Genomic DNA, 56,332 nt, shown 5'->3' with positions numbered 1-56,332 from the left:
CGACCACGCTCCAACTCGTCGCGTACGCCACCGTGCTGTTCGTCGTCCTCGGCGTCGGCGCGGGCGTCCTCGCCGCCGTGAAGCGCTCCACGTGGGTCGACTCGGCCGTCGTCGGCGGGACCACGCTCGCCGCCTCCGTGCCGTCGTTCGTCGCCGCCATCGCCCTCGTCTCGCTCTTCGGCGTGCAGCTCGGCTGGTTCCCGGTCACCGGCAGCGGCGAGGGATTCACCGGCACCCTGCACCACCTCACCCTGCCCGCCCTGTCGCTCGCGCTCGGCGCCCTCGCGATCATCAGCCGGGTGACCCGCCAGGCCATGGCCGACGCGGCCGCCGCCGACCACGTCGAGGCGGCCCGCGCCTCCGGCGTCCCGGAGCGGGAGATCATCCGGCGCCACGTCCTGCGCAACGCGCTGGGCCCCATCGTCACGATGTGCGGCCTCGTCATGGCGGGCATGCTCGCGGGCACGGTCGTGGTCGAGACCGCCTTCGGCATCAGCGGCATCGGCTCGCTGCTCGTCGGCGCCATCAACACCCACGACTTCCCCGTCGCCCAGGCCGTCCTCCTCCTCATGGTCACCGGCTACATCGTGGTCACCACGCTGGTGGACCTGGCGCACCCGCTCCTGGACCCCCGAGTGAAGGGAGCCACGTCGTGACGACGCCCGCCCTCGCCCCCGCCCCGCAGCTGCCCGTACGCCCCCGGCGCCCCGTCGCCGTCACGGTCGCCGGAGCCTTCCTCGCCCTGGTCGTCCTCGCCGCGGTCCTCGCGCCGCTGCTGGCCCCCTACGCCCCCGACGCCATCGACCTCTCCGCCTCCCTGGTCGGCACCGGCGGCGAGCACCTGCTCGGCACCGACTCCTCCGGCCAGGACCTGCTCTCGCGCGCCCTGTACGGGGCCAGGACGAGCCTGATCGCGCCGGTCCTGCTGCTCGCCGTGGCATCCGTGCTCGGCGTCTTCCTCGGCGTCCTCGCCGCCTGGCGCGGCGGCTGGGTGGACGCCGTGGTCTCCCGCCTGACCGACGTGATGTACGCCTTCCCCGGCCTGCTGTTCACCGTCCTGATCATCGCGGTCTTCGGCGCGGGCATGACGACGTCGGTGCTCGCCCTCGGCCTGGCCTTCACCCCCACCATCGCCAAGTACACGCGCTCCCTTGCCCTTTCGGAGGCCCGCAAGCCGTACGTCGACGCCTACCGGGTCCTCGGCATGGGCGGCGCCCGCATCTGCGCCGCCCACGTCGTCCCGAACCTGGCCCGCGCCGTCCTCGGCTACCTCGTGGTCCTCTTCGGCGAGGCGCTGATGTCCCTGGCGACCCTCTCCTACCTGGGCTTCGGGGCCCAACCCCCGTCCTCCGACTGGGGCCTGATGGTGCAGGAGGGGCAGGCCGCCGTCGTCCAGGGCGCCCTGCTGCCCGCCATGGTGCCGGGCACCACCATCGCGCTCGTCGTCGTGTCCTTCAACGTGGTCGGGGTCTGGGCCGCCGACCGGCTAGGGAGCCAGTGAGCCATGACGCTCCTCGACATCACGGACCTCACCGTCCACCTCCCCGGGACCGCGCGCCCGGTCCTCGACTCGGTGTCCCTGCGCGTCGCGCCCGGTGAAGTCGTCGGCCTGGTCGGCGAGTCGGGCTCCGGCAAGTCGACGACGGCCAAGGCGGCCATCGGACTCTTCCCACCCGGCGCGTCCGCATCCGGCTCGGTCCGCTTCGCGGACACGGACGTCCTCGCGCTCACCGGCGAACAACTCCGCGCCCACCGGGCAGGCCCCGTCGCCATGGTCCACCAGGACCCGCGGGCCGCCCTCAACCCCGTGCGCCGCATCGGTGACTTCCTCACCGAACGGGGCGCGAGCCGGGCCCGCGCGGCGGAACTCCTCGAAGCGGTGGGTCTGACGTCCCCCGCACAGCGCCTGCGCCAGCGTCCGCACGAACTCTCCGGCGGCATGCTGCAGCGCGTCGTCATCGCGGGCGCCCTCGCCGCCGAACCGCGCCTCCTCCTGGCCGACGAGGCGACCAGCGCCCTGGACGTGACCACGCAGGCGGAGATCCTCGCCCTCCTGCGTACCCTGCGCGCCACCCGCGACCTGGGCCTGCTCCTCATCACCCACGACCTGCACCTGGCGGCGGCGTACTGCGACCGCGTGTACGTGATGTACGCGGGCCGGGTGGTCGAGGAACGCGCGGCGGACGCCCTGTTCGCATCCCCCGCGCACCCCTACACGAAGGGCCTCCTCGCCTGCTCCCCGACCCTGGGCGAGTCCGGCCCCCTCCGCCCGATCCCGGGCCGCCCCCCGTCCCTGACGGACACGTTCACGGGCTGCCCGTTCGTGGCGCGGTGCGGGGAGGCGGAGGAGGCGTGCGAGTCATGGCTCCCGCAACCACGGGTGCTGGCCGACGGCGGCTCGGCGACCTGCCGTGCCGTCACTGCTGTGGACGAGGTGCACCAAGGATGACGAAGAACCTGCTGAGGACGGACCCGCTGCCGAAGGCCCCCCTGACCACGGACCTGTTGAGGGCGGACGGCCTCACCAAGACGTACCCGCTGCCGGGCGGCGGCCACCACCGCGCGGCGGCGGACGTCAGCTTCGCCGTCCCCCGGGGTGGCGCCCTGGGGATAGTCGGCGAGTCGGGCTCGGGCAAGACGACGGTGGCCCGCATGCTCGTGGGCCTGGTCCGCCCGGACCAGGGCACGATCCGCATCGCGGGCGAGCCGCGCACCCCGCGCGCCCCGCGGGGGAAGTCCGCGCGGCTGGCCCGCGCCCGCGAGATCCAGATGGTCTTCCAGGACCCCTACATCTCCCTGGACCCGCGACTCACGGCCGACCAGTGCGTACGGACGGCCCTGCGCCTGCACGGCCGGGAGGAGAGCCTGGCGGAGGCGCTCCTGGACCAAGTGGGCCTCGGGGCCCGGGAGGCGGGCGCCCGCCCCAGGGAGCTCAGCGGCGGCCAGCGCCAGCGCCTCGCCATCGCGAGGTCGCTCGCCGTGGACCCGCAGGTCCTCGTCCTGGACGAGGCGGTCGCCGCACTGGACGTCTCCATCCAGGCGCAGATCCTGCGGCTGCTCGACGAGATCAGGCGGGACACGGGCGTCGCCCTGGTCTTCGTCAGCCACGACCTGGCCGTGGTCCAGCACGTCACGGACGAGGTCCTGGTGATGCGGCACGGACGGGTCGTGGAGCAGGGCCCCACCGACGGGGTCCTGAGCGCCCCCGAGGACCCGTACACCAAGCTCCTGCTCGCGTCCGTCCCCGGCGAGGGCTGGGACCCGGCGGCAGCGGTCCGGGCGAGGGCCGCCCTCTAGGGGGGGCAGCCCCGAAAGACATGAGCCCCGAAAAGGCAGGAGCCCCGCTTCCTCCGCTTGCACGGAGGAGCAGGGCTCCTTGGGTACTGCTCTCAATCTCCGGATCTGGTCACCGGAGCAACCACACGCCCCACTTGCGTGAGGCGCCCGATTACATCGGGGTGACGTTCTCCGCCTGCGGGCCCTTCGGACCCTGCGTCACGTCGAAGGAAACGGCCTGGTTCTCCTCGAGGGAGCGGAAGCCGTTCGCGTTGATCGCGGAGTAGTGGACGAAGACGTCCGGGCCGCCGCCTTCCTGGGCGATGAAGCCAAAGCCCTTTTCAGCGTTGAACCACTTCACGGTTCCGGTAGCCATAAGCCCTCCTTGGGCCAAAGGGTTGCCCTGCTCCAGAACCAGCGATTGTTTAAACAACTGCATAAGTCTGAAAACGACGAGAGCCTGCGGGGTCACATGCTCCGCAGGCTCTGTACTGCAAGGGAAACCAAACTGCAACTTGCGGCGAGCTTAGCACGCAGGCAGGGGAATGCAATAGGGGGCAAGATCACGTCACCCGGAGGTTTGACGAGGCCCCCAGTGGGGTTGACGAGGCGTGTCCGGGCCCCGGCGCCCGCACCGTACCGCAAGGGGGCTAGCCTCCCCGATGTGGACAATTCTCCCCTGAACGCCTTCGCGGGGGCAGGCGCCGAACAGCCGCACGACTCCCGTCGCATTCCCCGGCCGCGCGTCGGTCACATCCAGTTCCTGAACTGCCTGCCCCTGTACTGGGGGCTCGCACGGACCGGGACCCTCCTCGACTTCGAGCTGACCAAGGACACCCCCGAGAAGCTCAGCGAGCAGTTGGTCAGGGGCGAACTGGACATCGCGCCCGTCACCCTCGTCGAGTTCCTGAAGAACGCCGACGACCTCGTCGCCTTCCCCGACCTCGCGGTCGGCTGCGACGGTCCGGTCATGTCGTGCGTGATCGTCTCGCAGGTGCCGCTCGACCAGCTCGACGGCGCCCGGGTGGCGCTCGGCTCGACCTCCCGTACCTCGGTGCGGCTCGCGCAGCTGCTGCTCGCCGAGCGGCACGGCGTGCGGCCCGACTACTACTCCTGCCCGCCCGACCTGGGGCTGATGATGCAGGAGGCGGACGCCGCCGTCCTCATCGGCGACGCGGCGCTCCGCGCCAACCTCATCGACGGGCCGCGGCTCGGCCTCGACGTCTACGACCTCGGGGAGATGTGGAAGGAGTGGACGGGCCTGCCGTTCGTCTTCGCCGTCTGGGCCGCCCGGCGCGACTACGCGGCGCGGGAACCGGCCGTCGTGCGCGAGGTGCACAAGGCGTTCCTCTCCTCCCGTGACCTCTCCCTGGAGGAGGTCGGCAAGGTCGCGGAGCAGGCCGCACGCTGGGAGTCCTTCGACGCGGGCGTCCTGGAGCGGTACTTCACGACGCTCGACTTCCGCTTCGGCGGCGAGCAGCTCGCGGGCGTGACCGAGTTCGCCCGCCGGGTCGGCCCGACGACGGGCTTCCCGGCGGACGTGCGGGTGGAGCTCCTGGAGCCCTGACCCCGCGCGGTCAGGCGTGGGGGATCGGCGCCTGCATGTGCTTGCTGATCCACTGGATGGACCCTTCGGCCATGGCGGGGACGTAGGTATGCGCGTTGTGGCCGCCGCCCTGGATGACGTTGAGCCGCGTCTTCACGGGCCCCTTCCCGTACGCCTCGATGAACTTCCGCAGGTTCGCCTGCCCCGACTCCCGCGTGCCGATCTGGAAGGCGAGGTCGACCTCCGGGCCCCCGCGGTCGGCGAGGTGCCGGGCCAGCCGCTCCGGGTCGTTGGCCCGGCGTTCCTTCTCGTGGCCCGCCCAGAGCGGGGAGTCGGGGACGGTGTCCGGGCCGCTCGCGATCACGGCCCGGAACCGGTCCGGATGCTTCAGGACGGACTTCAGGCCGACGAAGCCGCCGGACGAGGAACCCATGAAGGCCCAGCCGTCACGGGACTTGAAGGTCCGGAAATTCGCCTTGACGAAATCGGGGACGTCGTCCGTCATCCACGTGCCCATTTTGGGTTGCCCCGGAATATCGCTGCCGTCGTAATAGTTCTTTGCGTCCGGATTGAGTACGGGCATCACCACGATGAACGGGAGGCTCTTTCCTTCCCGCGACCATCGGGCGATGCTGCTCTCCAGCTTGAGGTCGGTCCCCATCCAATAATTATTGGGATAGCCGTTGCCGCCGGGCAGCGCTATCAGTACGGGGAAGCCGCTGTCGGCGTACTTCGGGTCGAAGTACTGCTTCGGGGCCCAGACCCATACCTTGCCGGTGAATCCGGACTTCTTCCCCTTCAGTGTCGTCACACCGATCTTCGTGCCGTCGTCCAGGGTGCTCTCGGTGGTGAAGGCCGACTTCGGGCCGGTGGGCAGAAGCGTCTTCTCCGCCGCCGCGCCCTTCGCCTGTCCGGTGGCGCCCGAAGGGTTCGGATGGTCGAAGCTCAACGGTTCACCCTTGTCGGAGGAGCAGGCCGACAGGAGCAGCGCCGAGGCCAGGGCGGCGGCGGTCGCGGCGAGTGCGGCGGGGGAGGGGCGGCGACGGTTCATGGGGACCTCGGGGCGGGGCTGAAAGGGCTGATAAGGCCCAAAGCGGTCATTACTCACATGTAGAGGGGGAAGTGGGCGAGGGCGTTCCCTCGACGGCTCGCGCACTGCTCGCGCACTACGCTGATCCGCAGTGCTGAGTCGCGTGAGGTGTCCGGCGCCGCGCCTGGGGGAGGCCAAGGTCATGCATCCGCTCGAAGCCGACGAACCCACCGTGATCGGTCCCTACCGGCTGCTCGGCCGGCTCGGCTCCGGCGGCATGGGCCGGGTCTATCTGGGCCGCAGCGCGGGCGGCCGCACCGTCGCGGTCAAGGTGGTCCACCCGCACTTCGCGCTCGACGAGGAGTTCCGGGCCCGCTTCCGCCGCGAGGTCGACGCGGCCCGGCGGGTCGGCGGCGACTGGACGGCGCCCGTCCTGGACGCGGACCCGGAGGCGTCCGTCCCGTGGGTCGCCACGGGGTACGCGGCCGGACCCTCGCTCACCGAGGCGGTGCGGGAGGGCGGGCCGCTGCCCGAGCACTCCGTTCGCGTCCTGGGCGCGGGCCTCGCCGAGGCGCTGGCGCACGTGCACGGGCTGGGGCTCGTCCACCGCGACGTGAAGCCGTCGAACGTCCTGCTCACGCTCGACGGGCCGCGCCTGATCGACTTCGGCATCGCGCGGGCCACCGACGGCACGGCCTCGCTCACCTCCACCGGCGTCTCCATCGGCTCGCCCGGCTACATGTCGCCCGAGCAGATCCTCGGCAAGGGCGTCACGGGCGCGGCGGACGTCTTCTCGCTCGGGGCGGTCCTGGTGTACGGGGCGACGGGGCAGTCACCCTTCCCCGGGGACTCGTCGGCGGCCCTGCTCTACAAGGTCGTCCACGAGGAGCCCGAACTCAGCGCGCTGAGCGGCGACTTGCACGACCTCGCCGCCGCCTGTCTGGCCAAGGAGGCGTCCGCGCGCCCCACCCCGGAGGAGCTCGCCCGGCGCCTCGCCCCCGAGGGCGCGTCGGCGCTGGTGGCCGCGGGCTGGCTGCCGGGGCCCGTGGTGGAGCGGGTGAGCCGGAGCGCGGTGCGGCTGCTGGATCTGGACACGGGGGCGGGGGCGGGCGCGACGGGTGCGGGCGCGGTGTCCGTGAACGCGCCTTCCGGGCCCGTGGCGTTCAACACCCCTGCCGTGGAGGGCTCCTTCGGGCCGCCCGACCCTTCGTACGCCTCCTCTCCCGCCTACGCTGACGCGCCCCCTGCGCCCTCGGCACCCCCGGGGCCGGAACCCCGCTCCGAAGCGCGGGCGGACACCCGGCCGCCCGGCAGGTTCTCCGTCTCCGTGGCCGCGACCTCCGTGCCCGAGGGCCCGAACGGGCGCGGCCGCAAGGTGAGTTGCTCCGTCGCGCTCGCCGTGGCCGGGGCGCTGGCCGCCGTCACCGTCGGCTCGGTGTTCGTCTTCGGGATGCTGCCGGACGACGAGCAGTCGGCGGGCGACCAGGGCGCGGAGCCACCGGCGTCCAGCGCGCCCAGCACCCCGGGCGACTCCGCCGACGAGGGCCGGGTCCCCCCGGCCTACCTCGGCGAGTGGCGCGGCAAGGCCGACGCGAGCAACGGCACGATTCCCCTCGGTACGTTCACCGTCACCCTGCGCCAGGCGAAGCCCGGCGACCGGCTCGGCACGGTCCTGCAGCGCGACCCGATCGGCAACACGTGCACGGACGTCCTGACCCTCAAGTCGGCCTCGAAGAAGGAGGTCGTGGCGGAGGGCAAGGGCGCCGAGGGCAACGGCGGCCAGTGCGCGCAGACGCCCCACATGGTCCGGCTGCGCCTGGACGCGGCGGGCAGGACGCTCGCCTACACGTCGGACGACCCCGACGCGGGCGACCCTAGGGCGCGGCTGACGCGGGTGGAGTGAGGCTGCGCTTCCGCTTCTTGGCGTAGAGGTCGTACGAGCCGATGACGGCCAGTGCGCCCAGGACGGTTGCTGCGAGGCCCACCGCCCAGACGTACGGGTAGTGACTGCTGATCCAGCAGTATTCGCCCGCCGCGGAGCACGTGCCGTTCCGATGGCTGCGCTTCGGCCGGATCGTCGCCATCGCGATGGCGATGAGCATGAGCGCCGCGGACGCCCCCGGCAGCGCGACGACCGCCCACAGTGACGAACGCAGCTTCTCCTTGCGCCAGTTGGTGCGCAAGAGCGGTGTGATCGCGAGTGCGCCCGCCACGGGGAGGAGGAGCCCTGCCGTGGCTGCGAAGCCGTAGCCCTCGCCGGGCCAGTCCGGCGCGAGGTCGTGCCACATCTCCCCGGCCCAGCGGACGGGTCCGAGGATGAGTGCCGTGCACGCAACGGCCACACCGGCGAACACGGCGAATCCGAAGCCGAAGGAACGCAGCCGCGCCCGGAGGCCCCGCTTCCCCGACCGGCCCGAGGTCGTCCGTACCCCCGGCGCGTGGTCGTACCGCAGCGCGGGCCCCGCCGCGCGCCGCCGGGTCTTCTTCGCCGAACTCCCCACGGACGTCCGCCCTTTCACCGAGTCGCCGACTACAACGGAGTCGTCAGCGTGGAGATCTCGCCGTTGCCGAGGTGCAGCATGCCCTTGCCCGGCGCCACCGGGCCGCCGACCATGCTCCGCGAGATCCTGAGCCCGATGAGGTCGCCGCTGGAGCTGTCCTGCGGCGACAGCAGAATGCCGCGGCGCCCCTTCTTCGCGTCGACCTGCCAGCCCGAGAAGCCGCTGCAGACGTCCTCCTCGTCACCGGCGAGGACCAGGGCGAGACCCAGGTCGGCGCCGCGCTGGATGATCCGCTTGAACTGGCTCGCCGCGTCCGCGTCCTCAAGGATCTCGGCGTCGTCGATCAGGACGACGACCGGGTTCTCCGGGGACGCCTCCGCCTCGTCGATGAGCTCCTCGAACTCGTCCTCGTCGATGTCGTCCTCGGTGTACACCTTCAGCACGCCCTCGGTGCCTTCGAGCGCACGCAGCGGCGACTGGCGCGGGGCGGCGACGACGAGACGTACACCCTGCGTCCGGAACGAACGCGCCATGTTCATCAGGACCGTCGAGCGGCCCGACTTGGCCGGGCCCGCGATGACGAAGGCCGGTACGCCCTCCGCCAGGTCGGGGCCGTGGCCCATGACCTCGTCGCCGCCGATGCCCACCAGCGCCCACAGCTTGGAGCGCGAGGCGTCCGGGTCGCGCAGCTCCCAGGCCTCCTCGAAGGAGATGCGGCTGGGGAGCGTGTCGACGCGGAACGGGCGGCGGTGGCGCGGCACATCGGCGTCGCGGGCCGCGGCCTGCTCGCCGATCGCGGAGATCGCGGCGGCCTGCCCCTGGCCCGTGGAGTCCTCGGAGAGCAGCGCGAACTGCGTCTCCGTGCCGCTCTCGTTCTTGAAGGCGCGGCCCGGCGCGATCTCCTCGGGGACCTTGCGGGCCGGGATGCCGAGCATCGAGAAGTCGGAGCGGTCGGCGAGGCGCAGGCCGTACTTGTCCTCGGTGAGGGAGGAGATGCGGCCGACCAGGATCTGGCGGTCGCCCGTCATCACCATGTGGAGGCCGACGCTCGCGCCCTCCCGCATGATCGTCGTGATCTCGTCGGTCAGCGCACCGTGGTCGACCTCGCCGAGGGTGGGCAGCCAGCCCTCCCACCGGTCGAGCAGCACGACCAGGTGCGGCAGCCGCTCGTCCTCGGTGGCGTCGGCGCGCTGCTCGCCGATGTCCGCGTACCCCTTGTCGGCCAGCAGGTCCTGGCGGCGCGTGAGTTCGCCCTTGAGGCGGTTGATGAGGCGCACCACGCGCTCGGTCTGGTTGCGGCCGACGACGGCGCCGCAGTGCGGCAGTCGGGTCAGTGCGTTGAGCGCGCCGTTGCCGCAGTCGATGCCGTAGAGGTGCACGTCGGCGCTGGAGTGGGTGCGGGCGAGGGAGCCCGCGATGGTCCGGAGCACCTGCGAGCGGCCGGAGCGCGGGGCGCCGCCGATCATCAGGTGGCCGAAGTGCGCGAAGTCCACGACGACGGGGCGGCGCGCCTGGTCGGCGGGCAGGTCCTCGACGCCGAACGCGGCGGGCGTGAGCGCGCCGGGGGCCGTGCGGGGCGCCGGGGCCGGGATCTCGTCGAGCAGCAGCGTCTCGCCGAGCGCGGGCAGCCAGGGGCTGTGCTGGGCGGGGATGCCGAGGGACCTGTTGGCCTCGATGACCTCGTCGACCAGGACCTTCAGGTCCGTGATCTCCTCCTCCTCGCGGGCCTGGGCCTTCGGCTTCACCAGCGAGGCGCGGCCTAGGGCCGCCCAGTCCAGGGAGTCGACCCAGGGCGCGAGGAGCGCCGGGTCGGCTGCGCCGGGGCGGCGGCCACCGACGCGTCCCGACTGGAAGGGCACGAGGGAGGCGTGCCCGAGACGCACGTACGCCCGTCCCGGGGTGTTCTTGGAGATGTGCCCGGCCTCGGGGGAGTCGATGACGTCGCTGGACTCGGCGCCGTCCGTCACGCGCAGCGCGATGCGGAGGTTGGTGTTGGCGCGGATCTCGGGCGACACGACACCGGAGGGCCGCTGCGTGGCGAGCAGCAGGTGGATGCCGAGCGAACGGCCACGCTGGGCGATGTTGACCAGGCCCGTCACGAAGTCGGGCAGGTCACGCACCATCGAGGCGAACTCGTCGATGACGATGAGGAGCCGCGGCACGGGCGCGTGCGACGGGTCGCGCCGCACGAGGTCCTGGTAGTCCTCGATGTCCTTGGCGTCGGCGTCGGCGAGGATGTGCTCGCGCCGCTTCAGCTCGGCGCCGAGCGACTCCAGGGCGCGCTCGACGAGGTGCGCGTCGAGGTCGGTGACCATGCCGACGGTGTGCGGCAGCTTCACACAGTCCTTGAACGCCGAGCCGCCCTTGTAGTCGACGAGGACGAAGGTCATGTTCTCCGGCGTATTGGCCACGGCGAGCGCGGCCACGATGGTCTGCAGCAGCTCGGACTTACCGGAACCGGTGGTACCGGCGATGAGGCCGTGCGGGCCGTCCTTGCGCATGTCGATGCCGAAGGGCCCGTCGTACGACTCACCGATGACGGCCATGGTGGACTGCCCGCCCGCCTGCCACCTGGCGGTGATGGCCCCCGCCGTCGGCGGCTCCAGCTGCAGCACGTCGAGCAGTCGGCTCGACCCGGGCAGTGCGGAGTCCTCGGTCTCGCCGCTGATGTCGCGCAGCGGCGACACGGACCGTGCCAGGCGCAGGCACCAGGAGGGCGTCACGAAGTCGGGCCGTACGTCGCGCAGCCGCTCGGCACCGCTCATCTCGACGCGCAGCCGCAGCTCACGGGGTGCGCTGGACTGCTGGGGGTCGGGCGCGGTGGTGTGCCAGGCCTGGAAGGACGGGAAGCCGCCGGGGGCGTGCTGGGGCTGTGCGGGCGCGTTCGGCACGCCCTGGGGGACGGGACCGCCCGCGTACGCGTGGGGGGCCGCCTTCGGCTCGGCGACGACGAAGGCCTGGCACTCGCCGGGCAGAAACCGTTCTTCGGTGTCGAGGCAGAGCGCGTACATGTGCACCGCGGGACCCTCGCGCAGCAGCCGCACCACGCCGGGCAGCGACCGCAGCCGCCGCGACCCGTCCCACACCACGACGATGTCCGGGTCGGAGAAGTTCGCGCCCTGGCTCTTGTTGTCCTCCGCGGCCTTCACGCGCGCGTCGAGGATCTGGGTCAGCTCACCGATGCGGGCACCGACGGTCTCGGCGTCGGTCCCGATGAGTACGTTGATGTCCTGACCGCCCGAGGGCCGGGCGTGCGGCAGCCACCGCACCCAGTCCCAGCTCTCCTTCGACGTGGTCTCGGTCAGCACGTAGAACTGCACGTCCATCGGGCTGTGCAGCGTCGCGGTCTGCGCCACGGCCCAGCGCCCGAGCGCGGTCGCGGAGTCGTCGGGCCCCGCGATGCCGATGACGCCGAGACCCTTCAGCGGCAGGGCGACGGGCGCGTCCTCGATCTTCCACGTCACCTGCCGCCGGTGCTCGTCCTTCTCCGGGTCGTCCAGGACGACCTCGGAGGGCAGCTGCCCGGTGCCGAACCGGAGCAGCAGATGGTCGCCGTCGGTCCGCCGCCGCTCCCACAGCCGTGTACGGGGCCCGGTGCTCAGGGCGAGGACGCTGGCGGGGTCGGGCACGGCGTTGCGCCGGTCGAGCCGCTCGGCGACCAGGGCGTCCTGCGCGTCCTTCTCGATCCGCGCCTTGGTCTCCTTGTACTCCTTGACCTGCTTCGCATGGGACTTACGCCCGTGCTTCTTGTCCATGAAGTAGTTGCCGAACAGCATGATGGGACTCAGTCCCGCCATGACCAGGTAGTACCAGCGATTGAAGATCATCGCGGCGACGACGGCACCGACCAGCGGGAACAGCGCCATCAGCCACGGCAGCGGGCGCGCCTCGTACTCACGGGGAGGGCTGGGCAGCCGGAAGCTGGTCTGCCGCTCGGGCGGACGCAGCCGCGGGGGCCGGTTGTAGTCGAGCCCGGCACCGTCCTCCGACCACTTCAGGGCGGCGTTCGGGGGCGTGTACCTGACCAGTTCGAGAAGGGTGTTGCCGAGGGCGATCTGCGCGCCGAGCGGCCATACGACGGTGTCCTGCCGCCCCTTCGCCCGCTTGGCCCGCGCCTCCTTCCGCTCCTTCTTCTCCTGCCGCTCCCGCTTCTCCCGCGCCTTCCGGTCCTTCTTGGACTCTCCCTCGGGCGGGGCGGCCTCGATCGGCTCGTCCTCGTCCTTCTCTTCACCGAAGGGCGAACCGTCGAGGGTCACACCCTCCTTGTCCTTTTCGTCCCCGTGCAGGGTGGCTTGGCAGGTGCCGTCCGTTGCAACTGACAACGTGAGCGCGCGCCCGGCCATCTCCGGATCGTCGATGCGGATGTACGCGGCGGGCCCGCTCCCGATGTCGTACCGCCCGATGCCGAGCCGGTGCACGGAACCGGCCGCGGCCCCGCTCGCGACGCGCAGCTCGACGAGGCCGGAGGGCTCTCCCGGCAGACAGCCCGCAGGATCGTTGAGGCTGATGACGGCGCCCTCGCGCAGCGGCGAGGTGACGACGGTGGCGGAGGGGTCGACGGCGTACCCGTCGACATAGATCATCGGCGCGCCACCGCCCGGGGCCTGCTGCCCGTGCCCGATCGGGATGACCTGCGCGCCGCTGTGGCCGACCTGCCGGGCCAGTTCCACCGCGATGTCCTGCACGGTGGACTCGGGATCGGCGTCGAGAACCACGTCGGCGGTGCCCCCGCCGAACGGATCGACGACGGTCAGAGTCAGGCGCACGATCGTCCTCCCCGGAGCTGAACAATGCGCCTGACGATATCCGCTCCACCCTTCCCACAGGCAACGGCCCGTGCACGGGCTCATCGCGAAACCGCACGTATCCCTTCGCACCAGTTCGCACTCGCTCATAGCAGAGCTGTGACTGAACCGGGCTGTGATCCCATCCGCCCCACCCGTAAGCTGCTGGCGCAAGAGCGGAAGATCACACCATCCGCGTTACGGGAGCCACGGGGGTTGGCCCTGCGGCGAGTTGATTGGGAGAGAGCCTCATGGCCAAGGACCTTGATGTCACATATCAGGACATGCGTGACGCGGCCAAGCACGTGGTCAAGGAGAAGGACAAGCTCAACGAGAAGCTCGACGGGCTGAAGAAGTACATCAAGAACCTCGTCGAGACGGGCTTCGTCACCAAGAGCGCCTCGAAGGCGTTCGACGAGAACTTCGACGAGTTCGTCGAGGGCGCCAAGAAGACCATCGACGGTCTGGACGGCATGGGCGACTACCTGACGAACGCTGCCGACAAGTACGAGCAGATCGACGACGAGCTGGGCCGGGCCGCGAAGAAGTAGCCACGGCGTGGCCTCTTCGAGGGCGGGGGTGGCGGGAGGTCTCCGCCGCCCCCGCCCTCGGCGTTTCGCAGGCGAAAGGCCGAGGGGCCGAGGGGCCGAAGGAACGACGGCGTGACAGAGGGCGTGACAGAGAGGAAGGCTCGTGGGGGAGTACACGAGGATCGACGACCTGAACGTCATCCGGGAGATGGGTGTCGGCCTCGGGAACATCAAGGAGGCATTCGACGGTCTCGGAAAGCTGAAGGGCCAGTACGAGGACGATTTCGGCGAGCACGACCTCTCCTGGCAGTTCGGGGACTTCGTCGAGAACTGGGACAGCCACCGCGAGGAACTCGGGGAAGAGATCAAGCAGCTCTCCGATCTCGCGAAGGGCGCCGCCAAGACGTACGAAAAGATCGACAGTGAGCTCGCGAAGGTCCTGCGCGACTCCGACAAGAAGAAGAAGTCCTGATGGCGGGCGGACGCACCACGGACTGGCAGCCGCTGGCCGACCACGACCCGGTCCCCGGCGACCCCGACCGGCTGGAACAGCTGGGCCGAAAGCTCCGCAAGACGGCGAACGAGCTCGAACGCCAGGTACGCCACCTCAAGGCGGCGTCCGAGGTGGACTCCTGGGACAGCGACGCGGGCAAGGAGTTCCGCGAAAAGGCGAAGAAGTGCCGCGGCCGTCTGGAAGCCGCGCACAAGCGCTACAAGACGGTGGCCGACGCGGTCGGCGACCGGATCGTCGACCACGGAACCGACTACGAGGCGAACGCCTCGGCGCAGCCCGGCAATTACGCCACGGAACTCCAGCGCGCCCAGCGCATCGCCGAGGTCGCCCGGCAGCAGGCCAAGGACGCGGAGACCGAGAAGAGCGCCGCGAAGAAGGGCCTGGACGGCCTCTCCGGGAAGTCCGACAAGGACGACGACGGCGGCGGTGGCAAGAGCGGCGGCAAGAGCCCCAAGGAGAAGCTCGAGGACCGGGAAGAGGCCGCGGGGAAGTCCCTGGAGGCGGCCCGGAACAAGCTGCAGAAGGCCCAGAGCATCCGGGACGAGGCGGCGCGCAAGGCGCGGAACGCGATCGACGACGCGATCTCTGATGACTCCCTGAAGGACGGCTTCTGGGACGATTTCGCGGATGTCGTCGACGTCGTGGCGAACTGGACGGAGAACATCTCCAAGTGGGCCGGTATCGCCGCTCTGGCGGTCGGCTGGATTCCTGTCATCGGCCAGGGACTTGCGGGATTTCTGGGCGCCGTCTCCATGGTGGCCACCATCGTCAACATCGCGTGTACGGCGATCCAGGTCGGAATGGGCGACGAGTCGTGGACGGCGCTCGCCACGGCGGCGGTGGGGCTGTTGATGATGGGCGCGGGCAAGGCGATGTCCAAGGTCAGTGGGCGGTACGCCAAGGGTGTGCTGGACCGTATGAAGGCGGCCAAGAGCGGCAAGCTGACCGGACGGCAGTTCAAACGCACCCGTCAGAAGTTCAACCGTGATGCGGGAGTCGTCAAGGGGCTCGAGAAGGGCGACATCGGGAAGTCGATCCGCGAGCCTGTCACCGAACTCTTCAAGGGGTCCACTTGGAAAGATGCTTTCAAGGGCGGGTTCAGAGATTCGAAGGCAATGCTGAAGGAGCGCGGGGACGGTAACGTCTTCAAGGGTATCGGCAAGTCGATGACCTTGGCCGACTCATCCGCGGCAGCCTCGCTCAACGAAGCAAAGGTCTTGAGCAAGAGCCTGGGAGACGTCGGGTTCGATGTCAACAAGATGTCGCGCAGGGCGACGCAGCTGAGCGCGGCCGGCAGTGTAGTGACCGTCGGCGGTCTATTCTTCGACGAGGTGTCGTGATGGAGCAAGAACAGCAGAATTCGGACGGGATTTCCCCCGGCCCCGATGATGATTTCGTCGTCGAATTCGACTTCGCCGGGGGCTGGCTCGGGCTCACCCTCCACGAGGGCACTCGGGCGGAAGCGCGACAGGTGGCCGCAGACCTTGTGGAGCAGTTCAACCCGCTGCATCTGAGTGTCGGCAAGGCGGCGCTCCAGCAGGAGCTGGAGGAGCACGCCCTGTCGGTCTTCGAGTCCAGTCCGCTCCTGACCGCCGTCGCCTACACGGACAGCGGCGTGTTCCTGGCGGACATGTCCGTCCTCGCCTACGGAGAGGACGGAGTCACCAGGCCCTCCCCGGAGGAGTACCAGCACATGCTGCTGAAGTGGTCCTACGCCGAGGTGAAGGGCGACGCCGAGATCACCGAGGTCGAGCTGCCGATCGGCCCGGCCGTCCGGGTGCAGGCGGTGCTGGTCGAGAAGCGGCGCTTCGGCTGGGGCAAGAAGCTCAGCGAGTGCGTCCGGTACTGGGTCTGGCCGACCGGGAACGAGGCGATCCTGCTGGTCGAGGCCAGATGGCTCAACTTCGAGCGCACCGACGAGCTGACGGACCTCGTCGACCGCGTCATGCCCTCCCTGCGCCTCGTACCCGTCCCCGCGGAGCCCGACCCGGACCCCGCCCCCCAACCCCCCAGCGAGCTCTGAACATGCCTCTCCGTACCGAATGGGACACCCCGCCCGGCGACTACGCGATCCTCGTTCCCGCGGGCTGGTTCCAGCTGCACCTCGACCCCGACGAGCGCGACCGCGGCATCGCCGCGCTGGCCGACCGCCAGTTCGAGGGTATCGACAACGCGCCCGTGCTCAAGGAACGGCTGATGCGGGACCTGCAGAAGCAGGCGAAGGCGGCCCACCGCGAGGGCGGTGTCGAGCTCTACATCTCGCTGCTGACCGTCGAGGGCCTCCCGCTGGCCTCCTCACTCCTCGTGAGCCTGCTCCCGGACGGCTGGCCCGGCTGCGCCACCGCGCACGACCTGGCCCACCGACTCACGGAGACGGGCCGCCCCGCCGAGGTGCGGAAGCTGGACGCCGCGGGTGACGCCGTGCGAACCGAGAAGACCGAGTCCGCCGACCCCGAGCGCCAGATGGGCAACACGCTCGCGACGACGACCGTGACGTACCACGTCCCCGTCCCCGCGAGCCGCCAGTGGCTGACTCTCACCTTCTCCACTCCCATGGAGGGCCTGGCGGCACAGATGGTGGAGCTCTTCGACACCGTGGCCGGGACGCTTCACTGGGAGTAGCCGACGTCCGCGCGTGGTGTCGTCGCGGTTCGCGGAGTTGGTCCACGTCACCTGGGTTCCCTACTGGCACTCCCGTGCCGAGCTTTCGCCGCGGAAGGACTGCACCAGCCAGGTGCCGTGCTCGGTCTTCCTGAGCGTGGCGGTGTTCCTGATGAAGTCCTCGGGGCTCGGCTTCGTCGTGCGCGCCTTGCCCGTCTCGATGTCCTTGGCGAATGCCTTGGAGCGGTCCTCGCAATAGGTGACGACCGCGCGGCCGTCGTTGTTCTCCTCGACCTTCCGGTCGTAATACCGGTAGAGCCCGGTGATGGTGCGTCCTTCGGCCTTCGCGTTCTTGATTTCCGAGGCGTAGAAGGCGCGGGCCTCACCGTCGTAATAACGAGTCAGATAGCGCGAATTGGGGTCCAGGTCTATATAGATCCGTTGCCGGGCCATCAGCCCTTCGGCCTGTTCCTTGAGGATCTGGTCCTTCGCCTTGTCGCCTGTTGCGGCCGACTCGATTTCGACCTTCACGTCGGCCGGAAGGCCGAAGTCCGAGCCCTTGACGGATGAGTTGGGCGAGGTGGGCGAGGCCTTGGGGCTCTTCGAGGTCGAGTTCGTGCTCCGATCCGCCCCCTTGGCCTCGTCGCTCGATTCGGAACTGCCGCTGCAGGCCGTCAGGAGCAGGGTCATGGTCGCGGCGAGCGCGGCAACGATGGGCATGGTGCGGCGTTTCACGGTCGGCTCCCGGTCGGGCGAGGTGTGTCTACAACAGACCTACGTTATCTGTGTAGTTGTTGATCCCGCCAGGTTCAGTGGCGTCGTGTGGTCGGGGTGCTGCGTATGGGATTCGTATGTGACGCGTCAATTTCCTTAAGAGGGGCTCTGGGTGGGTGATAGCTTCGCCGTGCTTCGGAGGGCAAGGCGGAGGCGGGGCAGCCCTCCGGGGATTTATCGCGGGCTTTCCGGGAAATTGGATGGGTTGTGAGAATTGCATGGTGATTCGCGTCGGGGCGCGCATGAGGATTCGCGTGGCGCGAACCTCCGTCGAGGGCCAGCCAGGGGCGCGTGGGGCTGGAGTGGTAACTTCCTCTACAGGGGTGTAGTAGTTAGGATCCCCGGCGCGCGGCACCGGGGGAACGGGGGAGCGGGATGAGTGATCTGGCGGTCGACTACGCGGTGTTGAACCGCGTACGGCACAACCTCGACCACATCGCGGATCTGATGAAGCAGCCGGGCCGGGACATGGAGAAGGTCACCGGCGACGCGATGGGCGTGCCCGAACTCGCCCGGCGCATGGACGACTTCGGGGACGAGTGGTCGTACGGGATCAAGCGGCTGACGAAGTTCTCCGGGAAGGCGTCGGAGGCGCTGCTCAAGATCAAGGAGTCCTTCGAGAAGCTGGACGACGAGCTCGCCAAGGTCGGGGAGAAGGGGAAGAGCAAGGGCAAGGGGAGTGGTGAGTAACCATGGCTGAGGCTCGACTGGAGGACTTCCCGGCCCTGGGATTCGTGCCCTGCCCCGGCGACCACGCGATCGCCGACGACGTGGCGAAGAAGGTCGGCAAGACGGCGAAGGCGCTCGTCGAGATCTGCCATGTGCTGCACGGCACGGGCGTCGGCGACTGGAAGGGCAAGGCGGCGGAGGGCTTCCGGGAGAAGTTCGACGACGAGTTCCGCCCCAAGATGGACGAGGCCCGCGACTCCTTTCGCGATGCCGCCTCCGCCCTGACCGACTGGGCCGAGTACATGGAGCGCAAGCAGAAGGCCGCCGTGAAGCTGGAGGCCGAGGCGGCCGTGGTCAGCAAGGCGCTGAAGGACGCGTACGACAAGGCGGACGAGCTCAAGGACGCCGACAAGAAGGAAAAGGGCTCCAAGGGCTCCAAGGACCATGAGGACAAGGTCAAGGAGGCCAACCGGGCGGTGAACACCCAGGACATCGAACTGGAGGACCTCCGCCGCAAGGGCCGCAGGCTCAAGAAGAACTACCAGGAGTACGGCAAGGAGATCGCCGACCGCCTGAAGTCCGCGATGGACATCGCGCCGAACGAGCCCGGCATGTGGGAGAAGCTCGGCGACGCCCTGGAAAGCCTCGGCAAGGCGCTGGCCGACCTGCCGGGACAGCTGAAGGACGTCCTCGCCGACATCGGCGAGTGGATCCAGAACCACGCGGACTGGATCACCGTCGCGGCCTCCGTCATCGGCGTCATCGCGATCTTCTGCCCGGTGCTCGCGCCGTTGGCCATCGGGCTGAGTGCGGTGGCGCTTCTCTCGCACGCCTCGGCGTATGGGCTGAGCGGCCTTTTCCCGCCCACGGGCAACAACGGCCAGAACCTGGGCAACTGGCTCACGCTCGGCGGCGACGCGCTGGGCATGCTGCCCGGCGTCGGCGCGGCGAAGGCGGGCGTCATGGCCGGGGTCAAGGCGGGGCGGGGTGCCGGGGGCGCCGTCGCGGGCGCCAAGGTCGGCATCAAGACGGCGGGTACGACCGCGAAGAACGTGATGAAGGGCGCGGACCCGGTCGCCAAGGTCATCGACAAGCCCATCATGGCGGCGGCCGGCAAGCTCGGCGTCTCCCGGGGCGCCGCCCTGACCGCCACGGAAGGCGTCCAGGCCGCGGCCCAGCTCGCCTGGACGGCACCGACCGCGATCAATGCGTACGAGACGAGCAAGGGCCGGTACGACGCCGCGACCTGGGGCACCGGAGTGGCCAACATCGCCACGGGCACCGGCGGCGGCAAGTTCGGCGGCGCCGTGGCCATCGGCAGCGCGATCGGCCTCGGAGCTTGGGAGTTGACGGGCTGATGGCTACCGCCGAAGTCGACGGGACCGTCGGCGCCGAGACCGGTCCCGCCGCCCTCCCCGACGTCCCGGATCTCCCTGACTTCTGGTTCGAACTTCCCCCGGGTTTCACGGAGTTCGACCTGACGGAGGACCCCGAGGCGCGCATGCTCCGCATGGCCGAGGCGGTCGACCCGCTCTTCGCCGACGCCACGCCGCTGCAGAAGTTCAGCATGGTCCTGTCCGGTGAGTACGCGCTCCAGACCATGATCGCGGCAGGTGCCGAGCACGTGTCGGCCTGTCTGCTGCGGATGCCTGACGGCGGTCTGTCCCAGGGCACGTTGAGCGTGCTCGTCGAGCGGCCGGAGACCGGCCCGGAGAACCAGGACAGGCAAGGGTCGGCCAGGCGCACTGCCGTGCAGTGGCACGAGCAGCACCCGGATGCCGAAGTCGCCCTGATCATGCTGCCGTACGGCCCCTCCGCCCTCTGCATACGTGATCAGGACCTGCAGCTGCCCGGCGTGCTCTTCGGTCTTGACGATCCCATTCCCACGACGCTCCGGCAGGTACAGGTCTGCGTGCCGCTGAAGAGCGGTCCTGGGGCCGTGCTCTTCGTGTTCATGACCGAGCAGATCGGCTACTGGGACGAGTACCTGAAGATCCTCGGTGACATCATGAAATCGGTCTCGGCGGAACGGAGCGGCAGGCATGAGTAGCGCCCGGCCAGCGGGCGAGAACCGGTCCCGGCGTACGCGGCACCCCGTCGCGCTGGCGATCGGCATCGGCTGCTGCGTGCTCGCCGTGGTCGTGGGGACCTACCTTCTGGGCACCTTCGACTCACGCCTCATGGTGCCCGTGTGGATCGCGTTCGGAGCGATGCTGATCGTCCCGCTGCGGAAGCTGGGGGCCAGGGAATCCAGCGTGGGTGCGGCGCTGTTCATCGTCGTCGCCGCACTGTTCGCCGGGTACGGCGCCGATCTCGCCCGTGACGACGTGACCCTTCAGGTACGAGGCGAGAAGGTCGCGGCCACGGTCGCGAAAGAGCGGCAGGAGGGCGTCGGCAAGAGCCGCCGTTCCTCCTACGTCCTGGAGAGGCGGGACGGCACACGCGTTCCGGGCCCCGAGATGGCGACGGGCTTCGAGGCGTACGAGGTCGGCCAGGTCCTCACGGTCCTCGTGGACCCGGAGGGCGAGCTGGAGCCCCGTACGCCGGGCGAAGCGGATGCCACGGGCGAGCTGCTCAGCGCGGCAGGGGCCCTCCTCGCCGCCCTCGGCTGTGTCGCCTGGATGACCTGGCGGGGCTCGGTCGCGGCGCGCCGCGAGGAGGACGCCGGGACCTCCCCCACGCAGGACGAGCAGGAACAGAAGCTCCGCGAGGCCCTGCGCACGTCCCCCACCGACCGCCGCGGCTACATCAAGGTCCCCCCGGAGGACTACCCCGCCGTCTCCCACCGGCGCGCCGCCCGCATCGCCTGGGAAATGGGCCTGCGCGCGGAGGCGACGGGGAACCGGGGGTCGTGGCGGTTCGGGGAGAGCGTGGTGGTGGAGGTTCCGCTCGACTGAGCCTCAGCGGTTGATCGACTGGATCTCCTCGACCGTGACGTCCTGCACCGCCTCGATCTTGCCGTCGGGCATGCCAAGGGGAGCGTTCTGGCCCGTGCCCGTCCAGGTGATCTCCCAGGTGAGGGAGGCCTTGAGGGGGAACGTGGCGCCCGCGGACGAGCGGCCGTAGACGATGCCGCAGGGCGGCGTCTCCTTGGCCTTGCCCTGCGCATAGGGCTCGCCGATCCTGCCGTCGACGATGGGGCACTGGCCGTCCGCGGGGAGCGTGGTCGCGTCCTCGGTGCCGGGGTCGAGAGTGAGCGCCTTGGGCTTGGCGGTCGTCGTCGCCTCGAGGTTGAAGCCGGGGATGTTGATGGCCGCCGTCGCCTTGACCTCGTCGAAGGCCGCCTTGTCGAGCCAGGCCCACGTCGGCAGCTTCACCTTGGTATTGCCGTCGGGCGCCAGGGTGACCTTCGTCTTCGGCAGCTCCATGTGCTGGTAGGCGAGCGCCGCGAGGATCTCCGGATCGATGGCTTCCTCGTGCTGGGGCGGCGGGGCCTCGCCGTTCTTGACCCAGAAGGGGATGTCGCTGCACGAGCTCCGCTTGAGATCGTCCGGCTCGTTTGGGTTCTCGTAGGCGGCCCAGAACATCCCCTCGCCGTCCTTGTCGACGTTGTAGTCCTTGTAGCCGGGGGTGTCCGTCCAGCCGTAGTCGTCCTCGTAATGCCGTTGGAGCTCATTGATCGCCGCGCCCGCGTGCCCGGCCATTCCGGGTGCGCTCGCCGCCTCCTTGAGCTCCTTGGACATCTTCTTCTTGAATTGCTTGGCGCCGTACTTCGGGGCGTACCAGCAGGGCGGGGGCGTCCAGTTGACGTCGGAGGACGCGACGTTGCCGCTGCCGCCGCCCTTGGTGACAGCTCCGGTGTACTGGACCTTCGCGGCGGCGTAGATGCCGTCGCCGGATTTGTCGCTGCCGCCCTTTCCCTCCGCGTCTCCGCCCTTGCCGTAATCCACTGGTTCCGCGGCCGCGTTGGGCGCAGCAAGGACCAGGGCGCCGACGGCAAGGGCCAGAGCGGTGGCGCCGGTGGCGAGAGACGTACGACGTGATCTGTTCACCGGCACTTTTCTGCCCCCGTCTCGACGAACACCTTGGACGCCTGCCACAGGCCCTTACCTGTGGGGTACTTCACCATCACGATCTTGTAGTAGCCGAAGTCCTTGGCGCTGGGCTTGGACTTCAGGACCTTCCCCGTCTTGATCTCTTTGCCGTAGAACTTCCCGGTGTCCGCACAGAAGGCGACCTCGACGGAATTGCCGTTGGGGGCGGACCGTGTGGTGGCCTGGTAGTGACGACGGGTCCCTGTGGCCGTCCAGCCGCCCTTGATCCACTCGTTGATCTGCACCTTTGCGTAGTGAAGGCCGTCACCGGTTCCGTAGGCGGTCACGGCGGCGTCCTTAGTCGACCGCTTGTCGACGCCCCGGTAAATGGCGCGCATGAAGTTCGCGGCATCATTCATCGCCGCCGCCTCCCCCTTGTCCTTCGGCGTGTCCCAGTCGAAGACCAGGTTCATGCTCTTCGGCAGCGATACGTCCACGCCGTCCGGCTCGTCCTCAGCCGGGGCGCCCGACGGCTTCGCCGACTTGTCCGGCTTCGACGAGCCGCCGTCGGCACCGGCGATCTTGTCCTTGTCCTTGGCGTCGCCGTCGCTTCCGCCGCATGCCGTCAGGAGCAGGGCAGCGGTCGCGGCGAGCGCGGCGGTGACGGGCATGGTGCGGCGGTTCACGGTCGGCTCCCGGTGGGGCGAGGGGTGTCTCCAGCGTGCCGAAGTTAACCGTGAGGTTCTGGGTTCCGCCAGGGTCGAAAGCGGGGCAAGTCGCCTGATTCGAGCGGACTGTCACCGTGTCGTGACGCGGGGTCCACAAGGGGACGAGGGGCGTCCGTGGCGCAGCGATCTGCCTGCCGCTGCCTGCCCAACCCGCCGCCCGGTCGCCCCGATGATAGTTTCCTCTACAGCGATGTAGTAGCTGAAGGGGGAGCGTTGAGCGCGCACGCGAGCCCGGCGAGCGCTACTTCGCCGAGCTGGACCGCGGCCGCGGAGGCCGAGATGAGCATCTTCCGATGGAGTCACCCGTGAGCTGGCCGCATGTGGACTACGACACCGATCTGTGGATGCAGATCCCGAACTCCTGGGCGGGCACCCCGTGGAAGGGACCCAAGGAGTGGGGCCGCGATCTGGCCGGGGCGGCGTGGGACGACAGGGATCTGGAGCCGACCCGCAAGGACGTCAAGGTCCTGGCCGCGACGCTGCGCTCCTGCGCGGAGCGATTCCCGCTGAGCCACCCCGAGTTCGATGTCTACCTCCACCTGCCCGACCCGCGCCTGATGCCGCTCCCGGTGTACGTCGCCTCGATCGAGGCGGACGGCGACCGCGAGGAGAGCCTGCGGGCGCTGGTCACCACGGACGACCCGGGCCTCGTGGAGAAGCCGATCGTGGAGCGCTTCACCACCGAGTCGCTCGGCACGGGCCTGCGCTCCCTGCGCTACACGCAGTTGTCGGAGGCGGACGGCGCCACGCTCGTCGCGGGCGTGCGGTACGCCTGGCGCCACGAGGCGTCCGCCTGCGACGTCCTGGTCATCGTGGCCGCCCCCGACCCGCGACGGGTGCTCGGAGCCATGGACGACCTCGACGACTTCGTACGACGGATCGGCATGCCGGGTCCTTCGTGAGCCCCGGCGGACGACATGGCTGGGCTCCCGGCGCTCAGGGCGCCCAGACGCTCAGGGAACGGGCCAGGTTCTCCAGGTCCTCCGCCGCCCGCATGACGTGCGCGATGTCCTCGGAGGCCGTCCAGATGACCACGTCCGCGCCGTGCTCCTCGACCTGCCACGCGTAACGCACGCAGGCCAGCAGGTGCGGGGAGTCCTCCTGCGGGATGTAGCGGAACGTGGTCATGCCTTTGCCGAGGCTGTCGGACTTGAAGGGCTTGACGACCGGCGGCTCGACGGCGGCCGTGTCGTCCGCCTCGGTGAGGGCGCGGAGGGTCTTCTCACGGGGACCCGAGGCCGGGCCGATCGCCGCGCAGACGGGGAGCGGGACGTCGGCCGGGTGGTCGAGGTGGAGGAAGACCCAGTGGTCGGAGCCGGGCGGGGCGAGGGCCTCGGCGGTGCGCCACAGGGTGCCTGCGACGAAGTCGACGCCGTTGGGGCCGGGGTCGAGATCACTGTCCGTCCAGAGGTCCTCGGCGACCTCACGGGCCCAGGTTCCTATGTCGTCCCACTCGGGGAAGGGCGCCGCGCGTCCGGCGCGGGGCGGGACCATGACCCACGCGTCGTCGTCGACGTCCTCGATGTCGAGGATCGGCCAGAACAGTTCACTCATGCTCGACTCCAGCGGAAGTTCGCCATCACCGCGTCGAACCACTCGACGAGCGCTTCGGCCAGCTCGTCCCGCGGGTCCCCGCCGCCGACCGTCGAGAACGCGGCGACGAACCAGCGGTTCGGGTCGCCCGGCACGGACAGGATGTACTCGACGCGCCGCGAGCCGAGCTCGGCGCCCTTGGCCGGAGCGGCCTCGGCGACGTGCTCGCGCCGCACCGCCAGCGCCCCGTCGATGTCGCCCGAGCTCAGATCGGCGTCCTCCACACCGTCCCGCGCCAGCAACTGCACGGCCACCTCGCTCGGTTCGGCCGGGGGCTGCTCCTCCCCGGGGCGCCGCGGAAGGAGCGATTCGGAGACCAGGATCGAGGCCCCGAGGTTGAAGTCGCCCATGGGCTTCACCGGCAGGTAGAGGTCCAGGCCCTTGCCCTTCTGGGCCTCGGCGACGGACGCGCGGAAGCGGCGCTCCAGCTCGCGCTTGTACGGGCCGATGCGGTCCCGCGGGGCGTCGGCGGGGATGCGGGCGTAGGCCTCGTCCAGGATGCGCCGGACGGCGTCCTCCGTGCCGTGGCGCAACGGGACCTGGGCCCATTCGGCGGGCAGGAGCATGCGGTAGCCGGTGGGCGGCAGCTCCACGGCGGAGTCGGCAGGGTCGGCGGGGCCGCCGGGCTCGGGAGAGCCTGCCGACAGGGGCTGGTCAGACAGCACTTGGTCGTTCCTTGCGGTTGAGGTGCCACATCCCGGCGAAACCGGCGAGGGACGCGGCGACGGCGATCCAGAGCACCAGGACGTCCTGGCCGATGGCGAAGGCCAGTGCGTAGCAGAAGTAGAAGGCGAGCGCGATCCTCAGGAACGAGCGCTCGTCCGCCAGCTTCCGCCAGTCCGCCGGGCGGCGCGCCAGCCAGATCAGCAGGCCCGGGGTGAGCGAGCACAGCGCCCACTCCCAGGTCGGCGACGGCAGCAGCTCCTCGTCGAAGAAGTCCTTGGTCGCGGGGGTGGCGAACATGCGGAGCAGGGCCAGCACGAAGATCCACCGGAAGGCGGCGACACCGATGGTCAGACGCCGGTCGCGTCGCTCGCCCCGGTCCTGCTGACCCCGCTCGGTCTCCCGGGTCACCATCGCGACGTCCCCGGCACCGGCGTGGTCATCCGGTCCTTCATCCGGCTGTACTCGCCGCCCGAGACCGAGTCGCCGCTCTTGTCGGCGGCGTCGAGCCCGGTGCCGACCGCCCAGGACCCGCGGAGGGCGTCCTTCTGGCGCGCGGCCTCGCGGGCGTTGTCCGCCAGCTTGGTGTTGTCCGGGTAGGTGTCACGCCACTTGTTGATGTCCTTCACCTGCTTGCCGAGCTGGGCGTCACCGAGAGCACCGGCCTTTTCCTGCGCGGTGATCTGGGGCATCTCGGCATCGCGCACCTCTTCGCCCGCCTTCTTGCCCGCCGTGCGGTTCTTCTGCTCCATCTTCAGGCGGCGCGCGCGGTTCCGCTGGCGGTCGCCGCCCGACCGGCCGGCCTTCTTCTTCTCGCCCTTGGCGGCGTTCTTGATGGCGTTCTTGCGGGTTGCCGCCGCGCTGGCCTCGGCGCCTTCCTTGGCCACTCCCGACGCCGCTTTGCGGGAGCTCTGCTGCAGCATCTTGATGGCCTTGGCGGCCTTCACGCCGTTGCGCGCCATTTTCAGCGCACCGATGTCCATGACGACGTCGAACCAGGATCCGTTGCCTGTCGCCGCTTGTACCAAGTGGGCGACCGCGACGATGGCGGTCAGGACGAGGGCGATGACGCCGAGCGCGGGGAAGAACATGGCGGCGATGCCCACGATCGTGGCCGCCCAGCTCAGAATGTCGGCCCAGTCACCGATCCAGTCGGCGTCGGCGACCCAGGCCTTGAAGTCGTTCCACCAACTGTCTTCCATGTCGTCGTCGATGGACTTGCGGATCTTGCCCGCGTAATGGCTGGCGCGCTCGTCGTAGTCCCCGGCCGCGGAGTTCAGCCGCCCGCGGGCGTTCGACAGATCCTCCTTGGCCTTCTTCAGGGCGGGATCCTCGGAGTCGGAATCCTTGTCGCCCTTCTTGTCCTTCTCGTCGCCGTCCTTGGCCTTCTTGTCGGAGTCCGGCTTGTTCTCGTGGGCGTCGATGATGCGCTGGGCTTCTTTGGCGTCGCTGAGCGCCTTGTCGGCCCGCTTCTGGAACCCTTCGAGATCCTCGGCCCAGCCGGAAAGGTGGCCCTTCACCTCGCGGTAGCGGTCCTCCGCCTCGTCGAGCTTGCGGCCCAGGGCGCGGGAGTCCTCGCCGAGCTTCTCCGCGTACTGACCCTTGAGGTTGTCCGCGTCGGCCATCGCGTTGAGCGCCGCGGCCTGCGTGCGCAGGTACTCGGCGATCGTCTTCATGTGCTTGACCTGCTCGCGCACCGTCACCGGATCGCCCGGTACGGGGTCGCTCTCGCGCAGCGGTTGCCAGTCCTTGGGCCGTGCCATTTCCTAATCCCCCGAATAACCCGAATATCCTGAATAACTCGAACAAGCCAGAATGAATCTGAACGACCCCGAACGCCCTGAGTGGCGGCAACGCCCCAAGTGGCGGCAGCACTCCGAGCGGCGGCTACTTCTCCTTCTTCTTGCCCTTCTTCGACAACTGGTCCTCAAGCTTCTGGAACGCGTCCCGCGTGTTCTCGACCATCTTCCCGACCTCTTCGAGCGATTCGAGAAGGCGCTTGCGGTTCTTGTCCCAGTTGTCGACGAAATCACCCATCGCGTCCTTGATGTCGGACGCACCGACCGCGGTCTGGATGTCGCCCTTCCACTCACCGAGATTCTTGAACTCTTTCTCGATGGCGCTCAGTTGGCTGGCCGACTTGTTGAGCAGCTGGAAGTCGACGACCAGGTCCGATCCGGACATGTCTCCCCGTTCTTGCCGTGCTTGCCGTGCTTGCCGGATTCGTGCCCGATTCCGGCCCCGTTGGCGCAATCCCCACGCTACCTATTCGGCGCGCCGCTTTGCGCGGGGTACTACTTTGCCATGATCATCCCGCTTCGGCAGCGCCCGTTCTGTGGATGTCCTGGGGAAGTAGGGCGGGAAGCAGGGCGGGAAGCAGGGCGTGGAGTAAGGCTCTCTCGGCCCTCGCGGGATTCGGCCGCGCGGCCCCTCTCCCCTCGGGATTCGGCCGCGCCGCCCGCCGCTGACCGCGAGATTCAGCCGCGCCGCCCCCGCGAGAAGTCCCCGCGCGCCACCCGCCGCGCAAGCCCGTCCTCCGCGCCGTCACCGCCGCTGCCGCCGCGACCGATGAACGAGCCGTACCCGGTGGCCGCCCACACGCTCGTGGCCGCGTCCACCTCGAAGTAGGGGAGCGGGACTCCGCCGGGTCCGGCCTCCGACGTATCGGTGAGGACCTCCGGAGCGCGGCGTTCGCGGACCGCGCGGGCGCAGTCGGTGCAGGCGGCGACCCGCAGCTGGTCGCGGTGGCCCAGGGGGCGCCAGGTGATGGTGCGGGCGGCACGGCCGTGCAGGGGGTTGAAGAAGCAGAGGGGGAGCGGGTCCGGCGTACCGGCCAGGGCGTCGCGACCCTCCGTGACCAGGGCCAAGACCCCGGCCAGGTCGGGCAGCCCGCGCGCGGAGTCGAGGACGGTGCCCGCGGCGGCGTACGCGTCCAGGGCCCGCTGAAGACCGGGCGTCGTCTCGGTGTCGGCGGCCCGCGCGGCCTCGCCGAGTGCCAGCACCTCCGTCTCCGCGCGGCGGCGCAGCTCGGCCTCGTCGGCCGCGTGCGCCGCCGCGAACACCGCCTGGGGGAAGGCGAAGGGGGCCCGGGAGCGGGCGGCAGGGCCGGAAGGGGAGCGGCGGCGATGTCCGGAACGTAGGAGAAGGGCCGCGCCGGACAGCAGCGCTGCCGCCACGACGGCGGCGGTCACGAGCACCGGCCACACGGGGCGGCCGGAGTCCCCGGAACGACCGGAGCCGCTGTCGGCGCCCGTGCCGTCACCGGCGTGGTCGCTCAGATCGTCGTCCAGCTTCCTGTCCAGCTTCTTGGTCGCCTTCTTGTACTCCGCCTTTCCGTCGCCCCGCTCGATGAGGCGGATCGCCTCGGCGGTCAGTTCGCCGAGCCCGGCGTCGTCGAACTCGTCCATGAGGCCGACCGCGCCCACCGCATCCCTGGCCTGGTGCTTCTCGCCCGGCCACTCAAAGCCGCGGATGTCGTCGTTCCACTCCTCGGTGGTGATGAGGATGCCCTCCGCGTCCCGGTCGCCCAGGTGGTCGCGGACGACGGCCGCCAGGGTGCCGGGGTTGCCGCCGAAGGCGTCGCCCTTGGCGAGCGGGACGAGCGCGACCTTGATCGGGAGGCCTGTCTTCCGGATCTGCGCGGCCAGTTCCTTCTGGCGGGCGGGCGGTACGGCGGATTCGGCGTACGACGGATCGACGTACACCGGCGAGGTGCGCAGCGCGTCGGCGATCTTCTTGCCCGGGCTGGGAGCGGGGGCGGCGGACGCCGGGGCGGCGGCCGCGCCCAGTGGGCCGAGGAGGGCGAGTAGGGCGAGGAGAGGGAGGAGAGGGAGGAGAGGGAGAAGCGCGGACAGGGTGAGGGAGGCGGTGGGGGCGGCGGACGGCCGTGCCGCAACACGCTTCAGGTCACTGGACACCGGCGTACTCCCGTACCTTGCGAATGAGTTGGGGAACACCCTTACGGGCGGCGGGCAACGGCCCCGCAGCGTCCTCGTACAGAACACGGTCGCTGCTGCTGCCGCCGCTGTCCCGCCCGCGCCCCGGACCGGGCAGGGTGAGACGGAGCGTGTGGGCGCGGCCGGGATCCTCCGTCACGAGGGCGCGGCAGGCGGCGCAGACCGGGATGGTGCGACGCCTGCTGTCCTCGGGCGCGTACTGGGCGTCGCGCCAGGCGGTGGCCGGTCCGTGCAGCGGGTTCAACGCGCAGCTCGGCTTGTTGGTGTCGCCGGTGGCGAGGGTGGCGCGGCCCATGCGGGCGAGGGTGACGGCGGCAGCGAGGTCGGCGGGCGGCACGTCGTCGTCGACGCGCCCGTCGGGCCCCGCGGCGTCCTGCCCCGCCCCCGCCCGGTCGGCGAGCAGCGTGGCGGTGTCGATGCAGTCCCATACGCGGGTGCGCTGGGCGGAGGGAAGAGCGGCGTCCGGATCAAACTCCCGTATGAGCGCGGCTAGTTCGTCATGAGCGGTGTCTCGGAGGTAGGAAGCGGAGGGTTCGGTGGGTGCCTCGAAGGCGGGGCCCGCACCAGACGCCCCGCCCGCCGCGCCCCGCCCCGACGACCCACGCGCCGCCCCGCGCCGCATAACGCGCCGCACAACCCCGAGAACCCCCGCCACGCCCCCGAAGACCAGCAGCGCGCCGAACGCGCCGACCATCAGCCCCGGCCAGAAGTCCCCGCTGAACAGGCGGGGGAGCGCGCTCTCCTCGACGGGATCGGGAGCCGCGTCACCGTAGGAGGAGGTCTCGGGCGGGTCCGTGCGGGGCGCCTTGTCGAGGAACGTCATCAGCCGGTCGAGGCGCTCGCCGAGCCGGTGGTCGTCGGAACGGTCGTCTTCGTCGCCGTAACGGATCGCGTCGGGCACGTCGAAGGCGATGAGGTTCGCGTCGATGCGTACGTGGTACGTGATGATGTCGATCCCACCCGCCAGCGGGTCGGCGACGACGTACACGCCGGGCTTGTCGAGCCGGGCGTGCAGCGCGTCGGCGAACGCCGTGGCCTCGCCCGCGGACTCGTCCTCCGCCAACTGCGGAACGAGGGCGACGTACACACGCTCTCCCTCGAACTCGCCCACTCTCTTCCTCAGTTCGGCCATCCCCCGACCGCTGAGGACCCGCGGGCTCTCCGGATCGATGTAGACCGGATCGCGCCGCAGTCCGTCCGCGACGCGCTCGACGCGGGCCGTCATGTCGGTGCCGGTGGGCGGGGGAGCGGCACTCGACGTGGTCTGGTCGAAGAGGAGGGTGGCGGTGAGGGCGACGGTGCCCGCGAGGGCGGCGGCGACGGCGACGACGGTCCACCGGAAGCGGGCGGTAGCGGGCTGCGACCTTTTGAAAAGCAGCTGGGTGGGGGTGAGGTTGGGTGCGGGAGTGGGGTTCGGCGCGGCCCGACGACGCTGCCACCACCGACGTACATACGGAGAGAGCAACAGAACGATCAGCGGCAGGGCGGCAAGAGCGATGCCGGTCAGGAAGGACTGGTTCCGGCGGTCGGTGGGCCCGATGTGCAGCGGCTCGGGCTCCTTGTAGCCCTCGCCGTGGGGCCCGTGTCCTGCGTACTCGGCCCGAGCGTCCTCCGCATGCCGCGCCGCCTTCTTGCTCCCCTCCGCGACGACCTCGACGAACCGCTCGAAGCTGAGCAGCGGCCCGGCGTCGTAAGGGAGTTCGTACTGCTGCACCGTCCGCGCGTCGTCGGTCGGCACCCGCACGCCGAAGGCACTGGCGGCGGCGACGCCACCCTCGTCGACGAGCACATAGAGCCCGTCCCGCCCGAGCCGATCGTGCACGGCCCCGAGCAGCCCCTCATTCTCCTCCCCGATCCCCGCCCTCGGCAGCACGAGCACATAGGTCGGCACCCCGGTCCGCTCGGCGAGCTTCGCGAACTCGGGGGCGGTGGAGCGGGGCACGGCACGGGGGAGCTGATCGGTGACGTAGACGGGGTCGGCACGGAGGTGAGCTGCGAGGGCGGCGGCTCGGGTGGGCTCTTGCGGGGGTGGTTCGGGGGCGGCGGCCAGGGCGGGGGCGGCGGCGAAGAAGGGGAGGAGGAAGGCGGCGAAGAGTATGAGGCGGAGGCGGGGCCACCGCCCGAGGGGACGGCGGAAGGTACTGCGGCCCGCTCCGGACCCACGCCCCCTTTTGCAGTGGGGAGCCTCGCTTCCGTTGCGGCGATCCGCCTGACGGCCCGTCGCTTCCATGCGTCCCGTCCCCCTGGTGCGTTTGCTGGTTCGGCGCACTTTACTGTCGCGATGGACGGGGGACCATGGCAGCGGTCCGTGTCACCCGGCGGGAGAAGCGGTCCGTGTCACCCGGCGGGAGAGACGGGCCCGCACCGGCCCTGCGCAGGGCCTGCTCAGATGTCACCCTCCCGAAGCGCGCCGCGCCGCCCCCGCAGGGCGCGGATTCTCCGCGCGTCGGCCGCCCGGCATCGGCATGATGGCCCGATGCCCGATGAGATACCTGCTCCCGTGTCCGGCCCCCGCAGAACCGACCCCCCGTACGCCGCCGCCGACGAACGCACCTCACTCACCGGCTTCCTCCAGTACCAGCGCGAGACCCTCGCGATGAAGTGCGCCGGTCTGACCGCCGAGCAGCTCAAGGAGCGGGCTGTGCCGCCCTCGGACATGTCGCTGCTCGGCCTGGTCCGGCACCTCGCGGAGGTCGAGCGGAGCTGGTTCCGCAGCGTGCTGAACGGTGAGGCTTCGCAGGCCCACTGGACGGGCCGGGTCCCGGGTGAGCACGCCGACTTCGACGTGGCGGACGCGGACGCGGATGAGGCGTTCGAGATCTGGCACGCGGAGTGCGCCCGCTCCCGCGCCATCGTGGAGGCCCTGTCCTGCCCGGACTCCCTGGACGTCACCGTCGACTTCCGCGGCGACACGTACTCGCTGCGCTACATACTCACGCACATGATCGAGGAGTACGCCCGCCACAACGGGCACGCCGATCTGCTGAGGGAGCGGATCGACGGGACGACGGGGGAGTAGCCCCGTCCCCTCCGGCAGCACGCCCCCGTAGGCTGGCCGACCTGGGCCGACGGACCCAGGTACGACCGCAGACACCGCCCGGGGACGACCGAGAAAAACCGGGGGACGGAGAGGGTGCCAGCCATGGCCCGCTACACAGCACCGCAGACCATCGCCCGCGGCGGCTTCAGCATCAAGGTGCCGGAGACGTGGTGGGAGTTCGACGTGCGCCCGGAGTCGCGCGACGCCGCCATCCGGCAGATGATCAACGACCGCGTCCGGGCGCGCCCCGAGCTGGCCCCGCACCGGGAGACCTTCGAGGCGTTCCTGCGCAAGGCGTCGAAGGACGCGTGGCAGTCCGGCGCGCTGTACTGCGGCTGCATGGCGGAGAGCTTCGGCGGCGGTACGCCGGTGACGGGCTCGGTCACCGTCTCCCTGGTCGGCGCCCGCACCCCGGACGGCGACGTGCTCCCCACCGCCCCGGAGCGGATCGTCGCCCAGCTCGGCGTCCGCGAGGCCAAGCGGGAGGGCGACGCCTGGCGCAAGGTCACCACGGTCGACATCCCGGGCGTAGGCCCCGCGGCCCGGACGCACGGCATCGAGGACATCTCCGTACCCGGCGACGAGCGCACCATCCGCGTCGTCCTCATGCAGACCTTCATCCCGGTCCCCGGCCAGGAGGGCAAGGTCGCCCTGGTCTCCGGCAGCAGCCAGCTCCTGGAGCTCGCGGACTCCTTCTTCGACATCTTCGACGCGGTGACGTCCACGTTCCGCTTTGCGGAGTAGCGGCGACTGGAGAACTTCCCCTCGCTGACGAGCTGCTAGTAACTTCGCTCCAGCACACGAACGGTGAAGTGAAGCGCGTATCGGGGGAGACGTATGGGGGGCCATCGGCCGCGGGATTGGCATGTCCTTGACTTGGAGAAGGATCCGACGCCGGGTGATCCGCACCGGGTGCGGTCGCTGGCGAAGAACCTCCACGACTTCGCCGACGATGTCGGCCGGGTGTTGCGGGACATCAAGGGGATGGCGGGCGACGAGGCCATCCTGAAGTGGGTGGGCAAGACCGCGGACGCGTTCACGGAGAAGTTCGAGGACGCGCCGGACAAGCTGAAGAAGCTCAAGAAGAGCTACGAGATGGCCGGTGACGCGCTCTCCGCGTACTGGCCCGACCTGGAGCGCGCCCAGACCCTGGCGGACAAGGCACTGGTCAAGGGCCGTGAGGCGCAGGCCGATCTCACCTCCGCCAAGTCCCGTCTCACCTCGGCGGACTCCTGGGTGGACAAGGCGGGCAAGGAAGCCGACAACGCCGCCACGACGACGATGGCGGCGAGGCACCTCCTGGACCGACCGCAACGGCGGCTGGTACCGCTTCACGTACGACGAGCAGGACCGCTGCGTCGCGGGTGAGGGCGCCGACGGCCGTCTCTCCTGCACCGTCGCGTACGACACCGCGAACCGCGAGACGCGCTACACGGACTCGCTCGGCCGCACCACCACCTACCGGCACAACGAGCTGCGCCAGCTCGTGTCCGAGACGGACCCGCTCGGGCACACCACGTACTCGGAATGGGACCGTTACGACCGGTTGCTGTCGCGCACGGACCGGCTCGGGCGGACGACCCGCTACCAGTACGACGAGCACGGCGTGCCGACCCGCGTCCAGCGCCCCGACGGCCGACAGAGCGTCGCGGAGCTCGACGAGCACGGCAGGCCCGCGACGGTGACCGAGCCGGACGGTGCCGTCTGGCGCATGGAGCACGACTCCGCAGGCCGTCTCACGGCGGAGACCGACCCGACCGGGGCCCGGATCTCCTACGGGTACGACGAGGCCGGTGGCATCTCCACGATCACCGACGCCACGGGGCGCGCGACCCTGGTGGAGACCGACGCGGCCGGGCTGCCCGTCGCGACGACCGACGCCGAGGGCGCGACGACGCGGTACGAACGGGACGCCTTCGGCAGGCTGGTCGCGCAGACCGGCCCGGACGGCTCCCGCACCGCCTTCGCGTGGACGCCCGAGGGCAGGCTCGCCCTGCGCACCCTGCCCGACGGCAGCACGGAACGGCGGACCTACGACGGCGAGGGCAACCTCGTCGAGTACGAGGACACCGTCGGCCGCGTGACCCGCTTCGAGTACGGCACGTTCGACCTGCTGGAAAAGCGGATCGAGCCGGACGGATCGTGCCTGCGCTTCGCCTACGACGGCGAGCTGCGGGTCACGTCGGTGACCAACCAACTCGGAGCCACCTGGACCTACTCCTACGACGATGCCGGGCGGCTCACCCACGAGCGGGACTTCGAGGGCCGTACGCGGAGCTACCGCCACGACGCGGCCGGGCAGCTCGTCGCGCAGACGAACGGCGCGGGTGAGACCACCGAGTACGTGCGGGACCTGCTCGGCAAGATCCTGGAACAGCGGGCTCCCGAGGGCGTCACGAGCTACGAGCACGACCCGATGGGCAACCTTCGCGTGGTGCGCGGCGAGCACGGGGAGGTCGCGTACGAACGCGACGCCCTCGGCCGGGTCCTGGCCGAGACCTGCAACGGCGCGACCGTGCGCTCGGCCTACGACGCGCTGGGCAGGCGCACGCGCCGGGTGACGCCGTCGAACGCCGAGAGCAGCTGGGAGTACGACGGCCGCGACCGGCCCGTCCTGCTCAGGACCGCGGGCCGGTCGGTCAGCTTCGGCTACGACGAGTCCGGCCGCGAGATCGAGCGCCGGGCGGGCGCGGCCGTGCTCAGCCAGGGCTGGGACGCGAACGGCAGGCTGAGTTCCCAGACGGTGACCGCGGGACTCTCGCCGAACGCGCCCGAGCGGCGCCGGGTACAGGAGCGGACGTACCGCTACCGGTCGGACGGCACGGTCCACGCGATCCACGACCTGGTCGGCGGCGACCGCACCATCGACGTCGACGGCACCGGACGGATCACCGGCGTACGGGCCGACACCTGGTCGGAGCGGTACGCCTACGACGCGGCGGGGAACGTGACGTCCGGCGAGTGGCCCGGGGCGCAGGCGGCCACCTCTTCCGGGAGCACGCCCGGTGGCGCGGGCAGGCCCGGCGGCGTCCGCTACGACTTCGACGCCCAGGGCCGCGTGGTGCGGCGGCGAAGGAAGCGGCTCTCCCGGAAGGCCGACGTCTGGCACTACACGTGGGACAGCCAGGACCGCCTGGTCGGCGTGGTCACACCGGACGGGGCGAAGTGGACGTATCTGTACGATCCGTTCGGCCGGCGCATCGCGAAGCGGCGGCTCGCCGCCGACGGCGAGACCGTCGTGGAGGAGGTGCGGTTCGCCTGGGACGGCTTCGTGATCGCGGAGCAGGTCAGGTGGTCCGTCGACGAGCCGCTCCGATGCACGACGTGGGACTGGGAGAGGGACCGCTTCAGCCCGGTCACGCAGGTCGAGCGCGTCGCCGGGGCCGGGGATCGCCCCGACGCGGAGCAGGAGTGGATCGACGAGGAGTTCTACTCGATCGTCACCGACGTGGTGGGTGCGCCCGCGGAGCTGTGCGACGAGCAGGGCGAGCTGGCGTGGCGCTCCCGGGCCACGGTGTGGGGTGCGCCCCTGGACGACGAGGCGTCCGGTGACCGCGCGTACTGCCCGCTCCGGCTGCCCGGTCAGTACCACGATCCCGAGTCGGCGCTGCACTACAACTACCAGCGTCACTACGATCCGGAGACGGGCCGGTACGTATCCCTGGACCCGCTCGATCTCGCCCCGGGGCCGAACCCGCGCGCGTACGCGTCGAATCCCTTCACGGGGGTGGACCCGCTGGGTCTGGCGCCGGACTGCGAGCGCGCCCTGCAGGCCGCTCGCGACCGGGCCGATCTCGAACAGGCCAGGCCGGGCGCCAGCAAGCAGACCAGGCCGACGAGCACGGCGGGTCTCACGGTGCCGGGGCATCAGGGGACGTTCAGCGGCGCGAGCCTCAAGGGCGGCGGAAACCACAGCCTGCACCCGGACGTGCAGGCCGCCTACGACAGGGTTCCGGCGGAGCTGCGCCCGGTGGGCAACCAGCACGGCCGGTGCGGTGAGGCGGAGGCCCTCTCGAACGCCATGAACGCCGGGCACGATCCGCGCGGCGGCGTGAGCGCGGCGGTGGACGTACGCGCGGCGGGCAATCCCAAACACGGTGTGCCGAAGGCGCCCTGTTCGTCATGTCAGCATGTGCTCGACCAATTCGGAATCACGGCGGTGACCTAGAGATGAGTGAAGAGTCCGGCGGGCGTTGGTCCGCGGAGACCGATCGGGTGCTGCGGGCGGCGGGCTGGCACCCCGGGCGATCCGTTCCCACGGCCGAGTGGGAGAAGACCCTGCACGAGCACGGCGGCTTCGAGATCCACGAGGCGGCGCGGCTCTTCCTCGCCGAATTCGGCGGATTGGCGAGCGAGGAGCGGGGCCCGGGACGGACGATGGCCCGCATGGGCTTCCGGCTCGACCCCCTCGCGGCCGAATGGGACGACGAAATCTTCGACGTGCTCAGCGAGGAAGCCGGGGCATATCTGTATCCCGTCGGCGAGGCCGACCGCCGGAACACCTACCTGGGCATCGCGCCGGACGGCAGGTTCTACGTCGGCATGGACAGCGTCACGCTGTTCGCCGAGACCGGCGACGAGGCACTGGAGAAACTCATCGAGGGCATTCGGTGAATCGCCGCTGAGGGGTGGCCCGGGGCGCCGTGACGGCATGCGCCCCGGGCCACCCCCGCGATATCCGTCCTCGGTCAGCGGCGGTTCAACGCCCGCTTGACCTTCTTGCCCGAAGCCGACTCGTCCAGCGTCTTCCACAGCTTCGACGAGCTCAGGGAGGTGTACACGCCCGGCGCGCCCTGCGCCCCGCAGCCGTCGCCGTACGAGACGACGCCGATCAGGATGGGGGCCTCGCGGCCGGGGACCTTGCGGAAGATGGGCCCGCCGCTGTCGCCCTGGCAGGAGTCCTTCGTCTCCACGCCCGCGCAGAAGTTGACCTTCGAGTCGTACTCCTTGTAGCTCGTCCCGCACTCCGCGTGGGAGAGGATCGGGACCCTCACCTGGCGCAGGCGGTCAGGGGTGTGGGTCAGCTCCGTGTCCGTGTTGCCCCAGCCCGCGACCGTCGCCTTCTGGCCCGGGCGGATCAGCGCGTCGGTGCCCTGCGTGGGGAGCGCGACGGGGGAGATGCCGCGGACCGGCTTCTCCAGCCGCAGGAAGGCGACGTCGTACGCCTCCTTGCCCTTGAGGTAGCGCGGGTGCACGACCACGCCGCCCTTGGCGATGTTGCGTATCTGGCCCTGGCGGGAGGACAGGACCGTACGGCCCACCGCCACCTGCAGCGTCTTCGGCTTGACCGGCTTGCCCGCGTCGTCGACCAGGCAGTGGGCCGCCGTCACCGCCGTGTCGGGGGTGACCAGGCTCGCGCCGCAGAACTGGCGGTCGAGCGCGCTGCCCGAGCCCTTCGACAGGACGGCCGTCATGAACGGGTACGCGTCGTTGGAGACTTCGGTGCCGCCGATGATCGCGTGCGCCGCGGGGGCGGAGGTGGCGACCATCGCCAGGGCCGCGCCGGTCGCGGCGAGACCGGCGGCGACGGAGGACTTGCGTGTGGGGGTTCTCAGGGAGGTGCTCAAGGGGTTTTTCATGGGGGGTTGGCTTCTCTTTCGTGCGTCCGTGTGGCAGACATTGCGGAATCACTCGGCGCGTGAAAGGTCCGGACCAGAATGCGGTGTCAGTAGCCGTCAGCAGCCGTGAACTGCCCTGCATTATTTAGCCGTTCAACCATCTCGTACGGTTCCCTCGCGCCGAAAAGAGAGAGGGGGAATGTGCGGGGCGGGTTCATTCCCCGCCGCCCTCGAATTCCTCCGCGTACAACTTCCGCAATACGGGGGACAGTTCCGGCACCCGCGCGCCCGCCGCCTGCGCCGCCGCGAGAGCCCGTACGTACGCCACCGCCTCCTCGCGCAGCGCCCGCTTCTCGTCGCCCTGCCGACTGCCTGCCAGCCACGTCACGATCGCCAGCGGGATGAGCGCCCCTGCCAGGTAGCCGACCGGGGCGTCCTGCGTGTACCCCCACGCGATCCCGATCCCGCCCGCGAACAGGAGGATCCACCCCAACTCGTCGTGCCAGCCGCCTTCGTTCGCCCTTGCCTCGTATTGGGATACAGCATCCGTTTTAATCGGAATTGGGGTGTTGGGGTCAGAGTGCGGGGTTTCTGCGATGCTCGGAGCCTCTATCACCTCCACCGTCTCCGCCGTCTCCAGCGCCCCCACCGCCTCGTACGAGGGAATCGGCGCCACACCGCGCCCCGTCCCGCCCCCCTCCCCGCTGTCCGAACGCCCCACCAGCCAGTCCGGCACATGCGTCACCGGCGCCCCATGCGCCTGTGCGACCCCGAGCACCTCGCGGTAGCCCGACAGGAGCGGGTGCAGCAACTCCCGCTTCCAGCGCCGCCACACGAGGGCCCAGAGCCAGACCGTCAGACAGAGGAGGAGGGCCGCCGGGCCGAACCGGGCCGCCGGGGGCTGGTCCGCCAGGGCGGGGACCGCCGGGGAGAGCAGGGGCCAGCAGACGCCCGCGACGACCGCCAGTCCGCCGAGCCAGCCGGGGGCGCTGTTCCCCGCCCCGCGGACCGCCTTCCTGCGCTCCCTCAGGAGGTCCGCCGTCGCCGCGTCGTCCGTGTAGTCGAAGCCGCGCCGGGCGCCGATGTCCCGTACGGCGTTAAGAAGTCGCGGATCCGCGGCCAGAGTTGCGTGGGTTATGGGGAGGAGTGCGGGGTGTTCCGTGGGGGTTCCCATGGCGGCGTCGTGTCCCTTCGCGGGTGCGGCGGAAAGTGGTGCATGAGGGTGGAACCGGCCGGGCCCCCTGGGGCGTCCCCCTTGGGGCTGACGGATCATGGCACAGGGCACGGCACGGGGCATGGCGCGCGGGACCGCACGGGGCGTCGCGCGGATTCCGAGCCCACCGCCCGGACTTCGCGTACGCACACATAAGCCACCTCCCGAGATCCGGGAACGGCACCGGGAGCTGCGGCGGAACCGTAGAGCACGGATTGCGCGTGGATAACGATGACAGCTGTGAGGTTCGCGATCTTTAACGCGCCTTGAGGGGCTTATGTGCTGCTGATACGGTGCGATGACTTGACACGGGACCTGTGGCTGAATAGCCGGTCCGAGACCGGGTGAGAAACCCGCGAGTGTCATGGATGACGAAATTTGACCGAATCTTCTTGGGTGTGCGGGGAGCAGTTGCGTGAAGATCCAGGAGCGTACGGGGGCGGGCAACAACCGTTCCGCCGCGCCGGCTCAGCCAGCGGTCGGTGAGCGCCTTCCCGCGCCGCCTCGCGAGCGCAAACCGGCACTTGCCGCACTGGCCGTCCTCCTCATCCTCGTCGGAGCCCTCGGCGCCACCGTGCTCGTGCTGCGCGCCGGTGACCGGATCGAGGTCGTCCGGGTGACCGAGCCGATCGCCGCGGGCGAAGCCGCCGTCGAAGGCAAGAACATCACCGGAGTGATGGTCGCCGAGGACGGTGCCATCAACTACGTGAAGTGGGAGCAGCGCGGCGTCCTGTCGAAGCTGAAGGCGAAGAGCGACATCCCCAAGGGGGCCGTCGCCGTCGGTGAGATGTTCGCCAAGAAGACGGGGCTGCCCGCGGGCAAGGCCTCCGTCGGTCTCTCCCTCAAGGAGGGCCAGTACCCCTCCGACATCAAGGTCGGCGACACCGTCTCCGTCTTCCCCGTCGTCTCGGGCACCTCGACCGGCAAGGGTTCGAGCAGCGGCAGCGGCTCCACGAGCGGCACGCCCCTGGTCGCCGACGCCAAGGTGAACACCATCGCGGCCAAGAGCGACGCCACCGTGAGCACCGGCAACCTCAACATCACCCTCGTCGTCCCGCAGGAGGAGGTCGCGGCTCTGGCCAGCGCGGCGTCCGAGGGCAAGGCCGTCGTCGCCCGCGTCTCCGACGACGACAACTAGAGGCGAGTAAAAGAGACATGGCGCTCATCGCTCTCGCCGCCGACAAGGGTTCGCCCGGCGTCACCACCGCAGCTGTCGCGCTCGCCGCCGTCTGGCCGCGCCGCGTCCTCGTGGCGGAGACCGACCCGGCAGGCGGCGACCTGGTCTACCGCAGTGCCGCCGCGCACGGCGGCCCGCTCAACCCCAACACCGGCATGCTCTCCATAGCGGCCACCGCCCGCCGTGGCCTCGTGCCCGACCAACTCTGGGACCACACCCAGCCGTTGAGCGGCGGGCTCGAAGTGCTCGTCGGGCTCGGCATCGCCGAGCAGGCCGCGGGCCTCGCCGGGCTCTGGCCCACCCTCGGCCGCGCCTTCGCGCAGCTCGCCGACTCCCCGCACGCGCCCGCCGACGTCATAGCGGACTGCGGCCGGATCAGCGGCGACGGCCCGGCCGTCGAGCTGTTCCCGCACGCGGCGCTCGTGCTGCTCGTCTCGCGCACCGAGCCCGAGGCCATCGCGCGCGTCCGCGACCGCGCCGCGGCCCTCGCCACCAAGCTGCACGGCGGCCCGCGCGGCGCGGCGTCCCTGGCACAGCCCCTCATCGGCGTACTCCTGATCGCGGACCCGGCGACCTCCGCCAAGCTCGTCCACCAGGTCAACGACATGCTGATGGCCGCGCAGACCGGCGCACGCGTCGTGGGCACCCTCGCCGACGACCCCGCGGGCGCCGACCAGCTGGCCGGACGCCGCCGCGGCAGGCTCGACAAGTCGCTGCTCATCCGCTCCGCGCGCAAGGTGACCGTCGACCTTTACCAGCAGTACGGCGCCGCCTGGACCAACCCCGTCGCGCAGCAGCCCGGGACGGGCCGATGAGCGCACCCGTCGATCACCAGCTCGTCAAGCGGTTCCGGCAGGACGCCGGTGACCGCATCGCCGAGCAGCGCCGCCTCGACCAGATCTCCGGCGTCACCCCGATGTCGGGCGAGGACGAGCGGCATTACGCCCGGGCCGTCATCGCGCAGATCCTCGAGGAGTACGCGCGCACGGAGATCAACGCCGGGCGCACCCCCCTCGACGCGGAGACCGAGGAGCAGTACGCGGCCGCCGTGCACGCCGCGCTCTTCGGCGTCGGGCGGCTCCAGCCGCTGCTCGACGACCCCGAGGTCGAGAACATCGACATCAACGGCTACGACCAGGTCTTCGTCGGATACGCCGACGGCCGCGAGACCAAGGCCGACCCGGTCGCCGAGACCGACGAGGAACTCGTCGAGCTCATCCAGGTGCTCGGTGCGTACTCGGGCCTGTCGTCCCGCCCCTTCGACTCCGCGAACCCGCAGCTCGACCTGCGGCTGCCCGACGGCTCGCGTCTGTCGGCGGTCATGGACGTCACCCGCCGCCCCGCGCTCTCCATCCGACGCGCCCGCATGGGCAAGGTCTTCATGTCGGACCTCGTCGGGAACGGCACGGTGACGCCGGAGATCGGGCACTTCATGGCCTGCGCGGTCCGGGCCCGCAAGAACATCATGATCGCGGGCGCGACGAACGCGGGAAAGACGACGCTGCTGCGCGCCCTGGCGAACGAGATCCCGCCGCACGAGCGCCTGGTGACGGTCGAGCGCGCCCTCGAACTCGGCCTCGACACCTACGCGGACCTGCACCCGAACGTCGTCGCCTTCGAGGAGCGCCTGCCCAACTCCGAGGGCCAGGGCGAGATCTCGATGGCGGAACTGGTCCGCAGGTCCCTGCGCATGAACCCGTCCCGCGTCATCGTCGGTGAGGTGCTCGGCGACGAGATCGTGACCATGCTGAACGCGATGTCGCAGGGCAACGACGGCTCGCTCTCCACGATCCACGCCAACAGCTCAAGCGAGGTGTTCAACCGCATCTCGACGTACGCGCTGCAGGCATCGGAACGCCTCCCCATCGAGGCGAGCCAGATGCTCGTCGCGGGAGCGGTCAACTTCGTCGTCTTCATCCAGCGGCGCAACAACTACCAGTCCGGCGGCAAGCTCCAGCGCATGGTGACCTCGGTCCGCGAGGTCAACGGCGTCGACGGCCGCGTCCTGTCCAGCGAGGTCTTCGCGGAGGCCCCCGACGGACGGGTCGTCGCGCACGCGCCGATCGCCTGCATGGACGACCTGGCCGCGTTCGGCTACCGCCCCGCCGGGCAATGGGGGTGAGCACGACATGAACTCACTGGGCTCCATGGGCGGCGTCTTCTCGCTGCCCGTCCTGTACGCACTGGGCTGCGGCGTCGCCGCCGGCGGCGGCCTCGCGCTGCTCGCCGTCGCCGTCCGCGGCCTCCCGGCCAAGCCCGCGCACGAGAAGCACCGGGCGAGCGAGCGCGCGAGCGAACTGGTCCGCTTCGTGGGCCGACGCGGCTCCGCGGCCATCGGCGTGGGCCTGGTCGTCCTGCTCCTCACCCGCTGGGCGGTGGCGGGCATCGCGTCCGGCATCCTCGTCTTCTTCTGGGACAAGCTGTTCGGCGGAGCGGCCGAGGAGCGCGCCCAGATGAAGCGCGTCGAGGCCCTCGCCGCCTGGACGGAGTCGCTGCGCGACACCATCGCGGGCGCGGTCGGCCTGGAACAGGCGATCCCCGCGTCCGCGCGGGCCGCCGCCCCGGTGCTCCGCCCCCACCTCGACGCGCTCGTGGACCGCCTCCGCGCGCGCACCCCGCTGCCCGAGGCCCTCCAGGTCCTCGCCGACGAGATCGACGACGCCTCGGCGGACATCATCGTCGCGGCCCTGATCCTCAACGCCAAGCTGCGCGGCCCCGGCCTGCGCCAGGTCCTCGGCGCGCTCGCCAAGTCGGCGCGCGAAGAGGTCGACATGCGCCAGCGCGTGATGGCGCAGCGCGCCTCCACCCGCCGCTCGGTGCAGATCGTGGTCGCCGTCTCCATCGCCTTCGTGCTCGGCCTGTCCATCTTCAACCGCGAGTTCGTCGAGCCGTACGGCACGCCCGTCGGCCAGCTCGTGCTCGCCATGGTCTGCGCGCTGTTCGCCCTGGGCTTCTGGTGGCTGCGGAAGCTGTCGACGGTGGAGACGCCGGACCGCTTCCTGGTCAAGGACGAGCCGGGCGTGCAGTTCGTACGCCCGCGTGGCCCCGAGCAGGCCCCGCAGTTCGGCCACCCGGGCCCCGCCCAGCAGTCCCTGCCCGGCTACTCCAACCCGTCCGAGGGGGTACGTCGATGAGCCTGACGATGCCGGTACTGATCGGCGCGATCCTCGGCCTCGGCATCTTCGCCCTCGTCCGCGCCCTGATGCCGTCGAAGCGCAGCGCGGTCGCGACCGTCGCCCGCATCGACGCGATGCGGGCGCGCGGCGCGGCGTACGAGTCGCAGCGCGCCACGACGGACACGGAGAGCCCCGGCCGCTTCGGCACGATGCGCGGCCGCGTGGGCCAGCGGGTCGCCGAGTTCTACCTCCAGCAGGGCTGGGAGCAGCGGTCGCTCCGGGCCGACCTGGCGGTCCTCGACCGCAGCTGGGAGAAGTTCCTGGCGACGAAGGTGCTGCTCGCCGCGGCGGGCGTGTTCTTCGGCCCGTTCCTCTTCGCCATCGTCTGGACGCTCGGCGTCGGCCGCAGCCCGATCATCCCGGTGTGGCTCGCGCTGATGTTCGGCGCGCTCTTCTTCTTCCTGCCGGACCTGGAAGTACGCAGGGACGCGGCAGAAAAGCGGCGCGACCTGCGCCGCGTCATCGGCGCCTATCTGGACCTGGTGTCGATGAGCCTCGCGGGCGGCCGTGGCCTCCCCGAGGCGCTCATGGCGGCGGCGGAAGTCTCCGACGGATGGGCGACGCAACGCATCCGAAGCGCTCTGGCCGATGCCCGCATCACCGGCGTCAGCCAGTGGCAGGCCCTCGGCTCGCTCGGCGAGGAACTGGGCGTCGAAGAGCTGAAGGACCTGTCGGCGTCCCTGGCGCTGGTGGCGGACGACGGCGCGAAGGTGCGCGAGTCCCTCGCCTCCCGCGCGGAGACGATGCGACACCGCGAACTGGCCGAGATCGAGGGCAGTGCGGGCGAGAAATCCCAGTCGATGCTGGTCGCGCAGCTGCTTCTGTGCGCGGGCTTCCTGGTCTTCCTCATCTTCCCGGCGGCGATGCGCGTGTTCCAGGTCTAGCGACAGCGGCCCTACGACGACAGCGGCCCTACGACGACGGTGCCGGAGCAAACGGGGCCCGGCACTACTCCCCCCCCCACCAAACCGAGAGGACTACTCATCATGAACGGACGGAACTTCAGCCACCCGGCTGTGGACTTCCTCGTGACCTTCCTGAAGGGCCGCGTGCAGCGCGCCCGCTCCGGCGAGCTGGACCGCGGTGCGTCCGCGGTCGAGTGGGTCATCATCTCGGCGGTCGTCGTGGCGATCGTGGGCGTCGTGGCCGCGGTCATCAACGCGGCGCTGAAGGGCGGCGCGGACAAGGTCAGCGACTGCATCAAGGGCGCGGACGCGGGCAGCACCTGCTGACGCCCGACTTCTCACTGTTCTGACTGCTCTCAGTGTTCACAGCATCGTGAAAGGCGACGGGGTTCGAGTGCGGGGATCGCGGGGATCGCGGAGATTGCGCGGATTCGTACGCCGCAGGGTGGAGGCCGCCTCCACCCGCGGCGAATCCGGCATGACCGCGATCGAGTTCGTGCTGCTCACCCCGGTGCTGTTCTTCATGATCTTCGCGACGGTGCAGTTCGCGCTGTACTTCTTCGCGGACCACGTCGCCCAGGCGGCGGCGCAGGCGGGCGCGCGCAAGGCCCGCGCCACGGCCGACGAGAACGCGGGCGGCTGGCGGGGCGAGGCACGTGACGTGGCCGACGCGTACATCCGCCAGCTCGGCCCCAAGCTGGTGCTCGGCCCGGACGTGAAGACGATCCAGCCGAAGCAGAACACGGTCGGCGTGGAGATCACGGCGCGGGTTCCCTCGGTCTTCCCGGGGCTCGACCTGGACGTGCACGCGGAGTCGTCGGGGCCGGTGGAACGTTTCGTGGAGGACAACGGCTGATGCGGAACTCCCGCCCGGCGGCAGCGGTCCGCTGCCTCCGCGACGACCGGGGCCTCTCCACCGTCGAAGTGGTGATCCTCGCCCCGGTGATGATCCTCTTCATCCTGGTCCTGGTGGCCTTCGGCCAGCTCGTCGACGGCCGCGGAGCCATCGACGGCGCGGCGCGCGACGCCGCACGCGCGGGGTCCATCCAGAAGGAACACGGCACGGCGATGGCGGAAGCCCGCAACGCGGCGCGGGCGGACCTGGCCGACGTCTGCTCGGGCCCGGTCTCGGTCGTCCAGAAGAGCGAGGGATTCGACGAGACGGTCGACCCGTTCTTCACCGTCGAAGTCAGCTGTGAGGTCCGGGGACTCGCCATGCTCGGCCTGGACATCCCGACGACGCTGGAGGCCACCTTCAGCTCGCCGCTGGACCCGTACCGGAGGTCGGCGTGAACAGCGACTCTGTCGTATCCGTACGCTCCCTAAGCTCCCTGAGCTCCGTACGCGACTGGATCGCGTCCCGCCGAGCCCGCCTCGACGACCGGGGCTCGGGCGCGGGCGCGGTCATCATCTTCGCGATCGTCTTCCTGTCGCTCTCGGCCTTCGTCATCGACGGCGGCCTCTCCATCTCCAAGCGGGAACGCGCCGCGGACATCGCGGAACAGGCCGCGCGGTACGCCGCGCAGGACCTGGACCTCGAAGGCATCTACGAGGGCGTGAAGGGCGCGCCCATCAACTTCGAGAACTGCGACGCGCGGGTGGCGGCGTACGTGGCGGAGGCGGGCCTCAAGGGCGCGGACGTCTCCAACACCCACTGCGTGACGGCGAACCCGCAGCAGGTCGAGGTCGAGGTCCAGATGACCTACAGCCCGGTGTTCACCGGCATGTTCTACGGCGGGGACGTGACGGTGAAGGGGCGCGCGGTGGCGGAGAACGAGGTCGGCTGAGGCACCCCGCCCACCACCCCACGATCCGCACACCGGCCCGACGCCCCGTCCGTCAGCCCGACTCATCCGACTTTCACTCCGCCGTGGCTCGATCCGGCGGTGACCTCCGTACGCAGGGACCGGTTTATCTGCTGTCGCCCTAGCCGGAGGTATATGCCCATGCGTACGAGACTGCCGTCCCCACTCGTCGCTGTCGCGTCGGCCGCGCTGCTGTTGTCCGGGTGTGGTGGGGAGGCGACCAGTGGATCCGACGTGATCGAGGGCGCGGCGTCCGAGGGGGCAGCCGCTCCGTCGGTGTCGGCGTCAGCCGATGGCATCAAGCGGCCTGCCGTCAGGTTGCCCGGTGACATGAAGAACACCTTCGAGGGCCGGAAGACCGGGGACGCCGTGAAGGATGCGGTGCTTGCCGACACCGAGCGACGCATCGGCACCATCGACCAGGCGATCAGCAGCGGCGACATGAAGCACTCGGGGCTGGCCTTCTACTCGGCTGACGAGGCGCTCAGTTCTGCCTACCGCTACACCAAGGCGTTTCTGGACAGGGCCGACACCTGGACCGGCACGGTGCGTTACTTCGACCGTGAGGTGACGTATCTGAAGGGCGGAACGGCGACCTGTACGTACTGCGTCGACGAGAGCAAGGCCTTCGTCAAGGACCGCAAGTCCGGAAAGGTCGAGCGCAACGAGGCGTCCTCCCGCTCCTTCGTCGCCTACGAGACCGACCTGGTGCGGAACGGCGCCGGTGTCTGGCAGACCACTTCGGTGAAGGCGGAACGAGGGGCGGCCGCGTGTCGGCCATGACTCCGTGTTGCACGGTGGCGGCGATGTGCCTGGCCGTGCTGATCGCGTCACCGCTGCATGCCCGCGCGGATTTCAGCGATCCGGCCCCCGAGACCCATGACGCCTCGGCTCGGACGGCTGGGCAGAGCATCGTCTCGAAGGTCGCCTTCACGGTCAACGGGGCCGCAGAGAGCAAGAGCGCCGGAACCTTGACCCCCACCACCACGTGGACCCCGCCGCCTTGTTGGTACGAGCCCTATTGGAAGGCCCGTGACTTCAAGAAGTTCATGGAGGCCAAGTGGCGCATGCACGCCGCTGCCGGAGGCGACGGCGCGGAACTCGCCTCCGACAGGGCACGCCTGCACGGTGGACACCCGTACAAGGACTTCAACGTCGCCAAGAACGCCGATGGCATGTGGTGGATCGCGATCGACAACACCATGCGCGCCGGGGACGCCACCGCCACGGAGTGCACACGCGATCCCTTCTGGGTCGACAAGGGCGACGTTCCGGATGTCCCTCTGGCCATCAGTCCGGAGACGCTCGCAGGCCTCGCCTACCAGGAGACGGAGGTGCCGGGCACCGATGTGTCCATGGCTCCTGAGGGCGGTACGAAGGTCGGCCTGCCGACCTGGATCTGGCTGGACCGGGCCGAGTTCAGGACGGTCTCGGCCACCGCGAGGCTGCCCGAGGCCGGTCTCTGGGCGACGGCCACGGCGAAGCCGGTGAGCCTTCGGGTCGACCCCGGTACGAGTGAGGCCGAAACCTATCCGGCATCGGGGGAGTGCGCCATCGAGGGGCGTTCCATCGGTGAGCCCTACGCCCGGGGCAAGGCTCGCGAGATCCCGCCCTGCGGGGTCCGGTACCTCCGCTCCTCGGGTGACGTGTCGTACGAACTCGGGGCCACCCTCACCTGGCGGATGTCGTGGAAGGGCTCCGGCGGCACGTCCGGGGATCTGCCGAACGGTGTCTTCGGAGCAGGGCGGGCCGTTGCCGTGCAGGAGATCCAGTCCGTCAACCGCTAACCACCACGCACGAACGGAGCGTACGTACCTGATGGCCGCCACATTGCAGGTCGACGGTGACGAACTGGACCGCTTCATGCGGCTTCTGAACAGGTCGACCACGTCTCTCAAGGGGCTCCGCAAAGCCCTCACCGACGTCACCACCAGCGGACTCGGGACCGACGACCTGGACCGGGCCTGCGAGGAGTTCCAGGACGAGTGGAAGTACGGGACGGAGCAGATCGGCAAGCAGACCGAGGACCTCGCAAAGATCATCGGTAAGAGTAAGGACAGTTACCGCGAGGTCGACAAAGCACTGGAAGAAGCCATGAAGAAGGCGGAAGCGAAGGCGAGGGGCAGGAGCAGCAACGGCGGGCCTGGAAAGAGAAGTGCGAAGTGACCTCCCCGGACATCCCGAACCCGGACTGTCCCGATCTCGGCTTCAACCCGGCTCCCGGCGATCCGGACTCGGTGAAGGCACTGCACAAGAAGCTGACCAACTGCGCCGAAGCCCTCGACGACACCCACGAAGTCGTGACGAAGCTGATGGACGGCAGCTACTGGGCGGGTGACGCGGCGGTCGCCTTCCGTGAGCAGTTGGAAGACGGGCGACTGCCGAAGGACCTGCGGAACGCGGCGAGATCTCTGTCCAAGGCCGCCGGGCAGCTGCATCGCTGGCACGGCGAGCTCGAAGGCTTCCAGACCCGTGCGAAACGTCTGAACGGCGAGGCGAAGGACGCGCGGCGCGCCCTGGAGAAGGCGCAGGGAACTGCCGACACCGCGAGCAAGGACCCCGGTCTCGACGAGGAGGGCGGCCGACAAGACGACGCGAAGAACGCCCTGAAGCGAGCCAACTCACGGGTGGACGATGCCCAGGCGGAGCTGGACCGGGTTCTGGGCAAGGCGCGGGACCTTGCACACGAGCATGAAGAGAAGGCCGGGCGCCGTGCGGGCAAGATCCGTGATGCGACGGACAAGCTGGCCCCGCACGAGCCGGGTTGGTTCGACACTGCGATGGACTGGGTCGAGGAGAACCTTCCCGACATCCTCGCGGCAGTCGCCGGTGTCATCGGGCTCGTGGCGATCATCTTCGCGGGACCGCTCGGGGCAGCGATGGTGGCCGCGCTGTTGTTGGCGTCATCCGCTCTGAGCGCAGGTGCACTGGGGGCGAGGCTCACCGACGCCGAGGTGCGCGCGTCGCTGTGGGACGGACTCACAAAAGGTGAGCTGGATGCCGACTTCTTGAGCAATGTGGTGTCCGTAGGAGCGGACGTGGCCGGACTGCTCCCGGCACTGGGGGCTGTCGTAAAGGGCGGAAGGGAGGCGGTGCATGCGGTGCGAACCACTACCGAAGTGATGAGCCCGGGGCAGAAGATGGCCGCCTTTGGGACCAACACCCTGAACCAGGCGCAAACGATTTCCGGAATGAAGAATCCACTGATCGAGCGCATGGTGCGTGCTGCCAGTGATCCTGAGAAGGCAGCTGTAAGAGTCTCTGCCACCTCAAGCGCTGTAGGCGTGGGTACCGGAAGCTTTGGTCTGGTCGACAGCCTGGTGGATTCGGAGAACGACGGAATCAAGGACGGTGCCGTCGCCGGGATCGACGGGGCACGGCTCGGGCTCGACAACGGCGGAATCCTGAATCTGGCCCGCCATGCCTTTTTCTGACCGTCTGCGCGGAAAGAGCGCTTCTGTGAACCCTTCTGACTACGCCACCGCCTGGGACCACCCACAGACCCGCCGCGCATGGGGTCGGCACATGGCCCTGAACGTGCTGGGGCTCATCGGCTGGATCGGCGGCTGGGTCGTGCTTCTCGGCATCTCCACCCACACGCCCGACTGGGTGGTGTGGATCTTCATGCCGTACTTCATCTACGGGTCCTATCGAGTGGTGGTTCAGGCGCGCTACTTCCCGGCTGCTCTGCGGATGCTGCGCATCCTGCGTACCTACCCCTGGCAGGTCCTGCGCGGCGTCCCGAACGGCCTGGCCAAGCACCCCGACGTGCTGGGCAGCCAATACGGATGGTTCGAGCTGCCCAACCCCGCTTCTCCCGGACAGCAGCTGCCGTTGGTGTTCGGTCAGCATCTGCGCATGGAGTGGTGGAGCCGCCGCATGGCCCCACGTGCCAGGCCCGCGCTGAAGGCGCAGATCGAGGTGGTGTGGTTCGCCGGCGATCCCCGCTTCATCGGACTCATCGCCGCCCCCACCTCCGACGGTCGGGGTCCACGACGCCTCCAGGTTCTGCAGCAGCAGATGGGGACGGACGGAGGGCGCCGCGACTTCGCTGAGTGGGGTGCCACTCCCGAGGACATCGAACGTGGCCGACGCGTCGGCATCCACCCCGCTCGACCCTGATCCGCACCGGGAAGAGGCACTCTTCGTGAGCACCCCCTACTCTGCCTACTCCTTCACGCTCCACGAGTCCGCCATGAACCCGCACGCCGACATCTGGTTCGCCGAACCCCCGGGCTTCACCGCGATCCCTCTCCAGGCCCTGCTGGCCCCGGAAGGCTCCCCGGCCCACGATGAGCTGCGTGCCGCCCTCGGACCGCTGCTGGAATCGGCGCCGGATGACCGGTGCCGGCAGCTGCTCATCGGCCGATTCACGGCTGGGCAGCAGCTGTTGGCAGCTCTCAGTGAGGTCGGCACCGTCCACTGTTCGATCGGGCTGCATCGCGACGACGGAGGCGACGGTGCCGAGTCCGAGTCCGGGTACTGCGGCGGGGGAGTCGAGGGGCAGGCTCTGCTCTCCCTCTTCACGGTCTCCTGGCGGGACATCGCCGTCGCCCCGCCCGCCGTCACCGCCGCCCGCGCCGTCACCTCCGGCGAGCAGTCCCCGCACGTCCATATCGAGTACCTCGATGACTTGCTCTGCGGTCCGGCCACCCTCAGCGAGACCGTTCGTACACCGGCAGGCAGCAGTGGGCTGCCGCAGTGGCCCCTTCTCCAGGTGCACGCTCACCTTCCGCACCCCGGGGGCAAACGGCTGGCCGTTCTCACGCTGAGTACGACGGCGATGCACCGGCGTGAGTCGTACCGCCGGCTGCTTCGTCAGGTCGTCGAGATGGTCAGCTTCGAGAGCCCGGTAGCAGCTTCGAGCGATACCTAGAGCGCGACCGTAGCGGCTACTTCCCGTCCCCCTTGCCCTTCCCGCCCTTTCCACTCGCTCCTTCCTTCGTTTTCTCCTTCACCGCATCGTTGATCTTCTTCGTCAGGTCGTCCTCGAGCTTCTTGAACTCGCGGACCACCGCGTCGGACAGGTCGGCGAGCTGGTCCAGTTGCTGGCCGATGTCCTCGCGGCCGTCCTCCCAGTTGGACTCGAAGTCGTCCAGGGAGTCGTAGACGCCGCCGTCGCCGATGTCGTCCTTGTAGGACTCGAAGGTCTTCTTCGTACGGTTCATGCGGGTCTTGATGGAGCGCAGCCTGCTGCCGTAGTCCTCGAGGTCGGTGAGCGGGATCGAGAGGTCGCTTTTGCCCTTGCTGCCCATTTCTGACTCTCCTTCCTGAGTTGGTCAGTGCCATTCATCGGGGTTGAGTTCGGCTGTCACGTAGCCGTTCCCCGTTCCTACGGTCAGGTCCGGCCCGCGTAGCCTGCGCGCGATCCGCTCCCCGTCGAAGTCCCTGAACTCGAAGATGAAATGTTCGGAGGTCGCGGGGCGGTCGAGGGGGAAGCCGTCGAGGTCTGTCGTCGCGTTCGTCCGGTCCGCCGCTTGGCAGAGGACCGATACGAGTACGGGGAACAGTTCCTCTTCGAGTGAGAGGAGGGGATCCGCTTCGTGGATGACGCCCGTAATGCCGACGCCGCCCGTGACCGCGCCGCACAGGTCGTCCAGGCAGTCCACCAGGGCGTCCCAGTTCCGGCCGTAGTAGCCGGGGAACTGGAGGGTCTCCGCGAAGGTGCGGTGGATGGCCTGTTCGGTCAGGAGGTCGGGATCCGCGGTGAAGTGGTAGACATGGCCGCCCTTTGATTCCAAGGCGGACAGCTGTTGTTGGACCTCGGCCGTTTCCCGGGGGACGAAGAGCACCCAGGGGGTCGAGGTTCCCGTGACGTCGAAGCCGGTCACTCCGGGGACCCGGCCGCTTCGCCCCACAGCGTCACCTCGATCTCCGAGGGCCGGTCGTCGTGCTCTTCCAGGTCCACCTGGAGTACGTAGCTCAGCGACTCCGTGGCGGCCACGAAGCCGTTTCCGTCCGCCACGGCGAGGGGCTCCGAGGAGTCGGCGACCCATTGCGGGGGCGCGTACGCGATGCCCATGGAGCGGTAGTTGCCGAAAAGGATCAGGAGGCGGGATTCGGAAGCCGGTGCCGCCGGGAGTGAGAGGGGGGGATGGGCGCCGACCGGGTGGGTCCAGGTCCTGAGGCCGGATTTCTGGGGGATGAAGATGAGTTGTCCCTCGGGAGGGAGGCCCTGTGTCGAGATCCATTCCTGTACGAGGGAATCCGACTCGTCGAGCGACAGCCACGAGAGCGACTCGGTGTCCCCGCCCAGGGATTCGAAATTCCGTAGGAGTTCCTGGCGGGCAGTATTTCCCTCGCGCTCCCGCAATTTGCGGCGCAAGGCATCCGCGGTACTCAAATCGGTCTCCTGAATTTCGCGGCGACTACTCATAATCGATCTTCACCTTCTGGTTCACCACACGATAGCGCCCGTGGTTGTCCATCCGCAGGGGCTCCTTCGCGGGCCCCGCTTCCCAGTGCGGGCCGTGATCGGCCACGTCGTCGAGGGTGTTGTCGGTCACCAGCATGGTGCGTTTGCCGCCGCCCGGTCCCGGCACCTCATAGACGTACTGGTATCCGGAATCCGTCTTGATGGATTTGACCGGCTGCTGGCTGGTGGGAATGCCCGCCTTGCGCATGGCGTCGCGGCGCCCCTGGCGCTGGTTCGGCAGGGCGTCGGTCGTGCACGATTTGGGCGCCAGGCCGAGTGGGTCGGACCAGATGTGCGGATTGTGGACGTAGATTTCCGGGTTGGGGCCCGGGTCGAGTCTCAGGGGATCGCTCGTCAGATATCGGGCGGTCTCAGGGTCGTAGTAGCGGAAGTAGTTGTAGTGAAGTCCCGCTTCTGGGTCGAAATACTGGCCCGGGAAACGCAAGGGTGTGTACGCCGTGCTGTTCGCTGGCCATGCGGTCGTGCCCCAGAGCGTGCCGCGGGCGCGCCATGCGACAGCGCCCGATTCGTCGACGAGTTCGGTGGGCGTTCCGACGAGGTCGGTGACGATCGCGAAGAAGCGGGAGTCGACCTCGTCGCGGGACAGACCGCCGGTCGGCAGGATCCGTTCCGTCTGGGTGATGGGGTGGGCCCCCTCGTGGTCCCAGGTGAGACTCACCGGACGCGGCAGCGTCCCGGACGTCGTCGTCTGTTCGCAGAGCGTCGTGCCGTCCCAGGTGAAATCGGTCCGCTCGGCCACGGTCTCGCCGTCGGGCTCGAGCCGCTGTTTCGAGACGCGTCGCCCGAGCGGGTCGTACGTGTAGCGCCAGCGCGTGCCGTCCGGGGTCGTGACCGCGGTGAGACGGTCCTCGGCATCCCAGGTGTACCGCCACGTCTCCGGCTTCCGGGACAGCCTGACCTTCTGCCGCAGGACGACGCGGCCGAGCGCGTCGTGTTCGTAGCGGGTCCGGCCCGCGCGCGTGAGGCGTGTCCCCGCGTAGTCCCGCGCGCCTGTGGACTCGTGGCCGGGGTGGTTGGCGGGCCAGTCGGCCTGTGTCTGGTTGCCCGCGGAGTCGTAGGCGTACGTCTCCGTCCAGTTCCAGGCGTGCACGGCCGTCACCCGGCCCGCCGGGTCGAGTTCGAAGCTGCGGCCGCCGGAGAGCTGGTCATCGAGGCCGGTGAGGGCCCCGTCGGAGCGGTAGGCGTAGGCGCGGTACTGGATCGAGCTGCCGTCCGGCGCGGTCACCGTCTGCGCGGTGAGCCGCCCCACCTCGTCGAAGGCGCGTGCCAGAGCGACACCAGCACCGGCGGAAGCAGCGACGCCGGAAGCGGCACCCGCACCGATCCGCCGCCCCACCTCACGCCCCGACACATCCCGCTCGAAGTCGACGGTACGGCCCGACACGGTGAGCCGCGTCCGGTTGCCCGCCGCGTCCAGCTCCCAGCTGCTGGTCGCCCCGGTGGGCGTGGTGCGTCCCGTACGACGGCCCGCCTCGTCGTACGCGTACGTGAGCGAGCGGCCGTCGACCGTCTCGGCGAGCAGGCGTCCGGAACGGTCCCGCTCCAGGGTGAGTCGGCAGTCGGGCCCGGTCGCTTCGACCAGGTTGCCGAACAGGTCGTGGGCGAAGGTGGCGACCGCCCCGCCGGACTCCTTGCGGACGAGCCGGTCCAGCACGTCGTAGGCGAACGAGATCGGCTCGCCGAGGGCGTTCGTACGGGAGACCAGACGACCGGCATCGTCGTAGGCGTAGGCCAGCGTGCGTCCGTCGAAGTCCGTCTCCGCGATCAGGCGCCCGGCGGCATCGTGCTCGTAACTCCACGACAGGCCCTGCGGGTTGCCGACCCGGGTGAGGCGCAGGGACGCGTCGTAGTCGAAGTGGTGGCGGGTCCCGTCGGCGCCGACGCGGGCGGCGAGCAGATCGAAGTGCGTGTACTCGAAGGTGGAGACCTGGCCCAACTGGTCGGTGTGGCTGAGGCAGTTGCCCTCGCCGTCGTAGGTCCAGAACTGCACCGCGCCGTCCGGTGCGGTGTGCCGCACGAGCAGGCCTTCCGTCGACCACGCGAGGCCGGTGGTGCGGCCCAGGGGGTCGGTCAGGGATGTCGGCCGTCCCAGCGCGTCGCGCACCCAGGCCGTGACGGCGCCCATGGGGTCCTTGACCTGGATCGGCAGACCCGCGGGGTCGCACCGCACCGAGGTCGTGTGGCCTGCCTCGTCGGTGACCGACAGCGGGTGTCCCGCCGGGGTGTAGGCGTTGTGGACGGCCACTCCGGACGGCTCGGTGATCGAGGTGCAGTTGCCCCGCTCGTCGTACGCGTACCGCCAGTCGGTGCCGTCGGGCAGGTCGATGACGGTCTTGAGGTTCAGGTCGTTGTAGGCGACGCGGATGACGGCGCCGTCGGGCCGGGTCACCTCGGTCGGCTGGCCCAAGTCGTTGTTGACGAAGGCCGTGGTGTGCCCGAGCTGGTCCGTCGTCGCGGCGACGTGGTGCAGCGCGTCGTACGCGGTGGTGACCGTGGCTCCGAGCGGGTCGGTCTCGGCGACGACCAGGCAGTGCTCGTTCACGAGGAAGCGCGAGGTGGCGCCGTCGGCCGTGGTGACCTCGGTGACACGGCAGTCGGGCCGGGCGGGGTCGCTCACGTCGTAGCGGAAGGTGTGGGCCATGTGCCCGGCCATGCCCTGCTGCGCGACGCAGCGGTCCTGCTCGTCGTAGACGTAGGTGTAGCGGCTGTTGTTCGTGTCCTCCCAGGCGGTGAGGCGCAGCCGCTCGTCGTAGGTGAAGCGGGTCGGCAGGCCGGAGGAGTTGGTGACGGTGGTGAGGTTGCCGTCGGTGTAGCCGTACCGCTTGATGACGAGGTCGTCGCCGTCGTCCGCTGCTCCGGCCAGGCTCAGGGTAGTGACGCGTGCGTCCTCGACGGTCAGCTTCACGTAGTAGCCGCCGCTGTGGAGGATCGCCCGGGGGGTGCCTTCGGTGTCGTAATCGAAGTCGATGGTGTTGCGGTTGCGGTCCGAGATCGTGGTCAGCAGGGCGACGCCGTCGTCCTGGCCGGGCGCGGCGAAGCGGCGGGCCTGGCCGGTGACGGGGTCGGTGAGGCGGTAGCCGCCGTCGTTGAGGCGCTTGAGGGGCCAGCGCGGTCCGGACTCGGGCAGCACGGGCGTGTCCGGGTCTGTGGGATGCGGGTAGGCGAGGAGCATGCCGTCCTCGCTGACGAACACGACCCCTTCCTCGTCGACTTCGAGGCGCTGGTCGAGCGTGGAGGTCCAGGTCGGGCCGAACCAGCCGCCGGAGCGGTAGCCGGAGGCGACCCGGCGGGTGAGGTCCAGCGGGAGGGTGCCGGGCAGGGTGAGGTCGGTCTCGGCCAGGAACATCTGCCCGGTGGCGACGTCGACCGGGTCGCCACAGCCCTTAATCTTGCTCTTGACCCGGTTGTACGCGCCCTTCGCGCCGTCCTTGAGCGCGGTGCGGGCCGACTTGAAGCCCTTTAGCCCGCCCTTCAACCCCTTGAGGCCCTTGCCGAGTTTGGCCACGGTGGTGATGCCCTTCATACCGGGTACGCAGTCCAGTGCCGCGAACGCGACGTCCATCAGGCCTGCTTCGCCTTTTGCGTATTTACTCAGAGTGTCGGCGAGGACGATCGCCCCGGCCACGATGACGATCGCGGCGAGGATCGGCCCTCCCACGATCATCGCAATGATCCCGACGACGGCGACGACGACCTTGCAGACTTCGACGATGGTGTCCCAGTTGTCGGAGACCCAGTCGCCGACCTCTTCCCACCACTTGCGGTTCGGGATGCCCGCGTCGGACGCTTCGTCGATCTTCTTCTTCGCCGTCCCGGCGGCTTCCTCGCGCATCTTGCGGGCGTCGTCGGCCATCTTCTTCGCCGCGTCCAGCGCGCTCTGCGC

55 protein-coding genes and 1 pseudogene (1 of these 56 cut by a window edge) are annotated in these 56,332 nt (G+C 70.0%); 36 read left to right on the top strand and 20 right to left on the bottom strand.

The window, feature by feature from the left end; all coding sequences use genetic code 11:
- The 4 genes in view from AC068B_RS35970 to AC068B_RS35955 are tightly spaced (at most 3 nt apart) and all read left to right on the top strand, a layout consistent with a single transcriptional unit that may run on beyond the window.
- On the top strand, positions 1–656 hold the 3' portion of the coding sequence (locus tag AC068B_RS35970) for an ABC transporter permease (protein WP_356252031.1). Its footprint begins 301 nt before the window's first position; the window shows 656 of its 957 coding nt (coding positions 302–957); its start codon lies beyond the left edge, outside the window; it ends in the stop codon at positions 654–656.
- Positions 653–1,501 (top strand): ABC transporter permease, encoded by an 849-nt coding sequence (locus tag AC068B_RS35965; protein WP_478675705.1) that lies wholly within the window; start codon positions 653–655, stop codon positions 1,499–1,501. Before AC068B_RS35970 ends, AC068B_RS35965 begins: the two co-directional genes overlap by 4 nt.
- Before the next feature lie 3 nt (positions 1,502–1,504).
- A complete protein-coding gene (locus AC068B_RS35960; RefSeq protein WP_478675704.1) occupies positions 1,505–2,449 on the top strand; it encodes an ABC transporter ATP-binding protein in 945 nt (314 codons plus the stop codon).
- Complete coding sequence (locus tag AC068B_RS35955; RefSeq protein ID WP_478675703.1) at positions 2,446–3,297, top strand: ABC transporter ATP-binding protein; 852 nt, start codon at positions 2,446–2,448, stop codon at positions 3,295–3,297. Before AC068B_RS35960 ends, AC068B_RS35955 begins: the two co-directional genes overlap by 4 nt.
- A gap of 151 nt (positions 3,298–3,448) precedes the next feature.
- Here AC068B_RS35955 and AC068B_RS35950 read toward each other — a convergent pair whose 3' ends face one another.
- Positions 3,449–3,652, bottom strand: coding sequence for a cold-shock protein (locus AC068B_RS35950; protein ID WP_006138897.1), 204 nt, complete (start codon positions 3,650–3,652; stop codon positions 3,449–3,451).
- Between the two features lie 354 nt (positions 3,653–4,006).
- Between AC068B_RS35950 and AC068B_RS35945 the strand changes: the two genes are divergently transcribed.
- Positions 4,007–4,843 (top strand): menaquinone biosynthetic enzyme MqnA/MqnD family protein, encoded by an 837-nt coding sequence (locus AC068B_RS35945; RefSeq protein WP_478675775.1) that lies wholly within the window; start codon positions 4,007–4,009, stop codon positions 4,841–4,843.
- 10 nt (positions 4,844–4,853) lie between these two features.
- On the opposite strand, the gene AC068B_RS35940 is transcribed toward AC068B_RS35945, so the two are convergent.
- Positions 4,854–5,873: an alpha/beta hydrolase gene (locus AC068B_RS35940; RefSeq protein ID WP_478675702.1), complete on the bottom strand. Its 1,020-nt coding sequence runs from the start codon at positions 5,871–5,873 to the stop codon at positions 4,854–4,856.
- Positions 5,874–6,054: 181 nt separating this feature from the next.
- On the opposite strand from AC068B_RS35940, the gene AC068B_RS35935 reads away from it, so the two are divergent.
- Positions 6,055–7,755: a serine/threonine-protein kinase gene (locus AC068B_RS35935; RefSeq protein WP_478675701.1), complete on the top strand. Its 1,701-nt coding sequence runs from the start codon at positions 6,055–6,057 to the stop codon at positions 7,753–7,755.
- Here AC068B_RS35935 and AC068B_RS35930 read toward each other — a convergent pair.
- A complete protein-coding gene (locus AC068B_RS35930) occupies positions 7,727–8,353 on the bottom strand; it encodes a hypothetical protein (protein ID WP_478675700.1) in 627 nt (208 codons plus the stop codon). The genes AC068B_RS35935 and AC068B_RS35930 overlap by 29 nt on opposite strands.
- A gap of 29 nt (positions 8,354–8,382) precedes the next feature.
- Positions 8,383–13,119, bottom strand: coding sequence for an FtsK/SpoIIIE domain-containing protein (locus tag AC068B_RS35925; RefSeq protein WP_478675699.1), 4,737 nt, complete (start codon positions 13,117–13,119; stop codon positions 8,383–8,385).
- A 269-nt stretch (positions 13,120–13,388) separates the two neighbouring features.
- Between AC068B_RS35925 and AC068B_RS35920 the strand changes: the two genes are divergently transcribed.
- From AC068B_RS35920 to AC068B_RS35900, 5 genes are all read left to right on the top strand, one after another.
- The gene (locus tag AC068B_RS35920; protein ID WP_063792492.1) at positions 13,389–13,688 is read left to right on the top strand and encodes a WXG100 family type VII secretion target; all 300 of its coding nucleotides are present in this window, start codon (positions 13,389–13,391) and stop codon (positions 13,686–13,688) included.
- A 142-nt stretch (positions 13,689–13,830) separates the two neighbouring features.
- On the top strand, positions 13,831–14,139 hold the full coding sequence (locus AC068B_RS35915; protein WP_478675698.1) for a hypothetical protein: 309 nt from the start codon (positions 13,831–13,833) through the stop codon (positions 14,137–14,139).
- The gene (locus AC068B_RS35910) at positions 14,139–15,521 is read left to right on the top strand and encodes a hypothetical protein (protein ID WP_478675697.1); all 1,383 of its coding nucleotides are present in this window, start codon (positions 14,139–14,141) and stop codon (positions 15,519–15,521) included. Before AC068B_RS35915 ends, AC068B_RS35910 begins: the two co-directional genes overlap by 1 nt.
- Positions 15,521–16,204, top strand: a complete 684-nt coding sequence (locus AC068B_RS35905) for a hypothetical protein (RefSeq protein ID WP_478675696.1) — start codon at positions 15,521–15,523, stop codon at positions 16,202–16,204. Before AC068B_RS35910 ends, AC068B_RS35905 begins: the two co-directional genes overlap by 1 nt.
- 2 nt (positions 16,205–16,206) lie before the next feature.
- Positions 16,207–16,803, top strand: a complete 597-nt coding sequence (locus AC068B_RS35900; protein ID WP_478675695.1) for a hypothetical protein — start codon at positions 16,207–16,209, stop codon at positions 16,801–16,803.
- Positions 16,804–16,863: 60 nt separating this feature from the next.
- Here the strand turns inward: AC068B_RS35900 and AC068B_RS35895 are convergent, their stop codons facing one another.
- Positions 16,864–17,517 (bottom strand): hypothetical protein, encoded by a 654-nt coding sequence (locus AC068B_RS35895; protein ID WP_478675694.1) that lies wholly within the window; start codon positions 17,515–17,517, stop codon positions 16,864–16,866.
- A 414-nt stretch (positions 17,518–17,931) separates the two neighbouring features.
- On the opposite strand from AC068B_RS35895, the gene AC068B_RS35890 reads away from it, so the two are divergent.
- From AC068B_RS35890 to AC068B_RS35875, 4 genes are read left to right on the top strand one after another with little or no spacing between them, the layout of a single operon-like run.
- A complete protein-coding gene (locus AC068B_RS35890; protein WP_356251996.1) occupies positions 17,932–18,246 on the top strand; it encodes a hypothetical protein in 315 nt (104 codons plus the stop codon).
- A gap of 2 nt (positions 18,247–18,248) precedes the next feature.
- On the top strand, positions 18,249–19,583 hold the full coding sequence (locus tag AC068B_RS35885; protein WP_478675693.1) for a putative T7SS-secreted protein: 1,335 nt from the start codon (positions 18,249–18,251) through the stop codon (positions 19,581–19,583).
- Complete coding sequence (locus AC068B_RS35880; RefSeq protein ID WP_478675692.1) at positions 19,583–20,275, top strand: hypothetical protein; 693 nt, start codon at positions 19,583–19,585, stop codon at positions 20,273–20,275. Before AC068B_RS35885 ends, AC068B_RS35880 begins: the two co-directional genes overlap by 1 nt.
- A complete protein-coding gene (locus AC068B_RS35875; protein ID WP_478675691.1) occupies positions 20,268–21,122 on the top strand; it encodes a hypothetical protein in 855 nt (284 codons plus the stop codon). The genes AC068B_RS35880 and AC068B_RS35875 overlap by 8 nt, the downstream gene beginning before the upstream one ends.
- A gap of 3 nt (positions 21,123–21,125) precedes the next feature.
- On the opposite strand, the gene AC068B_RS35870 is transcribed toward AC068B_RS35875, so the two are convergent.
- A complete protein-coding gene (locus AC068B_RS35870; protein WP_478675690.1) occupies positions 21,126–22,217 on the bottom strand; it encodes a hypothetical protein in 1,092 nt (363 codons plus the stop codon).
- Positions 22,214–22,885: a hypothetical protein gene (locus AC068B_RS35865; protein WP_478675689.1), complete on the bottom strand. Its 672-nt coding sequence runs from the start codon at positions 22,883–22,885 to the stop codon at positions 22,214–22,216. Before AC068B_RS35865 ends, AC068B_RS35870 begins: the two co-directional genes overlap by 4 nt.
- A 347-nt stretch (positions 22,886–23,232) precedes the next feature.
- Here AC068B_RS35865 and AC068B_RS35860 point away from each other — a divergent pair, with 347 nt between their 5' ends.
- Positions 23,233–23,829: a hypothetical protein gene (locus AC068B_RS35860; RefSeq protein WP_478675688.1), complete on the top strand. Its 597-nt coding sequence runs from the start codon at positions 23,233–23,235 to the stop codon at positions 23,827–23,829.
- A gap of 34 nt (positions 23,830–23,863) precedes the next feature.
- On the opposite strand, the gene AC068B_RS35855 is transcribed toward AC068B_RS35860, so the two are convergent.
- The 7 genes from AC068B_RS35855 to AC068B_RS35825 form a co-directional block, all read right to left on the bottom strand.
- A complete protein-coding gene (locus tag AC068B_RS35855; protein ID WP_478675687.1) occupies positions 23,864–24,481 on the bottom strand; it encodes a hypothetical protein in 618 nt (205 codons plus the stop codon).
- On the bottom strand, positions 24,478–25,185 hold the full coding sequence (locus tag AC068B_RS35850) for a hypothetical protein (RefSeq protein ID WP_478675686.1): 708 nt from the start codon (positions 25,183–25,185) through the stop codon (positions 24,478–24,480). Before AC068B_RS35850 ends, AC068B_RS35855 begins: the two co-directional genes overlap by 4 nt.
- On the bottom strand, positions 25,175–25,597 hold the full coding sequence (locus tag AC068B_RS35845) for a hypothetical protein (RefSeq protein ID WP_478675685.1): 423 nt from the start codon (positions 25,595–25,597) through the stop codon (positions 25,175–25,177). The genes AC068B_RS35850 and AC068B_RS35845 overlap by 11 nt, the downstream gene beginning before the upstream one ends.
- Complete coding sequence (locus AC068B_RS35840) at positions 25,591–26,946, bottom strand: putative T7SS-secreted protein (RefSeq protein WP_478675684.1); 1,356 nt, start codon at positions 26,944–26,946, stop codon at positions 25,591–25,593. The genes AC068B_RS35845 and AC068B_RS35840 overlap by 7 nt, the downstream gene beginning before the upstream one ends.
- Before the next feature lie 124 nt (positions 26,947–27,070).
- Positions 27,071–27,367, bottom strand: coding sequence for a hypothetical protein (locus tag AC068B_RS35835; RefSeq protein WP_478675683.1), 297 nt, complete (start codon positions 27,365–27,367; stop codon positions 27,071–27,073).
- A 293-nt stretch (positions 27,368–27,660) separates the two neighbouring features.
- Positions 27,661–29,037 carry a hypothetical protein gene (locus AC068B_RS35830; RefSeq protein WP_478675774.1) on the bottom strand — a complete coding sequence of 459 codons (1,377 nt, stop codon included), beginning with the start codon at positions 29,035–29,037 and terminating at the stop codon, positions 27,661–27,663.
- Between the two features lie 52 nt (positions 29,038–29,089).
- Complete coding sequence (locus tag AC068B_RS35825; RefSeq protein ID WP_478675682.1) at positions 29,090–31,081, bottom strand: hypothetical protein; 1,992 nt, start codon at positions 31,079–31,081, stop codon at positions 29,090–29,092.
- A gap of 534 nt (positions 31,082–31,615) precedes the next feature.
- Between AC068B_RS35825 and AC068B_RS35820 the strand changes: the two genes are divergently transcribed.
- The 5 genes and pseudogenes from AC068B_RS35820 to AC068B_RS35800 all read left to right on the top strand — a co-directional run bounded on the left by AC068B_RS35820 (position 31,616) and on the right by AC068B_RS35800 (position 36,793).
- Positions 31,616–32,158: a DinB family protein gene (locus AC068B_RS35820; protein ID WP_478675681.1), complete on the top strand. Its 543-nt coding sequence runs from the start codon at positions 31,616–31,618 to the stop codon at positions 32,156–32,158.
- Positions 32,159–32,281: 123 nt separating this feature from the next.
- On the top strand, positions 32,282–32,923 hold the full coding sequence (locus AC068B_RS35815) for a hypothetical protein (protein ID WP_478675680.1): 642 nt from the start codon (positions 32,282–32,284) through the stop codon (positions 32,921–32,923).
- Positions 32,924–33,016: 93 nt separating this feature from the next.
- Positions 33,017–33,442, top strand: a pseudogene (locus tag AC068B_RS35810) (putative T7SS-secreted protein); the annotation flags it as partial.
- Complete coding sequence (locus AC068B_RS35805) at positions 33,357–36,347, top strand: RHS repeat-associated core domain-containing protein (RefSeq protein ID WP_478675679.1); 2,991 nt, start codon at positions 33,357–33,359, stop codon at positions 36,345–36,347. The pseudogene AC068B_RS35810 and the gene AC068B_RS35805, both read left to right, overlap by 86 nt.
- 2 nt (positions 36,348–36,349) lie before the next feature.
- Complete coding sequence (locus AC068B_RS35800; RefSeq protein WP_478675678.1) at positions 36,350–36,793, top strand: SUKH-3 domain-containing protein; 444 nt, start codon at positions 36,350–36,352, stop codon at positions 36,791–36,793.
- A 74-nt stretch (positions 36,794–36,867) separates the two neighbouring features.
- Here the strand turns inward: AC068B_RS35800 and AC068B_RS35795 are convergent, their stop codons facing one another.
- Together AC068B_RS35795 and AC068B_RS35790 are read right to left on the bottom strand one after the other, a co-directional pair.
- Positions 36,868–37,746 carry a S1 family peptidase gene (locus AC068B_RS35795; RefSeq protein ID WP_478675677.1) on the bottom strand — a complete coding sequence of 293 codons (879 nt, stop codon included), beginning with the start codon at positions 37,744–37,746 and terminating at the stop codon, positions 36,868–36,870.
- 205 nt (positions 37,747–37,951) lie between these two features.
- Positions 37,952–38,911, bottom strand: coding sequence for a hypothetical protein (locus AC068B_RS35790; protein ID WP_478675676.1), 960 nt, complete (start codon positions 38,909–38,911; stop codon positions 37,952–37,954).
- Positions 38,912–39,365: 454 nt separating this feature from the next.
- On the opposite strand from AC068B_RS35790, the gene AC068B_RS35785 reads away from it, so the two are divergent.
- The 15 genes from AC068B_RS35785 (at position 39,366) to AC068B_RS35715 (ending at position 50,889) form a co-directional block, all read left to right on the top strand.
- A complete protein-coding gene (locus AC068B_RS35785) occupies positions 39,366–40,088 on the top strand; it encodes a hypothetical protein (RefSeq protein WP_478675675.1) in 723 nt (240 codons plus the stop codon).
- Positions 40,089–40,105: 17 nt separating this feature from the next.
- Complete coding sequence (locus AC068B_RS35780) at positions 40,106–40,942, top strand: hypothetical protein (protein ID WP_306335036.1); 837 nt, start codon at positions 40,106–40,108, stop codon at positions 40,940–40,942.
- Positions 40,939–42,249 carry a CpaF family protein gene (locus AC068B_RS35775; RefSeq protein ID WP_478675674.1) on the top strand — a complete coding sequence of 437 codons (1,311 nt, stop codon included), beginning with the start codon at positions 40,939–40,941 and terminating at the stop codon, positions 42,247–42,249. The genes AC068B_RS35780 and AC068B_RS35775 overlap by 4 nt, the downstream gene beginning before the upstream one ends.
- Positions 42,250–42,256: 7 nt before the next feature.
- On the top strand, positions 42,257–43,261 hold the full coding sequence (locus AC068B_RS35770) for a type II secretion system F family protein (protein WP_478675673.1): 1,005 nt from the start codon (positions 42,257–42,259) through the stop codon (positions 43,259–43,261).
- On the top strand, positions 43,258–44,187 hold the full coding sequence (locus AC068B_RS35765; protein ID WP_478675672.1) for a type II secretion system F family protein: 930 nt from the start codon (positions 43,258–43,260) through the stop codon (positions 44,185–44,187). The genes AC068B_RS35770 and AC068B_RS35765 overlap by 4 nt, the downstream gene beginning before the upstream one ends.
- A 102-nt stretch (positions 44,188–44,289) precedes the next feature.
- Positions 44,290–44,535 (top strand): hypothetical protein, encoded by a 246-nt coding sequence (locus tag AC068B_RS35760; protein ID WP_055567411.1) that lies wholly within the window; start codon positions 44,290–44,292, stop codon positions 44,533–44,535.
- Between the two features lie 46 nt (positions 44,536–44,581).
- A complete protein-coding gene (locus AC068B_RS35755) occupies positions 44,582–45,064 on the top strand; it encodes a TadE family protein (protein WP_478675671.1) in 483 nt (160 codons plus the stop codon).
- Positions 45,064–45,501 carry a TadE/TadG family type IV pilus assembly protein gene (locus tag AC068B_RS35750; RefSeq protein ID WP_356251926.1) on the top strand — a complete coding sequence of 146 codons (438 nt, stop codon included), beginning with the start codon at positions 45,064–45,066 and terminating at the stop codon, positions 45,499–45,501. Before AC068B_RS35755 ends, AC068B_RS35750 begins: the two co-directional genes overlap by 1 nt.
- On the top strand, positions 45,498–45,995 hold the full coding sequence (locus AC068B_RS35745) for a TadE/TadG family type IV pilus assembly protein (protein ID WP_478675670.1): 498 nt from the start codon (positions 45,498–45,500) through the stop codon (positions 45,993–45,995). The genes AC068B_RS35750 and AC068B_RS35745 overlap by 4 nt, the downstream gene beginning before the upstream one ends.
- 159 nt (positions 45,996–46,154) lie before the next feature.
- Positions 46,155–46,796: a hypothetical protein gene (locus AC068B_RS35740; RefSeq protein WP_478675669.1), complete on the top strand. Its 642-nt coding sequence runs from the start codon at positions 46,155–46,157 to the stop codon at positions 46,794–46,796.
- Positions 46,793–47,800 (top strand): hypothetical protein, encoded by a 1,008-nt coding sequence (locus AC068B_RS35735; protein WP_478675773.1) that lies wholly within the window; start codon positions 46,793–46,795, stop codon positions 47,798–47,800. Before AC068B_RS35740 ends, AC068B_RS35735 begins: the two co-directional genes overlap by 4 nt.
- A gap of 31 nt (positions 47,801–47,831) precedes the next feature.
- Positions 47,832–48,179: a hypothetical protein gene (locus AC068B_RS35730; protein ID WP_478675668.1), complete on the top strand. Its 348-nt coding sequence runs from the start codon at positions 47,832–47,834 to the stop codon at positions 48,177–48,179.
- Positions 48,176–49,447 (top strand): putative T7SS-secreted protein, encoded by a 1,272-nt coding sequence (locus AC068B_RS35725; RefSeq protein WP_478675667.1) that lies wholly within the window; start codon positions 48,176–48,178, stop codon positions 49,445–49,447. Before AC068B_RS35730 ends, AC068B_RS35725 begins: the two co-directional genes overlap by 4 nt.
- A 25-nt stretch (positions 49,448–49,472) precedes the next feature.
- A complete protein-coding gene (locus AC068B_RS35720; RefSeq protein ID WP_478675666.1) occupies positions 49,473–50,135 on the top strand; it encodes a hypothetical protein in 663 nt (220 codons plus the stop codon).
- A gap of 25 nt (positions 50,136–50,160) precedes the next feature.
- Positions 50,161–50,889, top strand: coding sequence for a hypothetical protein (locus AC068B_RS35715; RefSeq protein WP_478675665.1), 729 nt, complete (start codon positions 50,161–50,163; stop codon positions 50,887–50,889).
- A 16-nt stretch (positions 50,890–50,905) separates the two neighbouring features.
- Here the strand turns inward: AC068B_RS35715 and AC068B_RS35710 are convergent, their stop codons facing one another.
- The 4 genes from AC068B_RS35710 to AC068B_RS35695 form a co-directional block, all read right to left on the bottom strand.
- On the bottom strand, positions 50,906–51,268 hold the full coding sequence (locus AC068B_RS35710) for a hypothetical protein (RefSeq protein WP_478675664.1): 363 nt from the start codon (positions 51,266–51,268) through the stop codon (positions 50,906–50,908).
- 24 nt (positions 51,269–51,292) lie between these two features.
- Positions 51,293–51,871, bottom strand: coding sequence for a barstar family protein (locus AC068B_RS35705; RefSeq protein WP_478675663.1), 579 nt, complete (start codon positions 51,869–51,871; stop codon positions 51,293–51,295).
- A complete protein-coding gene (locus AC068B_RS35700; RefSeq protein ID WP_478675662.1) occupies positions 51,841–52,356 on the bottom strand; it encodes a hypothetical protein in 516 nt (171 codons plus the stop codon). Before AC068B_RS35700 ends, AC068B_RS35705 begins: the two co-directional genes overlap by 31 nt.
- A 25-nt stretch (positions 52,357–52,381) precedes the next feature.
- Positions 52,382–56,332, bottom strand: a 3,951-nt coding sequence (locus tag AC068B_RS35695) for a DUF6531 domain-containing protein (protein WP_478675661.1), incomplete at its 5' end; no start/stop codon positions are given.

Source organism: Streptomyces sp. NPDC042371 (genome assembly GCF_056437465.1).
Note: the sequence above shows the minus strand (reverse complement) of the source record. Positions and strands in the feature narration are given on the sequence as shown.

What these genes read in the sequence shown, in the direction of transcription:
- AC068B_RS35735 (WP_478675773.1), top strand. Translation starts at nt 46,793, where the DNA reads ATGACTCCGTGTTGCACGGTGGCGGCGATGTGCCTGGCCGTGCTGATC.
- AC068B_RS35880 (WP_478675692.1), top strand. Translation starts at nt 19,583, where the DNA reads ATGGCTACCGCCGAAGTCGACGGGACCGTCGGCGCCGAGACCGGTCCC.
- AC068B_RS35790 (WP_478675676.1), bottom strand. Translation starts at nt 38,911, where the DNA reads ATGGGAACCCCCACGGAACACCCCGCACTCCTCCCCATAACCCACGCA.
- AC068B_RS35730 (WP_478675668.1), top strand. Translation starts at nt 47,832, where the DNA reads ATGGCCGCCACATTGCAGGTCGACGGTGACGAACTGGACCGCTTCATG.
- AC068B_RS35905 (WP_478675696.1), top strand. Translation starts at nt 15,521, where the DNA reads ATGGAGCAAGAACAGCAGAATTCGGACGGGATTTCCCCCGGCCCCGAT.
- AC068B_RS35920 (WP_063792492.1), top strand. Translation starts at nt 13,389, where the DNA reads ATGGCCAAGGACCTTGATGTCACATATCAGGACATGCGTGACGCGGCC.
- AC068B_RS35900 (WP_478675695.1), top strand. Translation starts at nt 16,207, where the DNA reads ATGCCTCTCCGTACCGAATGGGACACCCCGCCCGGCGACTACGCGATC.
- AC068B_RS35940 (WP_478675702.1), bottom strand. Translation starts at nt 5,873, where the DNA reads ATGAACCGTCGCCGCCCCTCCCCCGCCGCACTCGCCGCGACCGCCGCC.
- AC068B_RS35840 (WP_478675684.1), bottom strand. Translation starts at nt 26,946, where the DNA reads ATGGCACGGCCCAAGGACTGGCAACCGCTGCGCGAGAGCGACCCCGTA.
- AC068B_RS35910 (WP_478675697.1), top strand. Translation starts at nt 14,139, where the DNA reads ATGGCGGGCGGACGCACCACGGACTGGCAGCCGCTGGCCGACCACGAC.
- AC068B_RS35950 (WP_006138897.1), bottom strand. Translation starts at nt 3,652, where the DNA reads ATGGCTACCGGAACCGTGAAGTGGTTCAACGCTGAAAAGGGCTTTGGC.
- AC068B_RS35820 (WP_478675681.1), top strand. Translation starts at nt 31,616, where the DNA reads ATGCCCGATGAGATACCTGCTCCCGTGTCCGGCCCCCGCAGAACCGAC.
- AC068B_RS35750 (WP_356251926.1), top strand. Translation starts at nt 45,064, where the DNA reads ATGCGGAACTCCCGCCCGGCGGCAGCGGTCCGCTGCCTCCGCGACGAC.
- AC068B_RS35760 (WP_055567411.1), top strand. Translation starts at nt 44,290, where the DNA reads ATGAACGGACGGAACTTCAGCCACCCGGCTGTGGACTTCCTCGTGACC.
- AC068B_RS35935 (WP_478675701.1), top strand. Translation starts at nt 6,055, where the DNA reads ATGCATCCGCTCGAAGCCGACGAACCCACCGTGATCGGTCCCTACCGG.
- AC068B_RS35855 (WP_478675687.1), bottom strand. Translation starts at nt 24,481, where the DNA reads ATGAGTGAACTGTTCTGGCCGATCCTCGACATCGAGGACGTCGACGAC.
- AC068B_RS35815 (WP_478675680.1), top strand. Translation starts at nt 32,282, where the DNA reads ATGGCCCGCTACACAGCACCGCAGACCATCGCCCGCGGCGGCTTCAGC.
- AC068B_RS35775 (WP_478675674.1), top strand. Translation starts at nt 40,939, where the DNA reads ATGAGCGCACCCGTCGATCACCAGCTCGTCAAGCGGTTCCGGCAGGAC.
- AC068B_RS35885 (WP_478675693.1), top strand. Translation starts at nt 18,249, where the DNA reads ATGGCTGAGGCTCGACTGGAGGACTTCCCGGCCCTGGGATTCGTGCCC.
- AC068B_RS35765 (WP_478675672.1), top strand. Translation starts at nt 43,258, where the DNA reads ATGAGCCTGACGATGCCGGTACTGATCGGCGCGATCCTCGGCCTCGGC.
- AC068B_RS35710 (WP_478675664.1), bottom strand. Translation starts at nt 51,268, where the DNA reads ATGGGCAGCAAGGGCAAAAGCGACCTCTCGATCCCGCTCACCGACCTC.
- AC068B_RS35955 (WP_478675703.1), top strand. Translation starts at nt 2,446, where the DNA reads ATGACGAAGAACCTGCTGAGGACGGACCCGCTGCCGAAGGCCCCCCTG.
- AC068B_RS35890 (WP_356251996.1), top strand. Translation starts at nt 17,932, where the DNA reads ATGAGTGATCTGGCGGTCGACTACGCGGTGTTGAACCGCGTACGGCAC.
- AC068B_RS35740 (WP_478675669.1), top strand. Translation starts at nt 46,155, where the DNA reads ATGCGTACGAGACTGCCGTCCCCACTCGTCGCTGTCGCGTCGGCCGCG.
- AC068B_RS35835 (WP_478675683.1), bottom strand. Translation starts at nt 27,367, where the DNA reads ATGTCCGGATCGGACCTGGTCGTCGACTTCCAGCTGCTCAACAAGTCG.
- AC068B_RS35800 (WP_478675678.1), top strand. Translation starts at nt 36,350, where the DNA reads ATGAGTGAAGAGTCCGGCGGGCGTTGGTCCGCGGAGACCGATCGGGTG.
- AC068B_RS35845 (WP_478675685.1), bottom strand. Translation starts at nt 25,597, where the DNA reads ATGGTGACCCGGGAGACCGAGCGGGGTCAGCAGGACCGGGGCGAGCGA.
- AC068B_RS35770 (WP_478675673.1), top strand. Translation starts at nt 42,257, where the DNA reads ATGAACTCACTGGGCTCCATGGGCGGCGTCTTCTCGCTGCCCGTCCTG.
- AC068B_RS35960 (WP_478675704.1), top strand. Translation starts at nt 1,505, where the DNA reads ATGACGCTCCTCGACATCACGGACCTCACCGTCCACCTCCCCGGGACC.
- AC068B_RS35875 (WP_478675691.1), top strand. Translation starts at nt 20,268, where the DNA reads ATGAGTAGCGCCCGGCCAGCGGGCGAGAACCGGTCCCGGCGTACGCGG.
- AC068B_RS35780 (WP_306335036.1), top strand. Translation starts at nt 40,106, where the DNA reads ATGGCGCTCATCGCTCTCGCCGCCGACAAGGGTTCGCCCGGCGTCACC.